Source organism: Streptomyces sp. IBSBF 2435 (genome assembly GCF_036815005.1).
GTDB lineage: Bacteria > Actinomycetota > Actinomycetes > Streptomycetales > Streptomycetaceae > Actinacidiphila.
The window spans coordinates 1-40,758 of record NZ_JAJSYW010000035.1 but is presented as its reverse complement, the minus strand read 5'-3'; the positions used below and the strand labels follow the sequence as shown (position 1 = coordinate 40,758).

The 40,758-nt window shown below is 69.8% G+C and carries 31 protein-coding genes, 1 tRNA gene and 2 pseudogenes; 14 read left to right on the top strand and 20 right to left on the bottom strand.

Features of this window, described 5'->3' with window-relative positions; all coding sequences use genetic code 11:
* Positions 1 to 214: 214 nt before the first annotated feature.
* The 3 genes from V7E46_RS10050 to V7E46_RS10040 all read right to left on the bottom strand — a co-directional run bounded on the left by V7E46_RS10050 (position 215) and on the right by V7E46_RS10040 (position 5,071).
* Positions 215 to 2,005, bottom strand: coding sequence for a glycoside hydrolase family 6 protein (locus V7E46_RS10050; RefSeq protein WP_333768092.1), 1,791 nt, complete (start codon positions 2,003 to 2,005; stop codon positions 215 to 217).
* A gap of 743 nt (positions 2,006 to 2,748) precedes the next feature.
* Positions 2,749 to 4,443, bottom strand: coding sequence for an FAD-binding dehydrogenase (locus V7E46_RS10045; protein WP_333768091.1), 1,695 nt, complete (start codon positions 4,441 to 4,443; stop codon positions 2,749 to 2,751).
* Positions 4,444 to 4,576: 133 nt separating this feature from the next.
* The gene (locus tag V7E46_RS10040; RefSeq protein ID WP_333768090.1) at positions 4,577 to 5,071 is read right to left on the bottom strand and encodes a GNAT family N-acetyltransferase; all 495 of its coding nucleotides are present in this window, start codon (positions 5,069 to 5,071) and stop codon (positions 4,577 to 4,579) included.
* A gap of 176 nt (positions 5,072 to 5,247) precedes the next feature.
* On the opposite strand from V7E46_RS10040, the gene V7E46_RS10035 reads away from it, so the two are divergent.
* Positions 5,248 to 8,916 (top strand): S41 family peptidase, encoded by a 3,669-nt coding sequence (locus tag V7E46_RS10035; protein WP_443054103.1) that lies wholly within the window; start codon positions 5,248 to 5,250, stop codon positions 8,914 to 8,916.
* Between the two features lie 57 nt (positions 8,917 to 8,973).
* On the top strand, positions 8,974 to 9,678 hold the full coding sequence (locus tag V7E46_RS10030) for an endonuclease V (protein WP_333768088.1): 705 nt from the start codon (positions 8,974 to 8,976) through the stop codon (positions 9,676 to 9,678).
* Between the two features lie 75 nt (positions 9,679 to 9,753).
* On the opposite strand, the gene V7E46_RS10025 is transcribed toward V7E46_RS10030, so the two are convergent.
* The 4 genes from V7E46_RS10025 to V7E46_RS10010 form a co-directional block, all read right to left on the bottom strand.
* Positions 9,754 to 9,984, bottom strand: coding sequence for a hypothetical protein (locus V7E46_RS10025; RefSeq protein WP_333768087.1), 231 nt, complete (start codon positions 9,982 to 9,984; stop codon positions 9,754 to 9,756).
* Positions 9,985 to 10,100: 116 nt separating this feature from the next.
* The gene (locus V7E46_RS10020) at positions 10,101 to 11,003 is read right to left on the bottom strand and encodes an SDR family oxidoreductase (protein WP_333768086.1); all 903 of its coding nucleotides are present in this window, start codon (positions 11,001 to 11,003) and stop codon (positions 10,101 to 10,103) included.
* The gene (locus V7E46_RS10015; protein WP_333768085.1) at positions 11,000 to 11,971 is read right to left on the bottom strand and encodes an alpha/beta fold hydrolase; all 972 of its coding nucleotides are present in this window, start codon (positions 11,969 to 11,971) and stop codon (positions 11,000 to 11,002) included. The genes V7E46_RS10020 and V7E46_RS10015 overlap by 4 nt, the downstream gene beginning before the upstream one ends.
* Entirely contained in the window at positions 11,968 to 13,500 is a 1,533-nt protein-coding gene (locus V7E46_RS10010; protein ID WP_333768084.1) for a flavin-containing monooxygenase, read from the bottom strand. The genes V7E46_RS10015 and V7E46_RS10010 overlap by 4 nt, the downstream gene beginning before the upstream one ends.
* 338 nt (positions 13,501 to 13,838) lie before the next feature.
* Here V7E46_RS10010 and V7E46_RS10005 point away from each other — a divergent pair, with 338 nt between their 5' ends.
* The 5 genes from V7E46_RS10005 to V7E46_RS09985 all read left to right on the top strand — a co-directional run bounded on the left by V7E46_RS10005 (position 13,839) and on the right by V7E46_RS09985 (position 17,390).
* Positions 13,839 to 14,603 carry a MerR family transcriptional regulator gene (locus tag V7E46_RS10005; RefSeq protein ID WP_443054105.1) on the top strand — a complete coding sequence of 255 codons (765 nt, stop codon included), beginning with the start codon at positions 13,839 to 13,841 and terminating at the stop codon, positions 14,601 to 14,603.
* 74 nt (positions 14,604 to 14,677) lie between these two features.
* Positions 14,678 to 14,944 (top strand): DUF2630 family protein, encoded by a 267-nt coding sequence (locus V7E46_RS10000; RefSeq protein WP_333768083.1) that lies wholly within the window; start codon positions 14,678 to 14,680, stop codon positions 14,942 to 14,944.
* A 14-nt stretch (positions 14,945 to 14,958) separates the two neighbouring features.
* Entirely contained in the window at positions 14,959 to 15,273 is a 315-nt protein-coding gene (locus tag V7E46_RS09995; RefSeq protein ID WP_333768094.1) for a GNAT family N-acetyltransferase, read from the top strand.
* Between the two features lie 75 nt (positions 15,274 to 15,348).
* Positions 15,349 to 16,848 carry an AlkA N-terminal domain-containing protein gene (locus V7E46_RS09990; protein ID WP_333768082.1) on the top strand — a complete coding sequence of 500 codons (1,500 nt, stop codon included), beginning with the start codon at positions 15,349 to 15,351 and terminating at the stop codon, positions 16,846 to 16,848.
* A gap of 56 nt (positions 16,849 to 16,904) precedes the next feature.
* The gene (locus V7E46_RS09985) at positions 16,905 to 17,390 is read left to right on the top strand and encodes a methylated-DNA--[protein]-cysteine S-methyltransferase (protein WP_333768081.1); all 486 of its coding nucleotides are present in this window, start codon (positions 16,905 to 16,907) and stop codon (positions 17,388 to 17,390) included.
* A 139-nt stretch (positions 17,391 to 17,529) separates the two neighbouring features.
* On the opposite strand, the gene V7E46_RS09980 is transcribed toward V7E46_RS09985, so the two are convergent.
* From V7E46_RS09980 to V7E46_RS09970, 3 genes are all read right to left on the bottom strand, one after another.
* On the bottom strand, positions 17,530 to 19,734 hold the full coding sequence (locus tag V7E46_RS09980; protein WP_333768080.1) for an MMPL family transporter: 2,205 nt from the start codon (positions 19,732 to 19,734) through the stop codon (positions 17,530 to 17,532).
* Between the two features lie 180 nt (positions 19,735 to 19,914).
* Positions 19,915 to 20,511 carry a TetR/AcrR family transcriptional regulator gene (locus V7E46_RS09975; RefSeq protein WP_329178328.1) on the bottom strand — a complete coding sequence of 199 codons (597 nt, stop codon included), beginning with the start codon at positions 20,509 to 20,511 and terminating at the stop codon, positions 19,915 to 19,917.
* A 282-nt stretch (positions 20,512 to 20,793) separates the two neighbouring features.
* Complete coding sequence (locus tag V7E46_RS09970; protein ID WP_333768079.1) at positions 20,794 to 21,450, bottom strand: GTP cyclohydrolase II; 657 nt, start codon at positions 21,448 to 21,450, stop codon at positions 20,794 to 20,796.
* A gap of 878 nt (positions 21,451 to 22,328) precedes the next feature.
* Between V7E46_RS09970 and V7E46_RS09960 the strand changes: the two are divergent.
* Positions 22,329 to 23,101 (top strand): annotated as a pseudogene (locus V7E46_RS09960) (transposase).
* Between the two features lie 216 nt (positions 23,102 to 23,317).
* Here the strand turns inward: V7E46_RS09960 and V7E46_RS09955 are convergent.
* Entirely contained in the window at positions 23,318 to 24,787 is a 1,470-nt protein-coding gene (locus V7E46_RS09955; RefSeq protein WP_333768078.1) for an ABC transporter substrate-binding protein, read from the bottom strand.
* A 118-nt stretch (positions 24,788 to 24,905) separates the two neighbouring features.
* Positions 24,906 to 26,837, bottom strand: coding sequence for a hypothetical protein (locus tag V7E46_RS09950; protein WP_333768077.1), 1,932 nt, complete (start codon positions 26,835 to 26,837; stop codon positions 24,906 to 24,908).
* A gap of 403 nt (positions 26,838 to 27,240) precedes the next feature.
* Here V7E46_RS09950 and V7E46_RS09945 point away from each other — a divergent pair.
* A pseudogene (locus tag V7E46_RS09945) lies at positions 27,241 to 28,196 on the top strand (IS481 family transposase).
* Between the two features lie 189 nt (positions 28,197 to 28,385).
* On the opposite strand, the gene V7E46_RS09940 reads toward V7E46_RS09945, so the two are convergent.
* From V7E46_RS09940 to V7E46_RS09930, 3 genes are all read right to left on the bottom strand, one after another.
* Positions 28,386 to 28,634, bottom strand: coding sequence for a helix-turn-helix domain-containing protein (locus V7E46_RS09940; protein WP_333768076.1), 249 nt, complete (start codon positions 28,632 to 28,634; stop codon positions 28,386 to 28,388).
* 1 nt (position 28,635) lies between these two features.
* Complete coding sequence (locus tag V7E46_RS09935; RefSeq protein WP_333768075.1) at positions 28,636 to 29,217, bottom strand: DUF6907 domain-containing protein; 582 nt, start codon at positions 29,215 to 29,217, stop codon at positions 28,636 to 28,638.
* Between the two features lie 301 nt (positions 29,218 to 29,518).
* Positions 29,519 to 30,004: an ATP-binding protein gene (locus tag V7E46_RS09930; RefSeq protein ID WP_333768074.1), complete on the bottom strand. Its 486-nt coding sequence runs from the start codon at positions 30,002 to 30,004 to the stop codon at positions 29,519 to 29,521.
* 403 nt (positions 30,005 to 30,407) lie between these two features.
* Here V7E46_RS09930 and V7E46_RS09925 point away from each other — a divergent pair, with 403 nt between their 5' ends.
* Together V7E46_RS09925 and V7E46_RS09920 are read left to right on the top strand one after the other, a co-directional pair.
* A complete protein-coding gene (locus V7E46_RS09925) occupies positions 30,408 to 31,841 on the top strand; it encodes a helix-turn-helix domain-containing protein (protein ID WP_333768073.1) in 1,434 nt (477 codons plus the stop codon).
* Positions 31,842 to 31,852: 11 nt separating this feature from the next.
* Positions 31,853 to 32,344, top strand: a complete 492-nt coding sequence (locus tag V7E46_RS09920) for a hypothetical protein (protein ID WP_333768072.1) — start codon at positions 31,853 to 31,855, stop codon at positions 32,342 to 32,344.
* Positions 32,345 to 32,478: 134 nt separating this feature from the next.
* On the opposite strand, the gene V7E46_RS09915 is transcribed toward V7E46_RS09920, so the two are convergent.
* The 4 genes from V7E46_RS09915 to V7E46_RS09900 all read right to left on the bottom strand — a co-directional run bounded on the left by V7E46_RS09915 (position 32,479) and on the right by V7E46_RS09900 (position 37,839).
* Complete coding sequence (locus V7E46_RS09915) at positions 32,479 to 34,194, bottom strand: relaxase/mobilization nuclease domain-containing protein (protein ID WP_333768071.1); 1,716 nt, start codon at positions 34,192 to 34,194, stop codon at positions 32,479 to 32,481.
* Entirely contained in the window at positions 34,191 to 34,820 is a 630-nt protein-coding gene (locus V7E46_RS09910) for a plasmid mobilization relaxosome protein MobC (RefSeq protein ID WP_333768070.1), read from the bottom strand. The genes V7E46_RS09915 and V7E46_RS09910 overlap by 4 nt, the downstream gene beginning before the upstream one ends.
* Positions 34,821 to 35,325: 505 nt before the next feature.
* The gene (locus tag V7E46_RS09905) at positions 35,326 to 36,150 is read right to left on the bottom strand and encodes a DUF2637 domain-containing protein (RefSeq protein WP_333768069.1); all 825 of its coding nucleotides are present in this window, start codon (positions 36,148 to 36,150) and stop codon (positions 35,326 to 35,328) included.
* 417 nt (positions 36,151 to 36,567) lie between these two features.
* Entirely contained in the window at positions 36,568 to 37,839 is a 1,272-nt protein-coding gene (locus V7E46_RS09900) for a DUF3631 domain-containing protein (protein WP_443054104.1), read from the bottom strand.
* Positions 37,840 to 38,271: 432 nt separating this feature from the next.
* Between V7E46_RS09900 and V7E46_RS09895 the strand changes: the two genes are divergently transcribed.
* The 3 genes from V7E46_RS09895 to V7E46_RS09885 all read left to right on the top strand — a co-directional run bounded on the left by V7E46_RS09895 (position 38,272) and on the right by V7E46_RS09885 (position 40,436).
* On the top strand, positions 38,272 to 38,793 hold the full coding sequence (locus tag V7E46_RS09895; protein WP_333768068.1) for a helix-turn-helix domain-containing protein: 522 nt from the start codon (positions 38,272 to 38,274) through the stop codon (positions 38,791 to 38,793).
* 213 nt (positions 38,794 to 39,006) lie between these two features.
* The gene (locus tag V7E46_RS09890; RefSeq protein WP_333768067.1) at positions 39,007 to 39,216 is read left to right on the top strand and encodes an excisionase family DNA-binding protein; all 210 of its coding nucleotides are present in this window, start codon (positions 39,007 to 39,009) and stop codon (positions 39,214 to 39,216) included.
* Positions 39,213 to 40,436 (top strand): site-specific integrase, encoded by a 1,224-nt coding sequence (locus V7E46_RS09885; RefSeq protein ID WP_333768066.1) that lies wholly within the window; start codon positions 39,213 to 39,215, stop codon positions 40,434 to 40,436. Before V7E46_RS09890 ends, V7E46_RS09885 begins: the two co-directional genes overlap by 4 nt.
* Before the next feature lie 74 nt (positions 40,437 to 40,510).
* Here the strand turns inward: V7E46_RS09885 and V7E46_RS09880 are convergent.
* Positions 40,511 to 40,584 (bottom strand) — tRNA-Ala (locus V7E46_RS09880).
* Positions 40,585 to 40,758: the final 174 nt, after the last annotated feature.

The following is a 40,758-nucleotide window of genomic DNA, read 5'->3' as shown; positions in this document are numbered from 1 at the left end:
CCCCTCCACCCCCGCCCCTGCGCTTTGTCCCCTCCATGGTGCACGACGGGTGTGACAGCCGGGCAGCGGCGTCCGGTCCGGGCGCGCACCGTGCTGGCGTGCGGCCCGGCGGACCGCGGGCATGCGGCGGGCCCGTCACGGGACCGCGGTCCGGGTCGATGTGACCCAGGCGCGGCCCCGAACGGGCCCGGTGGGGGGATCCGCTATCCAGGTGCTACGAAAGCGGCGGGTATGCGTTGGCGATCAGCTGGTGGAACTGGGCCGAGAACCAGTGGCCCGCCAGCGGCGAGTTGGGCAGTGCGCCCGTCGGGTTGTTGCCGTTGCGCGCGTTGCCGCCATAGGTGGGGTCGCACATCCGGTCGAAGCCCTTGCCCTCGTCGTTGCTGACGGCCTGGCTCGCACCGTCCGACTCACCCGGAGGCTTGACCCACACGTAGGCGTCGATGCCGGAGGCGGGGGCGGCCGTCGGGCGGGCGCCGATACCGGCACCGGACTGGTTGCACCAGTTGCCGGCGTGGATCCGCCTGTCCAGGCGTCCACCGTCCACGTACGTGTCCACGCTGGTCGTCGCGCCGGGACCGGTGGGGCGGGCGGTGCCGCCCCAGCCGTTGCGGCTGGTGTCGATCAGCATGCCGATGTTGGACTGGAAGCCGATCGACACCAGTTCATTGCGCAGGCCCTGCGCGTAGGACTGCTCGTCGACGTAGTTGTTCCAGTCGACCCACTTGGACTGCCGCACCGTGGTGCCGTTGACGGAGTCCGTGACCTTGACGTAAGGCTCGGTCGTGGCACTGTAGTTCGCCGTGTTGGCGATGAAGCCCTGCACGTCGGCCACGGTGGCGCCGTTGCTGGTGGCGGCCTTCAGGAACTCCTGCGCGGCGGGGACGAAGTTGCTGTCCCAGCCCAGCCAGGCGTGGTGACCCACGTCGATGTAGTTGTAGGTGTTGCCGATCGCGCCCAGCTTCGCCAGCGCGTAACCGACGCCCTTCTCGTAGTTGCCGTTCGCCTTCATCGTCGCGCACGCGTCGGTGGAACCGGCGGTGCCGCCCGCGTTGGTGACCAGGTTGGGCAGCGAGTCGGGCTCGATGACGTTGACAATCCGCAGACCCGCGTAGGCGGCGTTGCCTTCGAGGGCGGCGATCGGGTCGATGTAGTCGGTCTGGTAGCGGCCGATCTCGGTCGCGCCCAGCTCACCGTTGGAGGCGAGCGCCGAGCAGTCCCGGCCCGGCAGGTCGTAGATGACCAGTTCGATGGTCAGCGGCTGGCCCGCGGCCTGCGTCACGGCGGCGTCCAGGTGCGCCTTGAGGCCCATCCCGCCGTTGACTCCGTTGATCGCGGCGATCCGGTCGAGCCATACCGCGGTCGACTGCTTGGCGATCGCCTGGCCGCCGTCACCGGCGGCCAGCGCGGACCACTCGGAGTTGACGTAGCCCTTGGCCCCGACATACGGGTTGTCCACCCGCTGGCCGGCCGGCGGCGGGCTTGTCGGCGGAGTGGTGGGCGGAGTGGTCGGAGGCGTCGTCGGCGGAGTGGTCGGCGGCGTCGTGGGAGGCGTGGTCGGAGGCGTGGTGCCACCGCCGCCGCCACCGCACGCGACACCGTTCAGGGTGAACGCCGTCGGCGTGGTGTTGGTGCCGCTGTACGACCCGTTGAAGCCGAAGGTCGCCGTCCCGCCGGTCGCCACAGCGCCGTTGTACGACAGGCTGGCCGCGTTGACGGCCTTGCCCGTCTGGGTGACGGTGGCGTTCCAGGACTGGGTGATCTGCTGGTTGCCGGCGAAGCTCCAGCCGAGGTTCCAGCTGGTCAGCGCCGGGCCGGTGTTGGTGACGGTCACCTGCGTGGTGAAGCCGGTGTCCCACTGGCTCACGCTGTAGTTGACCGAGCAGCCGGCTGTGGCCGCCGAGGCGGTCGAGGTGCTGAGCGCGGCGGCCACGCCGCCGGACGCGACGACCATCAGACCTGCGGCCAGTGCCGCGGTTCTGCGTCGGACTATCGGGACTGCCATGTGCGAACAACCTCCATTGGGGGGATGGGCCTTCGAAAGGGCTTCGAGAGGTCATGGGAGGTGGTGCGGTGGTTCATTGATCGGTTACACGCTCTTAACGTGGGAGCGCTCCCATAGTGCGGAGCCGTCCTGCTCCTGTCAATGCTTGAAACGCGACAAGGCGCTCCGCGCCGGGGTGAGTTGGGCTCGGCGTCCGCCATCTGCGCTGGTCACGCCGCTACGGCGGACGCGCAAGCCCGCGGCCAACCTCCGGCTCCCGCCGCCGCGCCGCGCCCCGGCTTCGCGCCCCGAAGACCCCGCCCCGGCCGGCCGGACACCCGGGGCGCTGTGGGCACCCACGCGGCGACACGCCGCCGCAAGGGGGCGGGCTCCCGCGCGCCACGCGGGCCGGGCCGGGAGCTGGCCGGGAGCCGGGCCGGGACGGCGCGGCAGCCGTCCACCCGCCGCGAGGGCGCCCCTTGCGGCGGCGCGGGGAACTGCGCGCCCGATCACGGCGACGGGGAGGCGACGCAGCTCTCGGCCAGGGGCGCGCCCGGCCACGACACACCGCAAGTGCGAAGCCGCAGCAAGGGGCACTCGCCCAGCAGCACGGAGAATTGCGCGCCCGGCCACGACGACGGGGAGGCGACCGGCCGACGCAAGCAGCACTCACCCAGGGGCGCGCGTACCCGGCCACCACGCACCGCGAGTGCGAAGGCCGCCGCAAGGGGCACCCCGGGTGGCCGACAAGCCGCCGGCCGGGACTACGCGGTGGCCGCCGCCGCAGCCCTCCCCGCCCTCCGCCCGGAGAATATGCACCCGCCCAGGAATGTCCCCTCCAGCGAGCGGTACCCGTGCATCCCGCCGCCGCCGAAGCCCGCCGCCTCGCCCGCCGCGTAGAGCCCGCCCAGCGGCTCGCCGCGTCCGGCGCCGGAGTCCGTCCCGGCGGCGGGCGCGCCGGGCGGCGCGAGGACCCGCCCGTCAAGGTCCGTCTCCAGGCCGCCCAAGGACTTCCGGGTCAGAATGTTCAGCCGCACGGCGATCAGCGGCCCGGCCTTCGGGTCGAGCAGCCGATGCGGCGACGCCGTACGGATCAGCTTGTCGCCGAGATAGTTCCGCGCCCCGCGAATCGCCGTGACCTGGAGATCCTTCGTGTACGTATTCGCGATCTCCCGGTCCCGCGCCTCGACTTCGCGCCGCAGCGCGCTCTCGTCGACCAGTCCCGCGCCCGTGAGCGCGTTCATGCCCTTCACCAGGGCGCCGAGTTCGCGCTCCACGACGAAGTCGACCCCGTTGCGTTTGAACGCCTCGACGGGTCCGGGCGCGCCCGGCAACGCGCGCTTGAGGACTTCGCGCACACTGCGCCCGGTGAGGTCGGGATTCTGCTCGGAGCCAGAGAGCGCGAACTCCTTCTCAATGATCTTCTGCGTGAGGACGAACCAGGTGTATTCGTGCCCGGTGCGCGTGATGTGTTCGAGCGTGCCGAGGGTGTCGAATCCGGGGAAAAGGGGTACGGGCAGCCGCTTTCCCGTCGCGTCGAGCCACAGCGAGGAAGGGCCGGGCAGAATACGGATTCCGTGCCTGGCCCAGATCGGATTCCAGTTCTCGATGCCCTCGGTGTAGTGCCACATGCGGTCGCCGTTGATGCCGGACGCGCCCGCCGATTGCGCGACGCCCAGCATCAGGCCGTCGACATGCGCGGGAACTCCGGAGAGCAGTTTCTTCGGCGGTGTTCCGAGCCGCCCGGGCCATGCCGCGCGCACCAGGTCGTGATTGCCGCCGATACCTCCGCTTGTGACGATGACGGCCTGCGCCTTGAGGGCGAATTCGCCCGCGACCTCCCGCGAACTGGCCGTGCCCCGCGCCGCGCCGCTGGCCGCCAGCACTTCACCGGTCACGCCGTCGACGGCGCCGCCGCTCGTGCTCAGCCCGGTCACCCGGTGCCGGAACCGCAGCTCGACCCGCCCCCGGGCGACCGCTTCCCTGACCCGCCGTTCGAACGGCTCGACGACGCCGGGACCCGTGCCCCAGGTGATGTGGAAGCGCGGCACCGAATTGCCGGGGCCGGTCGCCAGGAAGCCGCCGCGCTCCGCCCAGCCGACCACGGGGAAGAGCCGCAGCCCCTGCTCGCGCAGCCAGGCCCGCTTCTCGCCGGACGCGAAGTCGACGTATGCCTCGGCCCATTGCCGCGGCCAGTGGTCCTCGGGGCGGTCGAAACCGGCGGTTCCCAGCCAGTCCTGGAGCGCCAGCTCCGTGCTGTCCTTGATGCGCATCCTGCGCTGCTCGGGTGAGTCCACGAAGAACAGCCCGCCGAAGGACCAGAACGCCTGCCCGCCGAGCGACGCCTCCGGTTCCTGGTCGACCAGGATCACCTTCCGCCCGGCATCCGCCAGCTCGGCGGTGGCCACCAGCCCCGCGAGACCCGCACCCACCACGACGACGTCCGCGTCCAGCGCCATCCGCCCGCCTCCTGCTCCACGCGCCCATTGCCACCGACCTACTCAGTGGTAATGCACGTTACGCGAGCCGCCCCCGCCAGGTCAGTGCCCCTGCATCACCCCTTGTACGACCCTGCGCCTCCGCACCACCGGCTCATCCGACGATCAGCTGCCATCTCATCTCACCGTCGTGCCGTTCGTCCGTGGCGGTGAGCCCGGCCGACGCGGCCACTGCGGCGGACGCCGGGTGGCCGGGGTGAATGTGCGCGATCACCGTCGTCACCCCCTGTCCGGCGAGCCACCCGATCAGCCCCCGTGCGGCCTCGGTCGCGATCCCCTGCCCTTGCCACGGCGTTCCGATCACCCATGCGATCTCCGCCTGCGCGCCAACGACCGTCGCCTGGACCGTGCCGGTCAGACAATCCGCTGAACGGAGCCGCACCACCCAGTTGCACCACGACACCCCGGACTCCCCCGACCCCGCGACCAGCCGCTCGTAGCGCGCCCGCAGGCCCTGCTCACTCTCCGGCGCGCCCCCGATGAAGTCATGCAACCGGGGATCACCCAGCACCCGGGCCATCTCCTCGGCATATTGCGCCGCCAACGGCGCCAGCGTCAGCCGCCGCGTCCTGATGGTCTCGGCTTCCATTTCTCCCCGCACCCCTGCCTCCCGGCCCGCTGGGCCGCCGGTATCCGTCCCGGCCTCCACGGGACCGTACGCCCCGCCCGCCGTCGCCCTCGACCGGCCCGGCGGCCGGCGAGGTGCGGCAGGCCGCGAGGGCGCACCGGGGTGAAAAGTTGCTGGCAGTGCGGGCGGCCCGAACCATGGGTGGGGTGAGCGACGGCGCGTACCTACGGTTTCCGCACCTGCACGGCGACATGCTCTGCTTCGCCGCGGAGGACGACATCTGGGTGGCCCCGCTGGGGCCGCCGGGCGGCTCGCCCGCGCGCGCGTGGCGGGTGACGGCGGACCGTACCCGGGTGGGACCGCCGCGGCTGTCACCCGATGGGGCGACGATCGCGTTCACGACCTGGCGGAGCCTGGACCCTGAGGTGTATCTGGTGCCGTCCGACGGCGGCACCTCGCGCCGGCTGACGTACTGGGGCAGCTCCGACACCAGGGTGTGCTCATGGACGCCGGACGGCAGCGTCCTGGCGGTGTCCTCGCACGGGCAGGCGTTCTCCTACTTCACCTGGGCGCACAGTGTGCCCGTCGCATGCGGCCCGGGCGGGCCGCTGCCATGGGGGCCCGTGTCGGACATCGCCGTGCACGATGAGGACGACGGCGGCACGGACGGGGGCGGCGAGCGCCGGACCCTGCTGCTGACGGGGACACCGCCGCACGAGCCGCACGCCTGGAAGCGCTACCGCGGCGGCGCGACCGGACGGCTGTGGCTGCACGGCGAGCGCCTGGTGCCGGACATCGACGGGCACCTTGCGTCGCCGATGTTCGTGGCCGGTCGGATCGCCTTCCTGTCCGACCACGAGGGCGTCGGCAATCTCTACTCCTGCCTGCCCGACGGCACCGACCTGCGCCGCCACACCGACCACGCCGACTTCTACGCCCGCAATGCCGCCACCGACGGCGAGCGCGTCGTCTACCAGTGCGCGGGCGACCTGTGGCTGGTGGAGGACCTGGTCGCGCCCGGCGCCCTTCCGCGCCGCCTCGACATGCGCCTCGGCGGCGCCCGCAGCGGCCGCCGCCCCTACCAGGTGCCGGCCGCCTCGAATGTCGACGGCCTGGCCATCGACAGCACCGGCCGCGCCAGCGCCGTGTGCGTGCGCGGCAGCCTGTACTGGCTCACCCACCGCGACGGCCCGGCCCGCACCATCGCCGACGCCGCCGGCGCCCGCGTCCGGCTGCCGGAGATGCTGGGCGACACCGGCGTCGTCGGCTACGTCACCGACGCCGAGGGCGAGGACGGCATCGAACTGGCCCCGCTGCCGGGCCGCGCCTCCCGCGCCCTCAGCCGCGGCCCGGAGTCGGCCGCCGACGTGACCGATGCGACCGTCGCCATGGAAGCCGCCCTGGACATCGCCGAACCCTCCGCCGCCCCGGAGGACGCGTCGGCGGACACGTCGCCGGTGGGCGCCACGCGATCGCGTACAGCGGAGGGCGATGATCGTATTCCGGGTGGCGATGGTCGTACGGCCAGAACCGGCTCCACCCGCGTGGCCTACGTCGACGGCGTCATCAGCCCCGGAACCGGGGGCGGCGCCGACACCGGTCCGCCGCCCGGCGATACCTCCGACGCCGTCACCCGTCTGGCCGTCGGCCGGCTCGGCCGCGTCCTGCAACTGGTGTCGTCGCCGGATGGCGGCACCCTGGCGGTCGCCTCGCACGACGGCCGCCTGCTGCTGGTGACCACCGGCGTGGCCGATATGACCGCGGACGGCGGCGCGTCCGGCTACGACGACACGGAGACCGATGTCAACACCGGCGGGCAGCAGCCACCCGGCACGGTGAACGAGCTGATCCGCTCCACCAACGGCCCGGTCCGCGACCTCGCGTTCTCCCCGGACTCGGCGTGGCTGGCCTGGTCGCACCCCGGCGTCGGCCGCTCCTTGCGCTCGGTCAAGATCGCCCGACTGTCCGACCGCACGATCATCGATGTCACCAACGGCCGCTTCGAGGACGAACAGCCGGTCTTCACCCGCGACGGCCGCTACCTGGCGTTCCTGTCCTGGCGCGGTTTCGACCCGGTGTACGACGTCCATACCGGCGACCTGTCGTTCCCGCTGGGCTGCCGCCCGTATCTCGTACCGCTCAATTCGGCGACCCCGTCGCCCTTTGCGCTGCCCGTCGACGGCGGCCCGGTCGGCAGCGCCAGCGGCAGCGGCCTGGACCCGGGCGAGAGCGGCGGCAACAGCGACGGCCCGGTCGTGGTCGAGGCGGAGGGCCTGCCCAGCCGGGTGACGCCCTTCCCCGTACCGGCGTCGAAGTACTCGTCGCTCGAACCGGTGCAGGGCGGCCTGGTCTGGCTGCGCTGGCCGATCTCCGGCGCCCTGGGCGAGACCTTCGTCAACCCCACCGACCCCTCCGCCCGTCCCACCCTGGAGTTCTTCAGCCTCGGCAAGTGCAAGAAGACCGAACTGGTCCGCCACATGGACTGGTACGCCGTCAGCGGCGACGGCCGCCGCCTCGCGGTCTACGACCAGGGCGAGCTCGCTGTGCTGCCTGCCAACGAGCGCGGCGACGACGACACCACCGTCTATGTCGACATGCGCCGGATCCTGCACGAGGTCGATCCGGGCGCCGAGTGGCAGCAGTCCTATGCCGAGGCGGGCCGCCTGACCCGCGACTACTTCTGGGCGCCCGATATGTGCGGCGTGGACTGGCCGGCCGTTCTCGACCAGTACCGCCCGCTGGTGGACCGGGTCGCCACGCCGGACGAGTTCGCCGACCTGCTCCGCGAGGTGCTCGGCGAACTGGGCACGTCCCACGCCTACGTCGCCGCCGCCCGCCGCAATGAGGGGCCGCCGCACTACCAGCGCCCCATCGGCCTGCTCGGCGCCGACTTCCAGCACAACAAGGACGGCACCTGGACGGTGATCCGCATCCTGCCGGGCGAGTCGTCCGACTCCAAGGCCCGCTCCCCGCTGGCGGGCACCGGCATCCGCGAGGGCGCCGTCCTCACCCACGTCGACGGCCGCCCCGTGGACCCGCAGGCGGGCCCCTTCCCGCTGCTCGCGGGCGCCGGCGGCACCACCGTGGAGCTGACCTTCAAGCCGCCCGGCGGTCGCGGCGCGCCCCGCCGCGTCGCCGTCGTGCCGCTCATCGACGACCGCCCGCTGCGTTACCAGCACTGGGTCGCCAAACGCCGCAAGGTCGTCCGCCGGCTCAGCGGCGGCCGGTGCGGTTATCTGCACATCCCCGACCTGGGGGGCTCCGGCTGGGCGCAGTTCAACCGCGACCTGCGCAAGGAGGTCGCCTACGACGCCCTGCTGGTGGATGTCCGCGGCAACGCGGGGGGCAACATCAGCGAACTGGTCATCGAGAAACTCACCCGCACCGTGCTCGGCTGGGACCTCACCCGCAACGCGCAGCCCGTCTCGTACGCCGGCAACGCCCCCCGCGGCCCTGTGGTCGCCGTTGCGGACGAGGCCACCTCCTCCGACGGCGACATGATTACCGCGGCTTTCAAACTCCTCGGCCTCGGCCCGGTGGTGGGCCTGCGCACCTGGGGCGGCGTGGTCGGGATGACCGGCCGCCACCGCCTGGGCGACGGCACCGTCATCACCGTGCCCATGAACGCCGCCTGGTTCGACGCCTACGGCTGGTCGGTGGAGAACCGGGGCGTGGCCCCCGACATCGAATGCCTCCGCACCCCCCTGGACTGGGCGGAGGGCCGCCACGGCCAGCTCGACGTCGCCGTGCGCACCGCCCTGGCCCTGCTCTCCCAGCACCCCGCCGCCACTCCTCCCGACCTCACGGACCGCCCCGACCGCGCCCGCCCGCCGCTTCCCCCGCGCGCGCCCGCGACGCCGTCCTGACGCCTGCGGGACGCCCCGGCTGGCCGTACGCGCCGCGGACGTGGCAGCCTCCCCGCAATGGACACTCACAGCAGCGGTGGTGCGCGGGCGGTTTGGCCGCAGACCGTGGACGAGGCTCTGGCCGAGCAGGAGCGGATACGCGCTCTGGCGGATCTGACGTCGCCGGGACCGGCACCTGGCGACGTCCGGCTGGTGGCGGGCGTGGACGTCTCGTACGCCACCGAGGGCACCGCCCTCGTCGCCGCCGCCGTGGTCTTGGACGCGGCGACGCTGGAGCCGGTGGAGGCGGCGGTGGCCGAGGGGACGGTGGCGTTCCCTTACGTGCCGGGGCTGCTGGCGTTCCGCGAACTGCCCTCGGTCATGGCGGCGCTGGAGAAGCTGTCGCACACCCCGGACCTGCTGGTGTGCGACGGCTACGGCGTCGCCCATCCGCGCCGGGCGGGCTTGGCGGTGCATCTGGGAGTGCTGACCGGGTTGCCGTGCTTCGGGGTGGCAAAGACGCCGTTCGTTTTCGGCCACCATGATGTCGGCGAAGAGCGCGGCGCCGGGGCGTCCTTGACGGCGGACGACGGCGAGGTCGTGGGGCGGGCGGTGCGGACACAGCCGGGTGTCAAACCGGTGTTCGTGTCGGTAGGCCACGCGATCGGCCTGGACCACGCCTGCGCCCATACCCTGCGACTCACCCACCGATACCGCCTCCCGGAAACGACCCGCCGGGCCGACCACCTCAGCCGCGAGCGTTTGCGCGCGATGACTCCGTGAACTGGAGAAGGGGCGCCCCGAGGGGCACCCCTTCCCTATGTCACGGTATTCGCGCGGCTATCCCGCGGCGCGACGTCAGCTCCAGTCGTCCTGGGCCTCGTCGGTGGAGTCGTCGCCCACGCGCCGGCGAGCCTGCTCCTGGCCGCTCCTGGCAGGCTCGTCGAGGCGACCGCCGGAGCGCTCCGAGGCGTCCTGTCCGGCCCGCTGCGCGCTCTCGTCGGCCTGCTCGGAGCCCTGACGGCGGGCTCCCTTGGCCTTCTCGGCATACTCGCCCGCCTTGTTCCTGATGTCGTCCATACCGCCCATGATTACTCCTCCTGGAGTGTGTGGGGATGCGGCCTCGATCAGACTTACACGGGTGGACAGTCAGCGCATCCCGGGCGATCGCGTGCGAATCTCCGCAGGTCAGCGGCGCATTGTCGTCACTGAATGTGATGTCCGACGGTGCGGGCCGACTCGTCCGCTGCTCCTCCCCGTCCGACCAGGCCCCGCTGCGCGCCGGCGTTGCGGGCCAGCGCGGGTGCCGCCCGCCGCATTTCGCGCCGCCCGAGCGCCCCGCCGACGACCGACGGCAGCGCGCCCCGCACGGACTGCATGCCGCGCAGCCACCACTGCGCGTAGACATGGGGCGAACGCCGGGCGATACCCGCCGCGATACGGTCCACGGCCGGCTCCAGCGGATAGGTGCGGTTGGCCGGCCACGGCAGCCGCGCGCGCAACTCCCGCAGTACGTCGTCCTCGTCGGCACCGCGCACCATGTCGGTGTCGGTCCAGCTGAGATATCCGACGCCAACTGCGACGCCCTGGTGCCCGACTTCCGCGCGCAGGCTGTGTGCGAAGGCCTCCGCGCCCGACTTGCTCGCGCAGTACGCCGCCATCATGGGCGCGGGTGTGAGGGCGGCGAGCGAGGCGATCTGCAGCAGATAGCCGCGGGATTCGAGCAGCGCAGGCAGGAAGGCGCGGGCGGTGGCGATGCTGCCCAGCAGGTTGACGTGGATGACGCGGTCGAACGCGTCGGGGTCGGAGTCGAGGAACGGACCGCCGGTCGCCACACCGGCGTTGGCCACGACGACGTCGATGCGCCCGAAGTGCGCGAGCACATCGGCGGCGACCTGCGCCATGGCGGCCCGGTCGGTGACGTCCGCGGTCCAGCAGGCCGCGTCACCACCCAGCGACTCGGTCACCCGCTTGAGTTCGTCCGGCTCGAGCCCGACCAGCGCCAGCCGCGCGCCGCGCGCCGCGAGCTTGCGGGCCAGCAATTCGCCCACCCCGCGGGCGGCGCCTGTCACCACCACGACCTGACCGTGCACCGATGATCGGCTCATGCGCTCTTCTCCTCCGCTACGGGGTCACTCTGTCGGGCAGCGGCGTCACCCTCCGCGTCAACTCCGGAAGGCGACACCGCGTGGGCGGCGGCCAGCGCCCGGATGACGGACTCCACAGCCGCCGCGTCCTCGATCGGCGTCATATGGCCGAGCCCGGGGAGTTCGGTCAGACCGACGCAGTGCGGGAGGACCTCGGCCATGCCGCGGGAGTGCACTTTGGGCGTGAGCTTGTCGTGGGTACCGACCAGGACGGCGGTGGGCGCGTCCAGCGCGGCGATCTCCGCGTCCAGATCGAGGACGGCCAGCACCCGGCCCCAAGCGGCACGTTGCCTGGCCTTGCAGGCGTGCACGATCCGCGCGGTGAAGGCCGCCTGCGCCCTGCTCGGGGCCTTCCCCAGCACGCCGTAGCCGAACGCCGCCCGCGACAGCGGAGTGATCGGCCCGAGCGGCAGCCGCGAGGTCAGCAGCTGCCGGTGGAAGACCCGCCGCAGCCACCGCAGCGACAGGCGCGGCGGCAGCACCTCGGTCGCGCCGAGCAGCCGCCCGCTGGCGGTACTGGCGAGCAGCACCGCGGCCGTACGGCTGCGTACGGCCGGGCGCCCGAATGCCGCCATGATCGTCATACCGCCCATGGAGTGCCCGGCCAGCACCGCCCGTTCACCCTCCGGTACGACCGCCTCCAGTACGGCTTCCAGATCATCGGCCAGTACGCCGGTGTCGTAACCCTGCCGGGTGAGCGACTCCGCACTGCGGCCGTGACCCCGCTGGTCGTAGGCGATCACCCGGAAATCGGACGAGAGCAGCCGTATCACCGGCGCCCAGAAGAGGATCGAGCACGCCCAGCCGTGCGCGAGGACCACGGTGGGACCGTCGGGGCGCCCGAATTCCTCGACATGGACACGGTTTCCGCCGGGCGACACCACGTGCAGCGTCCGGCGCGGGGGCACCGCCTCGTAGGGGAGCGTCATGACGCGACCTCCGCCCGGACCGTACGATCATCGCCCGCCTGCGCCACGTCACCCGCGGCGGGCGCTATCAGATCGTATTCGGAGATTTTCAACTGCCGTGTCGCTCGCCGGAATTCTGCGGTGGTGCCGGGCCATGCGGTCGTGTTGCGCCCGTTCGCGTCGAGATACCAGCTCTTGCAGCCGCCGGTGTTCCAGACCGTGCGGGCGGCGCGGCGCTGCATCTCCTCGTTCCACGCGGCCACTGCGGCGGGTTTGGCGTCCAGCGCAGCGGCGCCGGTGCTCGCCAGGGTGCGCATGTAGTCGGCGACGTAATTGAGCGACGATTCGATCATTAGGATCATCGAGCTGTTACCGAGGCCGGTGTTGGGGCCGATGATGAGCAGCAGGTTGGGGAAGCCGTCGACCGTGCACCCCCGCAGCGCCGCCATGCCGCCCTTCCAGTGCTCGCCCAGCGTGCGCCCGTCGGCGCCGATGACGCGGTCGCCGATCGGCATGTCGGTGACGTGGAAGCCGGTGCCGAAGATGATCGCGTCGACCTCGCGCTCGGTGCCGTCCGCCGTGACCACGGAAGAACCGCGCACCTCGGCAAGGGCGGCGGTGACGACCTCCGTGTTGGGCTCCGCGAGCGCCGGGTAGTACGTGTTGGACAACAGGATCCGCTTGCAGCCGATCGTGTAGTCGGGGGTGAGCCGGGCACGCAGCGCAGGATCCTTGACCGACCGTCGCAAATGGGCGCGGGCGATGCGTTCCGCCGCCTTCATCAGCCGGGGGCGCTTCACGAACGCGCCGACCTGGAATTCCCTGATCGTCCACAGCAGCCCGCGCCTGGCCTTGGCGGTGCTCGGCACCTTGCCGTGCAGCCAGCGTTCCGCGCCGCTGACCGGGCGGTCGACGCGCGGCATCACCCACGGCGGGGTGCGCTGGATGACGGTCAGGCTGCCGACCTCCGGCTGGATGGACGGCACGATCTGGATCGCCGACGCGCCGGTGCCGACCATGGCGACGCGCTTGCCCCTGAGGTCGTAGTCGTGGTCCCAGCGCGAGGAGTGGAAGACCGGCCCCGGGAAGTCCTCGATACCGGGGATGTCGGGGATCTTCGGGTCGGACAGCGGACCGGTCGCCGACACCAGGACGTCGGCGGTCAGCTCGCCGGCCGCCGTGGTCACCTCCCAGCGCCGGGCGGCACCGTCCCAGCGCGCCTGCTTCACCTCCGCGCCGAACCGCATGTGCGGGCGCAGCCCGAAGGTGTCGGTGACGCGCTCCAGATAGGCCCGGATGTGCTCCTGCCCGGAAAAGGCGCGCGGCCAGTCCGGGTTGGGGGCGAAGGAGAACGAGTAGAGATGCGAGGGCACGTCGCAGGCGCAGCCCGGGTAACTGTTGTCGCGCCAAGTGCCGCCCACCGCCTCGGCCCGCTCCAGGACCACGAAGTCGGTGATCCCCTCGCGCCGCAGCCGTACAGCGACTCCCAGACCGCCGAATCCGGACCCGATCACCGCCACCCGCACGTGTTCGCGGTTGTCGTCGTCCATGGCACCGCCCTTCCTTCCTGCCGGCCCGTCCACGGCCGGGGGCCGCGACCGGCCCTCGTACCGCCGCACATCGCGCCATCAATCACTGGCACTGTTTGGACTGTAGGGCACGGCAGGTTACCCGCGGTAGGGGGTATCCCGAAATCCGCGGAGAATGGCCGCGGGATGTCGGAGAAGGAACGCCGCACCAGGATGAAGCCCCTTACGCCAGCGCATAGGCTGGCCGGGTGAACGACCGCGTGGACGAGACAAGCACAGCTGCTTCCGCCGGCGCACAGCCCGGCGGGCACCCGGGCGCACGCGAATACCGTGTCGAGGAGCTCGCGGAAGCGGCCGGGATACCTGTGAGGACGCTGCGCTTCTACCGGGAGCGCCGGCTCCTGCCACCGCCCCGCCGCGACGGCCGTATCGCCTGGTATTCCGAGAACCACCTCGCCAGGCTGCGCACGATCGCCGCGCTGCTGGAACGCGGCCACACCCTCGGCGGCATCACCGAGCTGATCACCGCCTGGGAGAACGGCCGCACCCTGAACGGCGTCGCCGAACTGCTCGGCCTCGGCGGCACCCTCGCCGCCCCCTGGTCGGACGAGACGCCGGTCGTGCTCACCCCGCAGGAGCTGGCCGACTACTTCGGCGACGACGCCAGCCCGGCGAACCTGACCACGGCCCTGGAGATCGGCTACATCTCCGTTGCGGGCGAAAGCGCGCTGCACACCAGCCGCCGCCTGCTCGACGCGTCGGCCGCCCTCGTGCGCGAAGGCGTACCGCTGGCCGCGGTCCTTGCCGCGGGCCGCGAGGTACGCGACCACGTCGACGCCATTGCCGAGCTGTTCACCGAGGTCGTCAAGACCCATGTGCTCGGGTCGCTGGACGACCTGCCCCCCGAGCAGGCGCACCGCATCTCCGACGCCATGCAGCGGCTCCGCCCTCTGGCCAAGGACATCGTCGACGCCGAGATGTCGCTGGCCATGGAGCGCCGGGTGCGCCTCGAGATCGACGCGTGGCTGCGCGGCCAGGGGGTCGCCACGGATCCCGCGACAGGCCAGGCGCCCCCGACGTCCGAGGCGCCCGAGGACCCGAAGCAGGCGGGCGGGAACGGCTGACGCCCGCGTACCGCGAGCGCCGCGCCCGGTGACCTGCAAGAGTGGAGAACAGCGACCCCTGGGAGGTGTCCCCCGTGCAACAGCCCCACGACGCCAGTGCGGAGCAGGCCATACTCGGCCGCATCAGCAAGATGGTCGCCGACGAGAAGACGCTGCGCGATCTGCTCGCCGACGCCGGCCCGGAAGGCGCGGACGAGCGCGAACGGCTGACCGCACTGGAACACGAACTCGACCAGTGCTGGGACCTGCTTCGGCAGCGCCGCGCCCTGTCCGAGGCGGGCGAGGACCCCGGCACCGCCCGCGTCCGCCCGTCCTCGACAGTGGAGGGCTACCGGTCGTGACGAATTCCGGCGCAATGGACGACGCCGAAGCAGTCTCCGTAGCCGACGCACCGCAGGACCGCCGCTACGAGGCCAGGGTCGGCGACGATCTGGCCGGTACGGCCGCGTACATCCGTACGCCCGAGGTGGTCGCCTTCATCCACACGGAGGTGGGCGAGGCCTACGAGGGCCGCGGGATCGGCTCGGCGCTGGCGCGTACCGCCCTTGATGACGCCCGCGCCCAGGGGCTGCGGGTGCTGGCCATCTGTCCGTTCATCGCCGGGTGGCTCACCAGACACCCGGAATACGACGATCTGCAGTTCGTTCCGGAAAGCAGCGTCACTGACTGACAGCAGCGGCGTGTCCCGACCTCGATGTCGTTTTCTCGCCAGACCGAGACGGTGACGAGGGGCGATGCTGGTGACATGCACACCGACTTCGACGCCTGCGTACGCGCTGTCCAGTCGAAGGACGCCCGATTCGACGGGTGGTTCTTCACGGCGGTGCTGACCACCCGGATCTACTGCCGGCCGAGCTGCCCGGTCGTGCCCCCGAAGGTCGATAACATGACCTTCTACCCGAGCGCCGCCGCCGCACAGCAGGCCGGCTTCCGCGCCTGCAAAAGGTGCCGGCCCGACGCGAGCCCCGGCTCACCGCAGTGGAACGAGCGCGCCGACCTGGTCGCCCGCGCCATGCGGCTGATCGCCGACGGCGTGGTGGACCGCGACGGCATCCCGGGACTCGCCACCCGGCTCGGCTACAGCGCCCGCCAGGTGGAGCGCCAGCTGCTCGCCGAGCTGGGCGCAGGACCGCTCGCCCTGGCCCGCGCGCAGCGCGCCCAGACCGCGCGGCTGCTCATCGAGACCACCACCATGCCGATGGGCGAGATCGCCTTCGCGGCCGGCTTCTCCAGCATCCGCGCCTTCAACGACACCGTGCGCGAAGTCTTCGCCCTTGCGCCGGGCGAGCTGCGCGCCAGGGTGGCCAAGGGCCGCCCCGCGGCGACCGCGGGCTCCATCGCGCTGCGACTGCCGTTCCGCCGCCCGCTCACCCCGGACAACCTGTTCGGGCACCTTGCCGCGACCGCCGTCCCCGGCGTCGAGGAGTGGCGCGCGGGCGCCTACCGCCGCACCGTCCGCCTGCCGCACGGCGCCGGCATCGTCGAGCTGCGGCCGCTGGCAGATCACATCGGCTGCCGGCTGTGGCTCACCGACTGGCGCGACCTTGCGCAGGCGATCAGCCGCTGCCGCCGGCTGCTCGATCTGGACGCCGACCCGCTGGCGGTGGACGCGCTGCTGTCCGCCGACCCGGTGCTCGCGCCGCTGGTCGCCAAGTCGCCGGGGCGGCGGGTGCCACGGGTGACGGACGGACCGGAATTCGCGGTCCGCGCGGTGCTCGGGCAGCAGATCTCAACGGCCGCCGCCCGTACCCACGCCGGGCGGCTGGTGGCGGCCTACGGCGACGCCGTCGACGATCCCGCCGGCGGCCTCACCCACCTCTTCCCCTCGCCCGCCGCCCTGGCCGGCCACGACCCGGCGGCGCTGGCGATGCCGCAGAGCCGCCGGGACACCCTGGCGGCGCTGCTGGGCGCCCTGGAGGGCGGCCGGCTGGACCTGGACGTCGGCAGCGACTGGCAGCGCGCGAGAGCGCAGCTGACGGCCCTGCCGGGCTTCGGGCCGTGGACGGTCGAGACGATCGCGATGCGGGCGCTCGGCGACCCCGACGCCTTCCTGCCGACCGACCTGGGAGTCCGCTACGCCGCCCGCGACCTCGGCCTGCCCGCCACACCCGCGGCACTGACCCGGCACGCCGCGGCCTGGCAGCCGTGGCGTGCCTACGCGACGCAATACCTGTGGGCAACCGGCGACCATCCGGTCAACGTCCTGCCCGCCGATCACCCGCAACCGGAAGGCGCTTCACGATGACGACGACGGCTCGCACAGCCACGGCGGCGACCCTCACCGCATCCGCTCATACGATCATGGACAGTCCGATCGGCCTACTGACCCTGGTCACCCGGGAGGGTGGCCTCGCAGGCCTGTATATGACGGAGCACCGGCACATCCCGCCGCAGGACACCTTCGGACCTCGGGTCACGGCCACCGACGTCCCGGTCCTCGCCCGTACCGCCGAGCAGCTGAGTGCGTACTTCGCTGGCGAAGTCGCGGACTTCGATATCGACTTGTCGACTTCGGGCACCCCGTTCCAGCACCGGGTGTGGGCAGCCCTGCGCGAGATCCCCTACGGCGCGACCGTCTCGTACGGCGAACTCGCCGCGGTCCTGGGCCAGCCCACCGCCTCCCGCGCGGTCGGCCTCGCCAACGGGAAGAATCCGATCAGCATCATCGTGCCCTGCCACCGGGTGGTCGGCGCCAACGGCAGCATGACCGGCTACGGCGGCGGCATCGAGCGCAAGCAGTGGCTGCTGAGCTTCGAGAACGGCGCACAGCAGCCGGTCCTGAGCTGACGTCAGGACGGCGGGGCGTCAACCCGGCGCCCCGCGACTCACCCGCACCCCGCCATGCCGCAGGACTGCCCCGCCGGTGGTCCGCACATGCAGAACGAACCGGCCGGCAGGGCACTCACCCTCGCGAATGAGATACGGCTCAGATCACAGCCGGCTCGCGTTCCTCCTCGGCAGCCGACCGCGGCTGCTCGGTGAGGGTCTTGCGCAACTGCTCGCCCTCCACGTCGACATTGGGCAGCACGCGGTCCAGCCGCCGGGGCAGCCACCATGCGGCACGCCCGAGCAGTGCGAGTACCGCGGGCACGATGGTCATACGAACGATGAACGCGTCGAAGGCCACCGCAATGGCCAGGCCGAATCCCATCATCTTGATCATCGCTTCGGACGATCCGATGAATCCGGCGAAGACGCTGATCATGATGACGGCCGCGGCGGACACCACTCGTGCACCGTGGGTGAATCCCGTCACGACCGCCTGCTGCGGCGTCTCCCCGTGGACGTAGGCCTCCCGCATCCGGGTGACCAGGAAGACCTCGTAGTCCATGGCGAGGCCGAACACCACACCGACCATGAAGATCGGCATCATGCTCATGATCGGTCCGGTCTGCTCCACCCCGATCAGGCCGGACAGCCAGCCCCACTGGAAGACCGCCACGACCGCGCCCAGTGCGGCAAGCACCGACAGCAGGAACCCGAGCGCGGCCTTGAGCGGCACGAGCACCGAGCGGAAGACGATCATCAGCAGCAGGAAGGCCAGGCCGACGACCAGCGCCAGATAGGGCAGCAGGGCGTCGTTGAGCCGCTGTGAGACGTCGATGTTCATCGCGGTGGTACCGGTCACCAGCACCTCGGCGCCGGTGGCCTTCGTGAACTCACCCGAATGGCCGCGGATGACGTGCACCAGGTCCTCGGTCTGCGCGCTACTCGGCTTGGACACCGGCACCACACTGAGCGTCGCGGCGTCACCCTTGGGGTTGAACGCCGGCTCGGTGACCGCCTTGACGTCGGCGAAGCCGGAGATCGTCTTCTTGACCTGCTGCGCCGCCGCCTTGGGACTGTCGCTGTGCGCGCCGTCGACCACGACCATGAGCGGCCCGTTGAAGCCCGGCCCGAAACCGTCGGACAGCATGTCGTAGGCCCTGCGCTGCGTGGTGCTGACCGGCTGCGAGCCGTCGTCGGGCAACCCGAGCTGCATGCTGCTCATCGGGATGGCCGCCAGCCCCAGCGCGACCACTCCGGCCAGCAGGAACGGAACACGCCGCCGCACCACCAACCGCGCCCAGCGCGTTCCCATGTTGGGCTTGCCGTCGGCGACCGCCCGGCCCTTGCGCGCCTTGCGGGTCAGCACCTTGGGTCCGGCGAAGCCGAGCAGCGCCGGTATCAGGGTGAGGGCGATCAGTACGGCGAGCGCCACGGTACCCGCCGCCGCCATGCCCATCTTGCCGAGCATCGGGATGTTGACGACCGACAGTCCGGCCAGCGCGATGAGCACGGTGAGCCCCGCGAAGACCACCGCGGACCCGGCTGTGCCGACCGCGCGCCCGGCCGCGTCCTCACCGTCCCGGCCCTCCATGAGCTCATGCCGGTGACGCGAGACGATGAAGAGGGCGTAGTCGATGCCGACCGCCAGTCCGATCATCGACGCGAGTGTGGACGACGTGCTGGACAGACCGAACGTGCTCGCCAGCGCGGTGATCGACGCGATACCGACGCCGACACCCATGATTGCGGTCAGCAGCGGCAGCCCTGCGGCGACCAGTGAACTGAACGTGATCAGAAGTACGACGGCGGCAATGCCGACACCTATTGCCTCGCTGTTGCCGGTCGACGGCGACGCCTGCAACGCGGTACCGCCTGCCTCCACGGTCAGTCCGGCGTCCCTGCCGTGCTGGGCCGCATCCTCGATCGCCTTATGCGTGGCATCGGTGATCTCGGCGGACTTCACCTCATAGGTGACTGTCGTATAGGCGGTGGTGCCGTCCTTGCTGACCGCATCGGCGGTGTACGGATCGGCAGCGGTGGCCTTCTGCGGGGTGTGCCCCAGTTCGGCGACGACCTGCTTCACTGCCGCCTTGTTCGGCCCGGCGGTGACCTTCTGGCCGCCGGGCGCCTTGAAGACGATGCGCGCGCTCGCGCCGTCGGCATTGGTCCCGGGGAAACGTTCATGCAGCAGGTCGAACGCCTTCTGCGCCTCGGTGCCGGGCACTGTGAAATTGTCGGCCGGCGCGGACGGCGCGGTCGCGGCGCCGACTCCTGCGAGGCCCAGCAGCGCGACCCAGACGAGGACGACGTATCGCCGTCGCCGGAAGGCGAACCGGCCCAGTTTGTAGAGGAAAGTGGCCATGGAGGCAGGGGCTCCCGTCAGGAAGGGGCGAAAATGGGCGTGTGGAACCAGCCCGACGACGAGAGCGGCGTGTCAGGTGGGGCGGGTCAGAGGGATAGTCGGAAGAGGCGCAGTGCCGTCGGGGCATGCCGGACCGACGCAACGGTGTGCTTACACGCTGATCAGCTTTCTTGATGCGACTTACGACAGGCCGAGGGCGGGGACCACCACGGCGTCGATGTATCTGTGGCTGTAATCGGGATCGGCGTCGACGCCCTCGAGGATTGGACGCGCCATTGCGCCGCCGAACAGCATGTGCGGGATGAAGTCACGCGCCGGATTGTCGGCAGCCAGCTCGCCGCGGTCCACGGCGCGCTGCACCAGGACGCGGAAACTGACCAGCTCCGGTTCGATCAGCAATTCCCGCAGGGCGCGGAAAAGGTCCTCGTTCCGGAAGGCGGCATGCGCGAGTCCGCGCATGAGCTCCTGGTCACGCTTGGCCTCGTTCTCGTCGTGGCACCGGACGAGCTCGTGCAGGTCGCCCGCGATCGACCCGGTGTCGATGTCGGCGAGCGACACCGGCTTGGAGTGCCGCAGCGCGGTGGCGACAAGCTCCGGCTTGCCCTTCCACTGGCGGTAGAGGGTGGCCTTGCTCGACCGCGTACGGGCGGCGACCGCGTCCATGGTCAGCGCCTCGTACCCGACCTCCCGCAGGAGCTCGACGACCGCCTCGTACAGTTCCCGCTCGCGCTCGGGGGTCAGGCGGGTACGACGTGCGGCAGATGCCTGAGCCGTCATGTCCTGTCCTCCGAATCCGCTGGTGGGCGGCAACAGCGTACGGCCTCCTCCTGTGCCGCGCTGACGCCACGGGCTCAGCCGTCCGATGCCGCCATCGAAACGATGTCGTACACCTAGAGCGTAGACGACCCACGATCGAAACGCCACCGTTTCGATCGTGGGTCGTGTCACGCGCCCGCCGGGCAGCCACAGCGTGCCCCACGCAGCCGTTCCGTCGCCTATTGCGCCGCCATCGAAAGGCGTCGCCCTTGCGGCGGCGACAGCGCAGGGGCAATGACCGCTTCAGGCCGGCAGGGCCAGGGTGTGGCCGGTGTGCTCGACCTTGGCCCGCAGGTAGCGGACATTGGCGTCGGAGACGTGCACACCGGTCGGCACTCGCTCGGCCACCTGTGTACCGAACTGCGCCAACTGCCGCGCCTTGTCGGGATTGTTGCTCAACAGCCGGATCGCACCCACACCGAGAGCGGTCAGCATCTGGGCCGCGGCCGTGTAGTCGCGCTCGTCCTCACCTCGCCCCAGAGCGCGGTTCGCCTCGTACGTGTCCAGGCCGTCGTCCTGCAGCGCATATGCGTCGAGTTTCGCGTACAGGCCAATGCCCCGGCCCTCCTGACGCAGATACAGCAGATAGCCGCCACGCTCGCCGATACGCTCCACCGCCTCGCGCAGCTGCGGGCCGCAGTCGCAGCGCTGCGAACCGAAGACGTCGCCGGTGAGGCACTCCGAATGCGGCCGCACCAGCGGCACGGCCACGTTCGCGTATTCGCCGATCCCGAGCGCCAGGTGCTCCTTGCCGTCGGCCAGGCCGGTGAAGGTGAAAACGTCCGCGGCAGTCTCCCACCCGTCGGGGAAGCGCAACGGAACTCGCACCTTGGTACGGACACCGGCGACGGCCGGTACCGCGGACGTCGCAATAGGCGCAGGACTTGCGTCTGCCGACATATCGACTCCCTCATAAGATCTTGAAATCTCAAGCTCTTACGGCCATCAGATTATTTCCGCACCGCCATCTTGTGGCGCAGCTCACATGCCCGCCTCAACGCCTCCCTGACAGGCCGCCGTTGCGACGTCGTACGACCAGTTGCTCGTACGACGTACGAAGGACGTACGAGTGACCGCCTACGCGTCCGGCCGTGAAGCACTCCGGGTAACCCGTGAGGAGGCGAGGCCGCCCTGGGGTCCCGCCGGGTGCCCGCGCACCCGCGCGACGCCAGGTGAGTGGTCCGCCTCGACCCGCGACCGCACATCGCTACGGGTCCGCTGCGACAGGCAGGCCCGAACCGACCTCGAAAATGACGAAATCCCACCGACCTTCATGGTCGGTGGGATTTCGTCGGTCCTTCTTGAATCAGCTCAAGAACGACTCTGTTGTGGACCTGAGGGGATTCGAACCCCTGACCCCCTCGATGCGAACTACGGGCAGGATGGTCGCTGAGGTCATCTGTGCAGGTCGGAAGTGGTGCCAGGCGTGCCGGAGGGCATTGCTGGACATGCGGGTTGCTGTACTTCGCTGCTGTACAGCCCGCCCCGCAGGCTCGGGTCATCCGTCGAAGAAAGCTTCACAGCTGACACCCGCTTCAGCGCCCACCACGCCTGTGCGCTCCCCTCCGAGCTCCGTCGACCAATTTGGCAGGCTCCGCACGACATCGGCGCTACACGTTGAAGCGGAACGTATCCGGGCCGGACCTGACCTGCGGCGGAGCGCCGATCAGGGCTCTGACCAGGCAATCTGGCGTTGGCGTGCGTTGGCCTCCGACGGCGGTATACGGGTGTCCTGCGGACTGTCTGCGGACTGATCAGATGGGCGGAGGAAGCGAAATGTGTGGCGTCAGAGCCGGGCCTCCAAGGTCCCCCCTGGGGTGAGCGACCGCTACCCCTGCCCCCACTGCGGGCACCGCGTCCTCGACGAGATGCCCGGCTCCTTCGATATCTGCCCCGTCTGCTTCTGGGAGGATGACGGGGGCCAGTTCCGCTGGCCGACCGCTGCAGGCGGAGCGAACCAGGTCTCGTTCATAGAGGCGCAGCAGAACTACCAGGACTTCGGTGCCTGTGACGAGCATGGGCGTCAAGCTGTCCTGCGAGTCCCGGCAACCGTCTGGACGCCGGCCGTCGAACCGGACGGCATGGTACGTGCCGGGGCATGGGTCGCCGAACTCGCAGGCGACGTCCTCACCGGCTGGCCGCAGGGCATACGGCTGGTCGTCCGCAAGGAACGTCCCCATCCCGGTGCCCAGTTGCGGTTTACCGACGTACGGCATGCGGATCACCTGCTTCGCAACGAACACAAGCGGCGCCCCGATCGCGGCCCTGGAACTGCGGCACCGCCAGCGCGCCCGCGCCGAGGACCGCATCCGCGCAGCCCGCGACACCGAGCTGCGCAACCTTCCCTTGCACGACACCGCCCAGAACCAGGCCTGGCTGAAAGGCGTCCAGATCGGCCTCGAACTGCTGGCCTGGATGCCGATGCGCGCTGCCGGGCGAAACCCGCAGGTTGGAACCCAAACGCTTGCGGCTGCGACTGTTCTCCGCCGCGGCACGGCTCGTCTCCACCGGCCGCCGACGCTGGCTCCGGCTGGCCCGCCACTGGCCCTGAACCTCGGCCATCACCACCGTGTTCGACCGCCTCCAAACACCGCCGGCCCCGGCTGATCAGCAACGAAGCACCACCACGACGAGTCGCCAGCATCCGGAGCAGTGGAACCCGGCACCCACCCGACGCGACAGCCGGGCAGCCACCACGCCTGCCGCCAGCCCACTCAGTTGAAACCGCCCACCAAGCCAGCAGGCGGACAGTCACGAAAGAACGAGGTTAATGGGTGGTGACGTAGGTGTCTTGTCTCTGTGTCGGCGTAGGCAGCCGCGGAACGGTGATGAGCGGGAGAGGCTTGCCGATGGGGTCGCTGCTCTCGGAGCCGTTTGCGCCGGGGTGGTAGGAGAAGCTTAGGTCGCCTCCCGCGCCGGGCACGATGAACTGGTTGTTCAAGTTCAGGACCTGGCTGAACACGTCGGAGGCTTTCGGGGTGGATCCGTTCTGGGTGGCGAGGCGGATGGCGCGTGCCGCAGTCAGGATCGAGTCGTGGGCCGCAATGGTGCCGCCGTCGGTAAGGTCGGCTTTCGGGAAGTGGTGCGAGTTGAATTCCGCGGCGAAGTCTGCGAAGTGCGTTGGGGTGTCGGGAGAATTGGCGAGCCAGTCGGGGGAGGCAGTCTGAGTTGAGTAGATCAGGGTGATCTTACTGCTGCGCAGCGTGTCCGCTTGGGCGATGAAGGCGTTGAGATTCGTTCCGACGGTAGCCACGGTGATCGGCGTATCGGCGCATACCCGACGTTCGAGGGACGCGAGGAAACCGGACAGGTCGACGGATCTCCCTGCGTAAAGGACCACGCTCGGCTTGACCGCGCAGATGTTGGTGGTGATGGAAGAGAACAGGTCGGGGTTGGCCGAGTTTTTTCCCGAGAGGCCCACGAAGCCCTGTGGAGCAAATTCCAACAGTTTGGTGAACGTAGCTTGCAGGTCACTGCGCAGGGATGCGGTAAACAGGTCAGGACTGGAGTGCATGTCGGAGTTGGAATCGAACACCATGATCGCCGATTTCGTGTCTTGCAGGCCACCGAGGTAGCTCTTAAGCGCTGTCACAGCCTGCTGATTGCTTGCGGCCACACGGATGAAGCCTGGAATACTCTGGCTGTTCAGCTGATCGGCGGTGTTGATCGCGCCCACGGTCGGGATGTGGTGTGAGCTCAACTCCTGTGCTCCCCTGAGGGTTTCCGTCGTGCTCACGCCTAGGCCGCCTACGGCAACCAACGGCTGCGGACTGTCGATCATGCTCTCGAGTTGGGCCGCCACCTGTGGCCACTGATCCTCATGGCCGCCCTCGTTAGCCAGTACCAGCCGGATCAGGGGAGTCTCGTCGCCGGCTACCCGTGTGGTGTTGGCCCGGACCTGGGCTGTGTAGGCACCCTCGATCGCATTGCGGATCTCGGTGGCGGTCAGAGCGCTGGTGCCGTTCACAGTGATTGGCTCCAGCAAGGCCACCGTCACCACCGGCTTGCCGCTTTTCAGAGCCGTTTCGTTCGCTGTCGCGATCAGCTTCTCGACCGGCTTGAGATCGCTGCTGAAATAATAGCCGCCAGAGCCATCGGTCACTCCAACGCATTCGCCGCTTATCCGGCTCAGACCCGAGCCGGACCCACCGCACCAGGATTTTTCTCCGTTGAACTGAGTTTTGCTCACCCAGATCGCGCTGCCGATCAGAACGAGCGTCGCGAGGCCGGCCAGCACATACTGGCGCTGCCTACGCCGCCTGCTTCCGTGAGTTGGAGGCAACACACTCATTCCAGAGTGCGGGTTAGCCATTTTATGTGGCTCCTATACCTTTTCGGATGTTCGAGTGCAGGTTTCAGGCCCAATGGATGGCTTGGCTTTCGTAACGACGAGCGGCCTGGTAAAGAGGATCGCTGTCCTGCGGCCAGCGTCTGGCCAGCGTCTTGAGTTCCTGGGCGATGTGAAGGTGAAGACTATGGCGCTGGTTGCCCACAAAAGGGTCGGCGGTTATCCAGCAGGCGGCGACCAGGTCCGCCAGCGGGCCGGGTGCCTGACTCGCCGCAGTAGTGCTCCCTGCCAGGGCACGCATCTCCTCCAGTGGCGTGCCAGGCGCGGTTGTCGGCCGACCCGGGCGGCGTGGTGCCGCGGTCACGCGGGCCAGCCGCTCGAGCCAGAGTGCCGACGGTTCGCTGCCGACCAGCGCGTCCAGTTGCCGGGTGACTTCGGCCAAGTCGCCCAGAGCCAAGGTATAATAGAGTTCGTCGTCTCCACCGAGCTGTTGAAGTCTGCTGAATGCCACGGACCACCTGGTGCTCGTGGGCGAAGTGTCGGGCAGACCCGACACCATCGGAAGCAGCCCGCTCTCACTCAGGGCCAAGCCGCGCAGCAGGAGCCGACGCAGCAGCTCGGACGAGGCGCTGGGAACAGTTGGCCACAGCACGGGATCGATGTCCGCGTCGAATCGGGCTTGGCCGCCGACCAACAATGGCTCGTTGTCCGTGATGAAGGTCAAGGCGTCCTGTCGGGAGGTCGCCGCCGCGCAGATCATCAGGTCGGTGAGGTGTTCGTTGGATTCCGGGATGCTGCCCAGCAAGACCCGTATCAACTCTCTTGCGAGGGTGTGCGAGCCGGAAGCGGCGCCGACGCCAATTGGCTCGCGCGCCAGTTCGGGTGATGGGCGCTCCAGCAGCCGAGCCGGCTCACGCCACAGGATGGGGTCGTGTGCTAGGGCTCGGATGAGCAGTTGAACGGAGGCTGGGTGCCCGCCGGTCAGTTGCATCAGCATCATTTTGAGTTGGGCGTCATTGCCCTGCCGATGTATCCGGTCAGTGAGGGTGCTGCCGACCTCTTGCGTGCTGAAGTCGGCAAGGCGCAGTCGCAGCCAGGGGGCAAGGGGCCCAGCCTCCGGGGGTGACCAGCTGCCGTGAGGGTCCACCTCGATCAGCTCGTCCGCTGCGGAGAGCAGCCTGCCGTGGCTGGCAGCGACCACGGTGAGCGGGATGGGGTCCGACTGCACCCGCTCGTTCGCCCCTCGGAGCGCCTCTGCCAGGTCACTGGTGAACCGGACTCCGAGTTCAGTATCAGCGTCGTCGAGCGTTACCAGGCAGTTGAGCGAGAGCTCGCTGGTCCGGCGGGCACTATGAAACCCCTCGACCACGTCAGTCACGAATGCGTCGGACAACAGTTGGGCAACCTTGCGCCGATTGTCGTCCACGTTAGGGTTCGCGTGCCACTGGTGCAGGTCTATGAGCACGTCAACCGAGTCCTGCCGGAGGTGCCGTCCCCGGTGCCCGTACCAGTCCTGGTAGTCGCCGAGCAGGATCCGTCGGCTGCGCTGCCCTTTCACTAGCTGACGTACGGCCGCCTTGGATGCCCAGTCGGGCAGCCAGCTGACTGCGTTGACTATCGGTAAGCCGGTGCTCGACTGGACCACGTCAATTGCTGCGCCGCCCATGTTTTTGAGTGCCGTTTGCAATGTCTCCAGATCCCGAGCTTGCCGAAGCGTGTTGATCACTGCGTCGCGGGCCCGTTCCCGGTGGTTCGGGTCCAGCTCCTGTTGCAGTACCTCGATCCCCACGAGCAGCCGGGGGAAGCCCAAGGTCCCGTACACTGGATAGCGCCGGTTGAGCTGGAACGCGAGGGCGGACAGTACTTCGGGCGCACCGACTGAGCTGTCGAAACGGGCGAAATTGACGTGAGCGTGGGGCGCTAAGTCCGCAAGCCACTCTCGCACGGCACCGAGCAGCATGGTCTTGCCGCTCCCGCGGGCGCCCTCAACCACGATCACCGGCTGGCGTACACTCCGCGGCAAACGCCCTGTTGTCGAACGTCGTATCAAATCCGTGATGGATCGGAGATATTGATCGCGTCCGATCAACCGCTGGGCTTGAACGGGCACCGGCCCCTGGCCAGCAGAATCCGTCATCGGGAGTGTCGCTCCAGGAGTCGGGTCGTAAGGCGGTGTCCAACAAGAAGGGCCTCAGCGCACCTTGACTCTAGCAAGGACATTCGAGGCAGGGTGTAGTAACCCTTCAGCGACCGTTGGTTTGGAATGAGAGGCCCTATTTGTCCTTTCGGCGGGACTGGTGTATTGATCACGAGCGTTGTTGACACGTGCCGGTGCTTGATCATGGCGAAGACCTCCGGTGTGGTGGAGGTGTCTAGGCTCCACACCACGCACGGAGGTCTTCGTGTCCCACCGTAATGCCCGGCTGACCGTTCATGGCAGACGGATCCTTGTTGAGCGTGTCCGCTCGGCCGGCCGGTCGCGCATGTCGCAGCGGAGATGGGGATCTCGCGGACCACCGCCCACAAGTGGGTCGGCCGCTGGCGGGCGGAGGGCGAGGCGGGTCTGCACGACCGCTCCAGCCGGCCACGCAGGACCCCGCACCGCACCGCCGCGGACATCGAGGCCCGCGTGTGCGAGCTGCGCCAGGCCCGCAAACTCGGCCCGGCCCGGATCGGCCCGATCCTGGGCATGCCCGCCTCCACCGTGCATCGCGTCCTGATCCGCCACGGCCTGAACCGCCTGGCCTGGATGGACCGGCCCACCGGGCAGGTCATCCGCCGCTACGAACGCGACCGGCCCGGCGAACTGATCCACGTCGACGTCAAAAAACTCGGCCGCATCCCCGACGGCGGCGGCTGGCGCACCCGCGGCCGACAAGCCTGTCCTGACCGGCGCCGCATCACCGGCTTCGACTACATCCACTCCGCCGTCGACGACCACACCCGCCTGGCCTACAGCGAAGTCCACCCCGACGAGAAGGCCGCCACCTGCGCCGCCTTCCTCCGCAGAGCCGCAGCGTTCTTCGCCACCGCCGGCATCACCCGCATCGAGCGCGTCCTGACCGACAACGCCTGGTCCTACCGCAAAAGCACCCTGTTCAAGCAGGCACTGGCCGACCTCGGCGCCACAGGCAAACTCACCCGCGCCTACCGCCCGCAGACCAACGGCAAAGTCGAACGCTTCAACCGCACCCTGCTCGACGAATGGGCCTACCTGCGGCCCTACACCTCCAACGACGAGCGGACAGCGGCCCTGACAGACTTCCTCCACACCTACAACCACCACCGCTGCCACACCGCACTCGACGGACACCCGCCCATCACCCGCGTCAACAACGCTCCGAGCCAATACACCTAGGCCGCTTTCTGGACGTCGCCTCGGAAGAGAAAGACCCTGGCGAAGCCGCGGCCTGAGCGCTTCTCGTTCCTGTGCGGTACCCGCGGAGCCGTTGCAGTACGCCGCAGCCGCTGACCAGAGGTTTTCTTACTCTGGGGTGCGGAACCGAGGCCCGTTCGGCCCGGAACCGTGGCAGAGCCCGAGGCGTACTCAGTCAACGGCCGCTGTGCGTTTGCGCTCCAGCACGACGATCGGGCAGTTCAGCGCGGTGGCGATCTTGATCAGGTTGGCTGGGGTGGCGCTGCGCCAGCCGGATTCGATCTCTCCCATCAGCTGCTCGCTGATGCCGATCATGTCGGCGAGTGCCCGCTTGGTCAGGCCGGCCTTCTCGCGTGCCCATGTGACGGCCTCGGGCTCTTGGTGGAGCCTGCTCGGCCGGGTACGGCGGCGGGCGGGCACTTCAACGTCTCTCGGGGTGATCGGTGTGACGAACAGGGTGGGGCGGCAATGAGGGCGGTGCGGTGGCCTCTACCTGGGTCAGCCCTGGCGGCAGGACTGACGTGGGGAGCGGTTGCTCCGGATGCTGGGCGAACCAGTCCTCACAGGCGGCGACGAGCGCAGGCAGGACTTCATCGTGGAGTAAGTCGGCCTGGGCGCGCAGCTTCGACGCGATGCCGGCGAGTTCCTGTGGGTTCAGGCCGAGGATCCAGTGGTCGGCACTGACTTGGATGTTCACGACGGGTACGCACAGGTGTGTGTCGGTGTCGTAGGGGTTGCAGTCGATGCTTCCCGCGAAGACCGCGTCTTCCTCCGCGTCGTCTCTGCTGTTGGTGGTGGTGAGGGGCATCATCGGGCCCTCGAAGAAGTTCCGGTGGTTGATGCCGCCGAGCCGGAGCGGCAGCTGGTCCAGCGGCACGCCGGCCTCGCTCGGATCGTCCTCCGCCCAGTCAGGCAGATAGCCGGACGTCGCGAAGCCGGACGTCGTGGTGATCGTCCACAAACCCGGTGTGCTCCACGGCTTCGGCTGCTCGACTGCGTCCACAGGCTGCGGAGCCTGGGCAGCTTGCTCCTCGTTGATCGCGATCTCCTTGAGGTGAGGGCGTGCGCTGGTGGGTGCGGCTCCGCGCCATCGGGCTGTAGGCCGAAGGTCCCGCTCGACGTTCGGCTCGTTCGGCGTCCTGTGCGGTGCTGGACGATGGACGGCCTACGGGCTGGGGAACGCGGAGCACTGGGCGGTCGCGCTTCGCGTGCAAAGCGGAGCGTTATCTCGCGTGCGTGCGGCTATACGTCGGCGCTTGTCTCCGTGTGCGTGGACGCGAAGGGCGGATGAGTCTGCACCGTCCTCACCGCGGCCCGGGTACGCGCAGCGTGCACCACGTGGTCGTGCCGTCAGGGCTCACTCCCCAGTCGTCGGCGATTGAGGCGACGAGGAAGAGGCCGCGGCCGGTTTCGCTCGCCTCGTCGACGTCGCTCAGACGCGGGCGGTGGCTGGAGCCGTCGTTCACCGCGATCAGCACGCCCTGGAGGGTGATCACGAGGCGGAACGCGATCTCGCCGTCCTCGCCGTACCGCAGGGCGTTGGTGACCAGTTCGCTGACCAGGAGTTGGACATCGTCCATAAGCGAGACCAGGTTCCAGGCGCGCAGTTTGGCGGCACTTATACGGCGAAGCCGCCCCACCCATCGGCCATCGAGATCCCGTTCAAAAGTGCCGCCCGTCGAGGCAGCGCCGGTGACCTGCACCGCGAACTCGTCGCAGATCGGCTCGGACGGCGCTGGAACGGGAGCCGTAGGCGTGGCCTCCATCGTCACGCGCGCGGTTTCGGTCATGAAGCCAGCCCTTCTCCTCGGGCGCGGACGAGCCTCTCCGCCGGCGCCGCGGGGCGACGAAGGGTGAAGTCGCCTGGACCCTCCGCGTCCGCGCCGACGACGGCCGGAACGGCACTCCGTGCGTGCAAGCTCGCGGCCTGCTGCGGCGCGATGACGCGGCCGTTGAGTTTCACTGGCCGTTCGCCTCGCCGGCGCGGCTCTGATGACGCAGCCCACGGGGCGAAGGCGGCCCGCAACAAGGCAGGTTGAGCATGACGTTTCCCCACTCGGTTTCGGCGATCGGTGTCTGTGAGTAGCGTTGCGCTCACACCGCTTCGCCACCATGACCGTTGGGGATTACCGAGGCGGTAACACCGCTGTCCCGGCCGGAAGCCGGGATGCCGCACACCTCTGGAGGTGGCTGGTGAACGCCACACCGATGTCCGCGGACGTCCTGACCAGGGCCGATATGCGTCAGGCGCTGGCTGAACACGACTTCGCCGAGGTGTTCAGGCTCCTGAAGAAGCACGGTGGCCTGTCCCAGAACCGCATCGCACTGGCGTGCGGACTCACACCCGGCAAGGTGTCCACCATCATGAACGGGCAGACGCGCGTCGTCTCGTACGACGTGCTGAGCCGTATCGCCGACGGCCTGCACATTCCTGGCGAGCTCATCGGCCTCGCCACCCGTCCCTGGGAAACGGAGGAGGCCGAACCGGATCGCCCCGAATCTCCCGAGGTGACAGCCCGCATGGACAGTCCGTGGCAGAACGTCGGCACAGTCGAGCTGGCGGACCAACTCACCCGCGCCGACCTCACCATGGACCGACGCGCGCTCACCCGAGCGATCGCGGCCACGGTGATGACAGGACCGCTTCTGCTCGACTCGCTGGAAGGCTGGATGCTGCCCGGTGAGAAGGGCTCACGCCGAAGCCGCCCCGGCCGATTGGGGGTGCGCGATGTCGAGCAGCTCGAAGAGGCAGCGAAGGCGTTCCGCACCTGGAACCACAAGTACGGCGGTGGGCTGCGGCGCCGGGCGGTTCTCGGCCAGCTGCAAGAAGTGGCCGCTCTCCTCCAGGAACATCAAGCACCGCTCGTCGAGCAGCGGTTGTACGCGGTGCTGGCGCAGCTTGCCGGTACAGCCGCCAGCATGGCCTGGGACTCGGGGCTGCAACGGCGGGCACAGGACTACTACCGGCTCAGCTTGCGGGCCGCCCACGCTGCGGGCGACCGCCTCTGGGGCGCCAACACCCTGGCCGGGATGGCTCGCCAGCTGCTCTACGCGGCCCGCCCGACAGACGCCCTCGAACTCGTCCGCTTCGCCCAGGAGGGTGTCCGTGACGAAGCCGGACCGCGGCTCCGTGCGATGCTCCACACGCGGGAGGCATGGGCCTTGGCCGCACTGGGCAGGACCGCGGCGTTCCACCGGGCCACCGAACAAGCCCGCCACGCACTTGCGGATGGCGGCCTCGATGAGCCGTACTGGATCGGCTACTTCGACGAAGCGGAACTGGCGGGCGTCACCGGCGGTCGCTTCCTGGAACTCGCCCGGCGCGATCCTCGGCTCCACGCAGGGCAGGCCGAAGAACAGATCCGCACCGCACTCACCCGCCGGGGACCGGAGGCCGGCAGGTCACACGCGCTCGACCGCCTCGGTCTGGCCGAGGTCTACTTCCTCTCCGGCGACCTCACCGCGGCCGTAACAGAAACCCACGCAGCCTGCGATGTCGCCGAGCGCGTCCACTCCGGACGCGTACGAGAAGGCATGGCCGAGCTGTACGCCTACACGGTGGGGCACGGAACGTCGGCACCCGTACGGGAAGCGCGAGCTAGGCTCCGCGAGCAACTCGCCGACTGAGAAGGAACGCTGTGACCATCCTCGCCGTGACCGGCCACATGGACCTCACCGATACTTCCGTGCCCCTGGTCCGCACAGCCCTTGACGAGTTGATGCGTGAGGTGGCGGACGGGGAACTCGTCGGCGTCTCCTGCATCGCCGCCGGCTCGGACTCCCTGTTCGCCGAGGCCGTCCTGGACGCCGGCGGAAGCCTCGTCGCCGTGATCCCGTCCCGCGACTACCGCGAGACGAAGGTCAAAGCTGCACACGCCGCGCAGTTCGACCGGCTCCTGGCCGCTGCCACCGAGGTGGTGGTGATGGACCACGCCACCTCTGGCCGGGAGGCGTACGAAGCCGCCAACAGCGAACTGCTGCGCCGTGCCGACCGGCTCGTCGCCGTCTGGAACGGCATGCCGCCCGGTACCAAAGGCGGAGGCACCGCCGACGTCGTTGAGGAGGCGCGTGCCCTCGGCCTCCCCGTAGAGGTCGTCTGGCCGACGGGCGCCGAGCGACGTAACGGGTGATCTCGTCCCAGATCCTCAGGACATCACGTCCTCTCGCCCTCCCTGCTCGGAGCCATACGCAGAGAAGGGGTGAGTGACGGGCGCCTCGATCCCTCCGCGAGCCCTGTGACTTCGGCTTCGGGCGCGTAGTCGCTTCAGCGCCCACGGCGCTGCCGCGATTCGATTGTGGCGCTCGCTGCCGCTGCGGGCTGTGGACCGGTGCGGGGGAGGTTTCCTGCGTTGTGGGAGCGAAGGCGGGCGGCCTCGGCCTGGGGGTTGGGTGCGGGGTTGCGGGCTGTGTGCTGGATGCGACCGAGGAGGACTTGGGCCGGGAGGCGGGCGGTGTCGAGTTCGCGGCGGGCGGCGGCTTCGGCGAGGAGGGTGCGGGGGCGGTGGCCTGCGGCGTGGGCGTCGGCGAGGACGGTGGCCAGGGCGGCCCAGTTGGGGTCGGTCAGGATGCGGTCGGCGTGGTCGGGGATGGCGGTGCGGACTTCTCCTGCGAGGGTGTTGGTGATCTCCAGGGTGGGTTGGCGGTTGGTGAGGGCGGTGAGGTGCTCGGCGGCTGCGCGGTCGTAGGCGCTTTGCAGCCGGGTGACGGTGGCGCGGGCGGCTTCGGCCTGCTGGCGGTGGCCTTGGGCCTGGTGCCAGCGGGCGGCCAGGATGACGGACCAGACCAGGGTGGTGAGCAGGACGTCGAGGGCTGCTCCGTCGGGGCTGGTGGCAGCGTGGGCGATGTCGCGTGCGGCGTACCGGAGGCCGGTGGCGGCGTGGTGGTCGGCTCGGACGCTTGAGCGCTGCGCGCGGGCGAACGCAGCGCCGGCGGCACGCAGTTCGGCCCGCAGTGCGATAGGCGCGGTGTGGGCGGTGGCATCGATGATCTCGCCGAGGGCGGTGATCTGGCCCTGCGCGACGGCGCGGTCGGCAGTGCCGGTGAGGTGGTCGTGGAGAGTGTCGAGGGCGTCGGTGGCGCGCTGCCACGGGTCGCCCGGACGGTTGCGACATGCGGTCGGGTGATCCTCGGGGATTCCGGTGGCCAGCCGGTCCTGGAGTTTGGGCAGGGACAGGTCAGGGGCGATCTTGCTGCCGGAGATGTAGACCTGCTGTCCATCGGCCTTCAGGTCTCCGGGGCGGCCGACTGCGTACCCGCGCAGGTCGCCGGAGGGGTAGCGGCTGACCTTCACCTCCACTCCGTCGGCCTGGAGGTAGGCGAGCAGCTCGTCGATGCCGGCGGCGTGGGGAATCGCAGCGCGGATGCGCTGTTGCAGCCATTCTCGGCTGGTCTGCTCCCAGCCCAGGCGGTCGGCCTTGTGCATCTCGGCCTGCGTCGGGAGGCGGTCGCCGGTCCGGTCGCCGGGTGCCACCTGGCGCAGGCCCAGCTCCTTCTCGATGAGGCGGGCCTCGGCCTGGGCACGCATGCCGCAGTTGTGGATCTTGGGGCGGCGGCCGTCTTCGCGGACGGTGGTGGCCACGATGTGGATGTGGTCGTCAGCGTGCCGCACGGCGATCCACCGGCAGGCCAGCGGGTCGCCGTCCGGGGCGATGCCCGCGGCGTGCACGATGCGCCGGGCTACCTCGCCCCACTCGGCGTCGGACAGGTACCGGTCACCGGGTGCGGTGCGCACGGGGCAGTGCCAGACGTGGCCGGTAACCCGCTTGCCGAAGCCTTCATTGCGCAAGGCGACGGGGGCGTCGAGGACGTCGCGGAGCTGGGTGAGAGTGGCGTCCTGGTCGCGGCCGGGGTCGGGCAGGCCCAGGGGGCTGAAGGAGGCGACGACGTGCGGGTCGAGGTGCTCGTCGTGGCGGCCGGGCCCGTAGAGGTAGGCCAGCAGGCCGCGGGTGTTGCCGCCGGGCTTCTTCACCGAGGGGATCACGCATCCTCCCCGTCGCTCGGCACGGTGGGTCCGGTGGGGAGCAGGAGGGCGCGGGCGATGTGGGTGAGCATGCGGTCCAGGCGCTCCAGGCATTCGCGGATGTCCGGCTCGATCCGGTCGTCGCGGTGCAGCACGTAGACCATCTGGTTGATGTTCACGCCGATCCGGTTGATCTCGTACCGGACCTTCGCGCGGAACTCCTGCACCTCCTGCCTGTCGGTGTGCAGAGGCAGGTCGACGGTGAACGCGCCCCGGATGAACGCCAGCGCGATATCCGCCAAGTAGCCAGAGATCGTGTCCCCGTAGCCGTGGCGCTCGGCGGCGGACAGCAGCTCGGCGTGCTCGGACTCGGTGAAGCCGACTGGCCCGACACGCAGGCGGCGGCGCTTGCCGTTGAACCGGCGGATCTTGCCCTGCAGCATCACCTGGGCCTGAGGGTGGAGCGGGAGCGGCGGCACGTCGAGTGAGGGGATGTTGTCGTGAACGAATGCGGCAGCCGCCTCGCGGGCACGGGCGTCGCTGCCGGGCGCAGACGCCCCGACAGGGCGTTCAGGGGGACTGGCAGCTGGTGGGGCGGCACTGGCTTGCTCGTCGGCGTGTGCGGCGGCGAGGACGCTGCGCTGCACGGTGGTGAGCTGGTCCGGGCCGGGACCACCTCCGGCGCCTGCTTCTCCGTCCGGTGTGCCCTCGCGCCGGGCCTCCTCCGCCACCCCCGGGGCGGAGGACCCCAGACTCCGGCCAACAATCGGAGACTGGGTACAACTGGCTCCGCCAGGAGCCGGGTTGTTGAAGGCTCGCCGCCACAGACCAGCCAGTTTACGGGCCTTGGTGGCAGGCCCGGGGCTTTCGTCGGCGTCCTCGGTCTCGGGGATGGGCTTCACAGTGTTCTCCAGCGGGGCGTTTGTGGTGCGGCGGATGACGGGGTGGGTCCTCTCGTTGCACGGTCATGGTTCGGGTGGGTGGCGGTTTGGCCGAGCCGCGTTCGGGGTGTAGACAAGCGGCGCTCGGATGTGCGGAAGTCCCCTGGTTGGGGAGATCCGCACATCCGGATCGGGCGGCGCCGTATGTGGCCACCCTCCCGACTCGGCCGACCAAGGCCGAGTCGGGGCGAGCTGGGCTACGTGGCTGTCGTCAGGCGTCCGCAGGGTGGTCTCGTGCTGGCTCGGGCTCCGGCTGCGGAACACCTGCGGTGGAGGCGTGTTCGTCCCTGAGGTGCTGCATCAGTGCGGTGAAGCGGGCGCTGGCGACGGGCGTGCCGGCGTCCTTCAGGGCCTTCTTGACCACGGCGGTACTGACGCCGTGCTCGGCGACGGCGGGGCGGGCTATGCCGATCAGCTGGTCCATGGTTGCGGCGGGTGGTCGTCCGGTGCGCTTGCCCGGAGCAGCGGGGCGCGTGCCCTCCCGATGGGCTTGCCCAGGCGGCGGAGTCCGAGCTGGAATGGCTGCTGTGGGCGTTGTTCGCTGGGCTGGCAGGGCGGTGGCCTCCGCCGGTGGCGTAGGGCCTGGGCGCTCCTGTGTCGGGTGGGGTGGTGTGTGGAGGTGGCGGAGGAGGGTGGGGCCGACGGTTCCCCAGCCGAGCAGGAGTGCGGGGGCGACGGTGTCGATGGCGGCGCGGCCGTAGTGCCTGGAGAGCAGGGGCTGGGCGGTGTTGAGGGCGAGGGTGAGCAGGCCGCACAGGTGCATGAGGCGGGTGGCGGAGCGCAGGTGGGCGGGGTCGGTGCCGTGGGCGGCGAGGTGGTGGAGGGCGACGAGGAGGCCAACGACGGACAGGTCGACCATCGGTGCGATCAGGGGCGCGATCGGGCGGGGCACGCCGAGCCGGAGCGCCAGGGCCCAGACGTTGCCGAAGGAGAACACGAAGGCGAGCGCGGCGATGACCGCCATCACGACGGTGATCGTCGTGCGGGCGAAGGTACCCGTGGCGGCGGGGTGCGCGCCGGTGGAGGTGGTGGGCATGCGGGAGAACGTCCTTACGGGCGAGGGGTGTGCTGGAAGATCCGTCTTGGCGTCTTGGCCGTTGCAGCCGCAGGTCAGGGCGGGTACGGCAGGTGCAGTCCCGGTGGGTGCGTGCCGTGGCGCGGAGGGGCTGCTGCCGTACCGGTACGGAACCGGTTCCGTCTTGGGACGCTGATCCGTCCTAGTGGAAAGGGCTCTGAGCTGCTGTTATGCGGCAGGGACGGTTGGGACGGCACGAGACGGTGGTGTGTGCCGTCCCGGGCCGGCCCGCCTCCCGCACCGGTGGCTGCCGAGCGCCGCCGTTCAGCGTCTGAACGGCGTGGGTGTTCAGTTTCTGAACGGCGCGGGTGTTCAGAAGCTGAACACGGCCCTGTCAGCTGTGGCGTTGCGGCGGGGACGCGTCCTGCGGAAGCCAGGTCAGCGCGGGGTGCCCTGTCTCGGAGTTGGGCCGAGGGGGTGGACGGTGGGGCAGTAGCGGCGCCAGGCGTCGGCGAACTTGTTGCGCATGTAGCCCTTGCGCTGGGTGTGGTCGCTGATGCGGACGTTGCCGGAGGAGATGCCGAATTCGCGCAGCATGCTCGCGAGGCCGCGCGGGGTCAGGCCGCCTCGCCCCCATTCGGCCCAGGGGGCTTCGGGGTCGCCGTTGAGGGCGAACAGGAGCTGGTCGGTGGCGATACTGTCGGGGTCGCTGGCGGCGTGGAAGATCCGGCGGATGTCGGCCAGGATGCGCGCGCCGTTGGGCTGGTCGTCCTCGGATTCGGCCTCGGCGTTGACGAGGCGTGTGCATGCCTGCCGTGCCCGGCGGGGCCAGGAGCCGCCCGCGAGGTCGGCGATGATGACCAGCGGCTCCCAAGTGTCGGCGGCGCGGTCCTCGACCGGCATCTGCGGTTCCAGGCGCAGTGCCTGGTCGGCCAGGGGCTTGGTCCAGCGGGCCAGGTCCGTGCGCATCGCGCGCAGGGCAGGGCTGTCGCGCTTGGTGCGGTACGGCGAGACGCGCTCGCCTTCGGCGCGGCGCCGCATCCGGATCACGATGGACCGGTCCATGATCGTGTCGGGCAGGTCGCCGATGCCCGCGATGGCGGCCATGGCGAAGGTGTGGAAGCGGTGCGGGGTGTGGTCGTTGCCGACCACGCGCAGGACGTAGCGGTCGCGCTGGTGCCCGGCGTTGAGCAGGCCGCGCATCTCCTCGTTCTTCTCGGCCATCTTCGGGCTGCCGAAGATCGTGTCGGCCTCATCCACGAGCAGGGTGGGCGGCTCCTCGGTGATGGACCGGAAGACCGCCGCCGGGGTGGAGTTCACGGTCAGCACCGGGCCGTGGACGGTCTCGGCGAGCACGTCCAGCAACCGTGACTTCCCGCACCGCTTCGCCGGGCCGACCACTGCAAGGCGCGGGGCGTGCTGCCAGGCGGCCTGCAGGTGGGATGCGGCGACCCAGAGAGCGGTCGCGTCGAGCGCCGCCTCGGACGGCAGGACCACGAACCGTGCGATCAGCGCCTGCAGCCGCCTGAGCAGCTCATCGCCCTCGGTCGGCGGTACGTCGGGTATCTCCGGTGGCCTGGTCGGCTCCTCCGACCCGTCCGGTGCGGGTGCCTGCACACGGGCGGGGAGCGGGGATGCGGCGTCGGGTTGGGGTGGCCGGTGGCCTCCGCCCGGCTGTGCGACGGGCGGCCGGGTGCAGGCCGGTGGGATCGGGTCTGGGGCTGCGGGGCCGTGCCTGGAGGCAGTACCCTCGTTCACGGAGACTCCTTGCTCGGCGGGTCCCGGGGGGCAACCCGGTCCGCCGTTGGCTGACTGTCCTGGGATGGGCGGTGGCGTGGTTTCCGTCAGGCCCCCGGTGTTGGTAGCGCCGGGGGCTTTGTGCTGTGCGGCGCCAGTCTCGACAGGCGCTCAACCTACCTCAGGTTGGGATCCCAATGCGGGATGAGAACATTGATATCACGGCGCCTGCCCGCCAGTCAAGCGCTCCTGGCATTCTTAGAGCATGCGATTCCAGCATGTTGCCTGGTCCGGCGCTGTAACGATCGCATAACGAACGACTCAACCGCTTGCAGCATGGGTTCTTCATGCGGTATCGTTTTATTTCATCCCGGCGCGTCGAGACCGGGCCGGAGGGAGGCCGACATGTCCAGTCCGCACGCGCACCGCTACACGCCCCTGGAGGGCGAGGCCCTGGTGGCCCACAACATGAAGGTCCTGCGCAAAGCCGCGCGCCTGTCCCAGGAAGACCTGGCCGAGCGCATGACCCGGCTCGGCTTCAAGTTCCACCAGACCCAGATCGCCAAGATCGAGAACGGCACCCGCCTGCTGCGCTTCGACGAGGTCGTCGGCCTCGCCAAGGCCCTCAACGTCCCCGCCGCCCACTTCATGACCGAAGCAGTCGCCGGCCCTGACGAGCCGGACTACGAGCTGCAGGAGGCCGGCTACCGCGTCCAGAAGGCCGAGCAGGAGTGGAAGACCGCCCACGACATCGAGCAGGGCGCCAAAGCCCGGCTCGAAGAGGCCGAGCGCGAGTACGACGAGATCGCCGACCGCCTCGCAGCCCAGGGCGTCGACGTCGGACCGGACACCACCGGACCCGAGTGGTACCCCGCCCCTAACTCGACCTGGGATCCACTGCGCAAGGGACCGTCCGACGGCCAGTAGGAGGTCTCCTCCCGCTGCCACGGCCCCATCGCCGCCCACCCGCGCTGCAAGGCCAACAGCCGTTCCCACCGGCCCAGCCTCACTACACACCCGCACCAGTCCTCGGCGCTACCAACGCCGAGGACCACGCACGCGGGATCGCTTCATCCACCGCCCATCCCACCAGTCAGCACGGCTGCACGTTGCCCCGCGCCGCCGAGACAAGGAACTCCCATGCCCTCCCCCATGACCGCGATAGAGCGGAAGTGGTTCACGACCGCCGAGGTCGCCGAGATGCTCGGCTTCGGCCTGTCCAAGACCAAGATGCTGGTCCTCACCGGAGAAATACGTTCGGTCGTCATCGGCCGCAACCGCCGTATTCTCCCCGCCTGGGTCGACGAGTACGTCGCACGCGTCGTCGCCACCGCTGAGGAGGCGGCATGAGCGTCAAGCGGAGCAACGGCGAAGGGTCCATCTACCCCTACAAGAACGGGCACGCGGCCTACGTCTGGGTCACCAAGCCGGACGGCAAGCGCGCCCGCAAGTACGTCTATGGCAAGACCCGGGACGAGGTCCACGGGAAGTGGGTCAAGCTCCACGCCGAGGCGGCGCAGGGGCCGGTGGCCACGTCGTCGCCGACGATCGCGCAGTACTTGACCCGGTGGCTGACCGAGGTCGTGGACCCGGACCTCAAGCCGAAGACGGCCGAGACGTACGCCATGCACGTCCGGCTGTACATCGTCCCCGGCCTGGGGGTGAAGCGGCTCGACAAGCTCACCGTGCGGGACATCCGCACCTGGGTGAACACCCTGCTCACGCAGTGCCAGTGCTGCGCTCAGGGCAAGGACGCGAAGCGGGACAGGCCCCGCTGCTGTGCAGCCGGAGCCTGCTGCAAACAGCTAGCCTCCCGCAGGACAGTCCAGGACGCGCGTGCTGTGCTGCGGTCGGCGCTGACCAACGCCATCACCGAGGAGTTGATCCCGAAGAACGTCGCGGCCCTGGTCAAAGTGCGCTCGGGGCGCAAAGTGAAGCGTCATCCGTGGTCGGTAGAAGAGGCGCGCGAGTTCCTCGAAGCAGCCCGGGGCGCTCGTGATCCGCTCTATACGGCCTACGTGCTCATCCTGGTCGTCGGCTTCCGACGCGGTGAGGTACTCGGGCTGACGTGGAAGAACGTGAACCTCGACGCAGGAGAGGTGACTGTAGAACTCCAGTTGCAGCGCATCCGACGACAACTCGTCCACGACGAGACCAAGACCGAGGCATCGTCGGCGGTGCTGCCGCTGCCGCAGATCTGCGTGACCGCCCTGCAGCTTCGGCAGAAGGAACAGGAGGCAGCCAAGCAGGCGGCCGGTGAGCTGTGGACCGAGTCCGACTTCGTCTTCACCACGCGGTACGGGACACCCGTCGAGCCCCGCAACTTCAACCGCTCGTTCGCCACCCGCTCGGACAAGGCGGGGGTACGGCGGATCAGGCTGCACGACACCCGCCACACCTGCGGCTCTCTTCTCGCCGCGCTCGACGTGCACCCCCGGGTCGCGATGCAGATCCTCCGGCACAGCAAGATCGCGGTCACGATGGAGGTCTACACGCACATACCGTCCGAGGCGACCCGGAAGGCGCTACGGAAGCTCGGCAAGCACCTGGGCCAGCAGGCTCGAAAGTAGCTGCTGTACTTTGCTGCTGTACAGCGCGAGAAAGCCCCTCCCGAATTACACCCGGGAGGGGCTTTGAGCTGCGGTGGACCTGAGGGGATTCGAACCCCTGACCCCCTCGATGCGAACGAGGTGCGCTACCGGACTGCGCCACAGGCCCTTGCAACGAAGGAAACTCTAGCATCCCGGCGCGGGTGGTCGTGAACGCGATATGGCTGACGGGAAGGCTACTCGTTGGCCGCACGCGGCCGGTCGGGGTCGGCGTACTGGTCGAAGAGCGGGGTGCGGGCGGTCCGCGGGCGCGGGCGGCCGGCGGGGGCCGGCCGCCCGCGCC

Coding starts and splice junctions, on each gene's coding strand:
- V7E46_RS10050 (WP_333768092.1), bottom strand. CDS start 2,005: ATGGCAGTCCCGATAGTCCGACGCAGAACCGCGGCACTGGCCGCAGGT.
- V7E46_RS10045 (WP_333768091.1), bottom strand. CDS start 4,443: ATGGCGCTGGACGCGGACGTCGTCGTGGTGGGTGCGGGTCTCGCGGGG.
- V7E46_RS10040 (WP_333768090.1), bottom strand. CDS start 5,071: ATGGAAGCCGAGACCATCAGGACGCGGCGGCTGACGCTGGCGCCGTTG.
- V7E46_RS10035 (WP_443054103.1), top strand. CDS start 5,248: ATGGGTGGGGTGAGCGACGGCGCGTACCTACGGTTTCCGCACCTGCAC.
- V7E46_RS10030 (WP_333768088.1), top strand. CDS start 8,974: ATGGACACTCACAGCAGCGGTGGTGCGCGGGCGGTTTGGCCGCAGACC.
- V7E46_RS10025 (WP_333768087.1), bottom strand. CDS start 9,984: ATGGGCGGTATGGACGACATCAGGAACAAGGCGGGCGAGTATGCCGAG.
- V7E46_RS10020 (WP_333768086.1), bottom strand. CDS start 11,003: ATGAGCCGATCATCGGTGCACGGTCAGGTCGTGGTGGTGACAGGCGCC.
- V7E46_RS10015 (WP_333768085.1), bottom strand. CDS start 11,971: ATGACGCTCCCCTACGAGGCGGTGCCCCCGCGCCGGACGCTGCACGTG.
- V7E46_RS10010 (WP_333768084.1), bottom strand. CDS start 13,500: ATGGACGACGACAACCGCGAACACGTGCGGGTGGCGGTGATCGGGTCC.
- V7E46_RS09995 (WP_333768094.1), top strand. CDS start 14,959: ATGGACGACGCCGAAGCAGTCTCCGTAGCCGACGCACCGCAGGACCGC.
- V7E46_RS09990 (WP_333768082.1), top strand. CDS start 15,349: ATGCACACCGACTTCGACGCCTGCGTACGCGCTGTCCAGTCGAAGGAC.
- V7E46_RS09985 (WP_333768081.1), top strand. CDS start 16,905: ATGGACAGTCCGATCGGCCTACTGACCCTGGTCACCCGGGAGGGTGGC.
- V7E46_RS09980 (WP_333768080.1), bottom strand. CDS start 19,734: ATGGCCACTTTCCTCTACAAACTGGGCCGGTTCGCCTTCCGGCGACGG.
- V7E46_RS09975 (WP_329178328.1), bottom strand. CDS start 20,511: ATGACGGCTCAGGCATCTGCCGCACGTCGTACCCGCCTGACCCCCGAG.
- V7E46_RS09970 (WP_333768079.1), bottom strand. CDS start 21,450: ATGTCGGCAGACGCAAGTCCTGCGCCTATTGCGACGTCCGCGGTACCG.
- V7E46_RS09930 (WP_333768074.1), bottom strand. CDS start 30,004: ATGACCGAAACCGCGCGCGTGACGATGGAGGCCACGCCTACGGCTCCC.
- V7E46_RS09905 (WP_333768069.1), bottom strand. CDS start 36,150: ATGCCCACCACCTCCACCGGCGCGCACCCCGCCGCCACGGGTACCTTC.
- V7E46_RS09895 (WP_333768068.1), top strand. CDS start 38,272: ATGTCCAGTCCGCACGCGCACCGCTACACGCCCCTGGAGGGCGAGGCC.
- V7E46_RS09890 (WP_333768067.1), top strand. CDS start 39,007: ATGCCCTCCCCCATGACCGCGATAGAGCGGAAGTGGTTCACGACCGCC.
- V7E46_RS09885 (WP_333768066.1), top strand. CDS start 39,213: ATGAGCGTCAAGCGGAGCAACGGCGAAGGGTCCATCTACCCCTACAAG.